The organism is archaeon (assembly GCA_016432545.1).
GTDB lineage: Archaea > Thermoproteota > Nitrososphaeria > Nitrososphaerales > Gagatemarchaeaceae > UBA183.
On record CP066694.1, the window covers coordinates 112,621 to 170,011 of the forward strand.

General features: G+C 59.4%; 58 protein-coding genes, 1 tRNA gene and 1 pseudogene (2 of these 60 running past the window's edge). 33 read left to right on the forward strand and 27 right to left on the reverse strand.

Annotation, left to right across the window (positions count from 1 at the left end):
• The 5 genes from HY247_00660 to HY247_00680 all read left to right on the forward strand — a co-directional run.
• A protein-coding gene (locus HY247_00660) for an IS6 family transposase (protein QQG48866.1) crosses the window boundary here: on the forward strand, nt 1-163 show its end. 737 nt of this gene lie to the left of the window's left edge; 163 of the gene's 900 nt are visible here — the last part of the coding sequence; its start codon lies beyond the left edge, outside the window; the stop codon is at nt 161-163.
• Nucleotides 160-330 (forward strand): hypothetical protein, encoded by a 171-nt coding sequence (locus HY247_00665; GenBank protein QQG48867.1) that lies wholly within the window; start codon nt 160-162, stop codon nt 328-330. Before HY247_00660 ends, HY247_00665 begins: the two co-directional genes overlap by 4 nt.
• On the forward strand, nt 305-457 hold the full coding sequence (locus HY247_00670) for a hypothetical protein (GenBank protein QQG48868.1): 153 nt from the start codon (nt 305-307) through the stop codon (nt 455-457). Before HY247_00665 ends, HY247_00670 begins: the two co-directional genes overlap by 26 nt.
• Before the next feature lie 61 nt (nt 458-518).
• The gene (locus HY247_00675; protein QQG48869.1) at nt 519-1,643 is read left to right on the forward strand and encodes a hypothetical protein; all 1,125 of its coding nucleotides are present in this window, start codon (nt 519-521) and stop codon (nt 1,641-1,643) included.
• A 55-nt stretch (nt 1,644-1,698) separates the two neighbouring features.
• On the forward strand, nt 1,699-2,526 hold the full coding sequence (locus HY247_00680; GenBank protein QQG48870.1) for a hypothetical protein: 828 nt from the start codon (nt 1,699-1,701) through the stop codon (nt 2,524-2,526).
• A gap of 136 nt (nt 2,527-2,662) precedes the next feature.
• Here HY247_00680 and HY247_00685 read toward each other — a convergent pair whose 3' ends face one another.
• Nucleotides 2,663-2,974: a 30S ribosomal protein S10 gene (locus HY247_00685; protein QQG48871.1), complete on the reverse strand. Its 312-nt coding sequence runs from the start codon at nt 2,972-2,974 to the stop codon at nt 2,663-2,665.
• 46 nt (nt 2,975-3,020) lie between these two features.
• Nucleotides 3,021-4,478, reverse strand: coding sequence for an aldehyde dehydrogenase (locus tag HY247_00690; GenBank protein QQG49505.1), 1,458 nt, complete (start codon nt 4,476-4,478; stop codon nt 3,021-3,023).
• Nucleotides 4,479-4,634: 156 nt separating this feature from the next.
• Between HY247_00690 and HY247_00695 the strand changes: the two genes are divergently transcribed.
• From HY247_00695 to HY247_00705, 3 genes are all read left to right on the forward strand, one after another.
• Complete coding sequence (locus HY247_00695) at nt 4,635-5,435, forward strand: HAD-IIA family hydrolase (GenBank protein ID QQG48872.1); 801 nt, start codon at nt 4,635-4,637, stop codon at nt 5,433-5,435.
• Nucleotides 5,436-5,478: 43 nt separating this feature from the next.
• On the forward strand, nt 5,479-5,892 hold the full coding sequence (locus HY247_00700) for a hypothetical protein (GenBank protein ID QQG48873.1): 414 nt from the start codon (nt 5,479-5,481) through the stop codon (nt 5,890-5,892).
• Nucleotides 5,893-5,961: 69 nt separating this feature from the next.
• Entirely contained in the window at nt 5,962-6,285 is a 324-nt protein-coding gene (locus HY247_00705) for a hypothetical protein (GenBank protein QQG48874.1), read from the forward strand.
• Here HY247_00705 and HY247_00710 read toward each other — a convergent pair.
• The 4 genes from HY247_00710 to HY247_00725 all read right to left on the reverse strand — a co-directional run bounded on the left by HY247_00710 (nt 6,282) and on the right by HY247_00725 (nt 8,627).
• Nucleotides 6,282-7,292: a cupredoxin domain-containing protein gene (locus HY247_00710; GenBank protein QQG48875.1), complete on the reverse strand. Its 1,011-nt coding sequence runs from the start codon at nt 7,290-7,292 to the stop codon at nt 6,282-6,284. The two genes, HY247_00705 and HY247_00710, sit on opposite strands and share 4 nt — an antisense overlap.
• Nucleotides 7,289-7,564 (reverse strand): hypothetical protein, encoded by a 276-nt coding sequence (locus HY247_00715; protein ID QQG48876.1) that lies wholly within the window; start codon nt 7,562-7,564, stop codon nt 7,289-7,291. The genes HY247_00710 and HY247_00715 overlap by 4 nt, the downstream gene beginning before the upstream one ends.
• A gap of 49 nt (nt 7,565-7,613) precedes the next feature.
• The gene (locus HY247_00720; protein QQG48877.1) at nt 7,614-7,988 is read right to left on the reverse strand and encodes a helix-turn-helix transcriptional regulator; all 375 of its coding nucleotides are present in this window, start codon (nt 7,986-7,988) and stop codon (nt 7,614-7,616) included.
• Between the two features lie 105 nt (nt 7,989-8,093).
• A complete protein-coding gene (locus HY247_00725; GenBank protein QQG48878.1) occupies nt 8,094-8,627 on the reverse strand; it encodes a hypothetical protein in 534 nt (177 codons plus the stop codon).
• Nucleotides 8,628-8,827: 200 nt separating this feature from the next.
• Between HY247_00725 and HY247_00730 the strand changes: the two genes are divergently transcribed.
• The 4 genes from HY247_00730 to HY247_00745 are packed head-to-tail and all read left to right on the forward strand — an operon-like array spanning nt 8,828 to nt 11,083.
• Nucleotides 8,828-9,145 (forward strand): hypothetical protein, encoded by a 318-nt coding sequence (locus tag HY247_00730; GenBank protein ID QQG48879.1) that lies wholly within the window; start codon nt 8,828-8,830, stop codon nt 9,143-9,145.
• Complete coding sequence (locus tag HY247_00735; GenBank protein QQG48880.1) at nt 9,142-10,065, forward strand: NAD-dependent epimerase/dehydratase family protein; 924 nt, start codon at nt 9,142-9,144, stop codon at nt 10,063-10,065. The genes HY247_00730 and HY247_00735 overlap by 4 nt, the downstream gene beginning before the upstream one ends.
• A gap of 23 nt (nt 10,066-10,088) precedes the next feature.
• A complete protein-coding gene (locus HY247_00740; protein ID QQG49506.1) occupies nt 10,089-10,736 on the forward strand; it encodes an endonuclease III in 648 nt (215 codons plus the stop codon).
• A gap of 11 nt (nt 10,737-10,747) precedes the next feature.
• On the forward strand, nt 10,748-11,083 hold the full coding sequence (locus tag HY247_00745; GenBank protein QQG48881.1) for a hypothetical protein: 336 nt from the start codon (nt 10,748-10,750) through the stop codon (nt 11,081-11,083).
• Here the strand turns inward: HY247_00745 and HY247_00750 are convergent.
• Complete coding sequence (locus HY247_00750) at nt 11,080-11,289, reverse strand: hypothetical protein (protein QQG48882.1); 210 nt, start codon at nt 11,287-11,289, stop codon at nt 11,080-11,082. The genes HY247_00745 and HY247_00750 overlap by 4 nt on opposite strands.
• 86 nt (nt 11,290-11,375) lie before the next feature.
• Here HY247_00750 and HY247_00755 point away from each other — a divergent pair, with 86 nt between their 5' ends.
• The 3 genes from HY247_00755 to HY247_00765 are packed head-to-tail and all read left to right on the forward strand — an operon-like array spanning nt 11,376 to nt 14,074.
• A complete protein-coding gene (locus HY247_00755) occupies nt 11,376-12,599 on the forward strand; it encodes an acyl-CoA dehydrogenase family protein (protein ID QQG48883.1) in 1,224 nt (407 codons plus the stop codon).
• A gap of 34 nt (nt 12,600-12,633) precedes the next feature.
• Complete coding sequence (locus tag HY247_00760) at nt 12,634-13,083, forward strand: carbon monoxide dehydrogenase subunit G (GenBank protein QQG48884.1); 450 nt, start codon at nt 12,634-12,636, stop codon at nt 13,081-13,083.
• A 46-nt stretch (nt 13,084-13,129) separates the two neighbouring features.
• Nucleotides 13,130-14,074, forward strand: a complete 945-nt coding sequence (locus tag HY247_00765) for a metallophosphoesterase (GenBank protein ID QQG48885.1) — start codon at nt 13,130-13,132, stop codon at nt 14,072-14,074.
• Here HY247_00765 and HY247_00770 read toward each other — a convergent pair whose 3' ends face one another.
• From HY247_00770 to HY247_00785, 4 genes are read right to left on the reverse strand one after another with little or no spacing between them, the layout of a single operon-like run.
• Nucleotides 14,075-14,935, reverse strand: a complete 861-nt coding sequence (locus tag HY247_00770; protein QQG48886.1) for an ABC transporter permease — start codon at nt 14,933-14,935, stop codon at nt 14,075-14,077.
• 2 nt (nt 14,936-14,937) lie between these two features.
• Complete coding sequence (locus HY247_00775; protein ID QQG49507.1) at nt 14,938-15,861, reverse strand: ABC transporter ATP-binding protein; 924 nt, start codon at nt 15,859-15,861, stop codon at nt 14,938-14,940.
• Nucleotides 15,862-15,888: 27 nt separating this feature from the next.
• Entirely contained in the window at nt 15,889-16,668 is a 780-nt protein-coding gene (locus HY247_00780; protein QQG48887.1) for an ABC transporter permease, read from the reverse strand.
• Nucleotides 16,665-17,672: an ATP-binding cassette domain-containing protein gene (locus HY247_00785; protein ID QQG49508.1), complete on the reverse strand. Its 1,008-nt coding sequence runs from the start codon at nt 17,670-17,672 to the stop codon at nt 16,665-16,667. The genes HY247_00780 and HY247_00785 overlap by 4 nt, the downstream gene beginning before the upstream one ends.
• A gap of 117 nt (nt 17,673-17,789) precedes the next feature.
• Between HY247_00785 and HY247_00790 the strand changes: the two genes are divergently transcribed.
• Nucleotides 17,790-18,362: a PadR family transcriptional regulator gene (locus HY247_00790; protein QQG48888.1), complete on the forward strand. Its 573-nt coding sequence runs from the start codon at nt 17,790-17,792 to the stop codon at nt 18,360-18,362.
• 36 nt (nt 18,363-18,398) lie between these two features.
• Nucleotides 18,399-19,805, forward strand: a complete 1,407-nt coding sequence (gene pyk, locus HY247_00795; GenBank protein ID QQG48889.1) for a pyruvate kinase — start codon at nt 18,399-18,401, stop codon at nt 19,803-19,805.
• Here the strand turns inward: pyk and HY247_00800 are convergent.
• The 6 genes from HY247_00800 to HY247_00825 all read right to left on the reverse strand — a co-directional run bounded on the left by HY247_00800 (nt 19,802) and on the right by HY247_00825 (nt 28,166).
• Nucleotides 19,802-21,367, reverse strand: a complete 1,566-nt coding sequence (locus HY247_00800; protein ID QQG48890.1) for a DEAD/DEAH box helicase — start codon at nt 21,365-21,367, stop codon at nt 19,802-19,804. The two genes, pyk and HY247_00800, sit on opposite strands and share 4 nt — an antisense overlap.
• 61 nt (nt 21,368-21,428) lie before the next feature.
• On the reverse strand, nt 21,429-21,962 hold the full coding sequence (locus tag HY247_00805; protein ID QQG49509.1) for an ankyrin repeat domain-containing protein: 534 nt from the start codon (nt 21,960-21,962) through the stop codon (nt 21,429-21,431).
• Nucleotides 21,963-22,036: 74 nt separating this feature from the next.
• The gene (locus tag HY247_00810; protein ID QQG48891.1) at nt 22,037-23,737 is read right to left on the reverse strand and encodes a DUF885 domain-containing protein; all 1,701 of its coding nucleotides are present in this window, start codon (nt 23,735-23,737) and stop codon (nt 22,037-22,039) included.
• 365 nt (nt 23,738-24,102) lie between these two features.
• Nucleotides 24,103-25,020, reverse strand: coding sequence for a DMT family transporter (locus HY247_00815; protein ID QQG48892.1), 918 nt, complete (start codon nt 25,018-25,020; stop codon nt 24,103-24,105).
• Between the two features lie 54 nt (nt 25,021-25,074).
• Nucleotides 25,075-26,451: an FAD-binding oxidoreductase gene (locus HY247_00820; protein ID QQG49510.1), complete on the reverse strand. Its 1,377-nt coding sequence runs from the start codon at nt 26,449-26,451 to the stop codon at nt 25,075-25,077.
• 29 nt (nt 26,452-26,480) lie between these two features.
• The gene (locus tag HY247_00825; protein ID QQG48893.1) at nt 26,481-28,166 is read right to left on the reverse strand and encodes a methyltransferase domain-containing protein; all 1,686 of its coding nucleotides are present in this window, start codon (nt 28,164-28,166) and stop codon (nt 26,481-26,483) included.
• Between the two features lie 148 nt (nt 28,167-28,314).
• Between HY247_00825 and HY247_00830 the strand changes: the two genes are divergently transcribed.
• From HY247_00830 to HY247_00840, 3 genes are all read left to right on the forward strand, one after another.
• Nucleotides 28,315-28,713 carry a VOC family protein gene (locus HY247_00830; GenBank protein QQG48894.1) on the forward strand — a complete coding sequence of 133 codons (399 nt, stop codon included), beginning with the start codon at nt 28,315-28,317 and terminating at the stop codon, nt 28,711-28,713.
• Nucleotides 28,714-28,953: 240 nt separating this feature from the next.
• The gene (locus HY247_00835; GenBank protein QQG48895.1) at nt 28,954-29,319 is read left to right on the forward strand and encodes a VOC family protein; all 366 of its coding nucleotides are present in this window, start codon (nt 28,954-28,956) and stop codon (nt 29,317-29,319) included.
• A 40-nt stretch (nt 29,320-29,359) separates the two neighbouring features.
• The gene (locus HY247_00840) at nt 29,360-29,938 is read left to right on the forward strand and encodes a hypothetical protein (GenBank protein QQG48896.1); all 579 of its coding nucleotides are present in this window, start codon (nt 29,360-29,362) and stop codon (nt 29,936-29,938) included.
• A 308-nt stretch (nt 29,939-30,246) separates the two neighbouring features.
• Here the strand turns inward: HY247_00840 and HY247_00845 are convergent, their stop codons facing one another.
• Nucleotides 30,247-30,423, reverse strand: coding sequence for a hypothetical protein (locus HY247_00845; GenBank protein ID QQG48897.1), 177 nt, complete (start codon nt 30,421-30,423; stop codon nt 30,247-30,249).
• Between the two features lie 256 nt (nt 30,424-30,679).
• Entirely contained in the window at nt 30,680-31,438 is a 759-nt protein-coding gene (locus HY247_00850) for a class I SAM-dependent methyltransferase (protein QQG48898.1), read from the reverse strand.
• Between the two features lie 381 nt (nt 31,439-31,819).
• Here HY247_00850 and HY247_00855 point away from each other — a divergent pair, with 381 nt between their 5' ends.
• Nucleotides 31,820-32,017 (forward strand): hypothetical protein, encoded by a 198-nt coding sequence (locus tag HY247_00855; GenBank protein ID QQG48899.1) that lies wholly within the window; start codon nt 31,820-31,822, stop codon nt 32,015-32,017.
• Between the two features lie 642 nt (nt 32,018-32,659).
• Here the strand turns inward: HY247_00855 and HY247_00860 are convergent.
• From HY247_00860 to HY247_00875, 4 genes and pseudogenes are all read right to left on the reverse strand, one after another.
• Nucleotides 32,660-33,823, reverse strand: a pseudogene (locus HY247_00860) (epoxide hydrolase).
• Nucleotides 33,824-34,074: 251 nt separating this feature from the next.
• Complete coding sequence (locus tag HY247_00865; protein QQG48900.1) at nt 34,075-34,503, reverse strand: ester cyclase; 429 nt, start codon at nt 34,501-34,503, stop codon at nt 34,075-34,077.
• Between the two features lie 193 nt (nt 34,504-34,696).
• Nucleotides 34,697-34,781: transfer RNA gene (locus HY247_00870), tRNA-Leu, on the reverse strand.
• Nucleotides 34,782-34,807: 26 nt separating this feature from the next.
• The gene (locus HY247_00875; GenBank protein ID QQG48901.1) at nt 34,808-35,425 is read right to left on the reverse strand and encodes a hypothetical protein; all 618 of its coding nucleotides are present in this window, start codon (nt 35,423-35,425) and stop codon (nt 34,808-34,810) included.
• Nucleotides 35,426-35,521: 96 nt separating this feature from the next.
• Here HY247_00875 and HY247_00880 point away from each other — a divergent pair, with 96 nt between their 5' ends.
• Together HY247_00880 and HY247_00885 are read left to right on the forward strand one after the other, a co-directional pair.
• Entirely contained in the window at nt 35,522-36,973 is a 1,452-nt protein-coding gene (locus tag HY247_00880) for an amino acid permease (GenBank protein QQG48902.1), read from the forward strand.
• The gene (locus HY247_00885) at nt 36,966-37,862 is read left to right on the forward strand and encodes a universal stress protein (protein ID QQG48903.1); all 897 of its coding nucleotides are present in this window, start codon (nt 36,966-36,968) and stop codon (nt 37,860-37,862) included. Before HY247_00880 ends, HY247_00885 begins: the two co-directional genes overlap by 8 nt.
• Here HY247_00885 and HY247_00890 read toward each other — a convergent pair.
• Both HY247_00890 and HY247_00895 read right to left on the reverse strand, forming a co-directional pair.
• A complete protein-coding gene (locus HY247_00890; GenBank protein QQG48904.1) occupies nt 37,852-38,151 on the reverse strand; it encodes a hypothetical protein in 300 nt (99 codons plus the stop codon). The genes HY247_00885 and HY247_00890 overlap by 11 nt on opposite strands.
• 32 nt (nt 38,152-38,183) lie before the next feature.
• Nucleotides 38,184-40,181, reverse strand: a complete 1,998-nt coding sequence (locus HY247_00895) for a thioredoxin domain-containing protein (GenBank protein ID QQG48905.1) — start codon at nt 40,179-40,181, stop codon at nt 38,184-38,186.
• 110 nt (nt 40,182-40,291) lie between these two features.
• Here HY247_00895 and HY247_00900 point away from each other — a divergent pair, with 110 nt between their 5' ends.
• The 10 genes from HY247_00900 to HY247_00945 all read left to right on the forward strand — a co-directional run bounded on the left by HY247_00900 (nt 40,292) and on the right by HY247_00945 (nt 56,465).
• Nucleotides 40,292-41,767: an MFS transporter gene (locus HY247_00900; protein QQG48906.1), complete on the forward strand. Its 1,476-nt coding sequence runs from the start codon at nt 40,292-40,294 to the stop codon at nt 41,765-41,767.
• Nucleotides 41,712-46,031, forward strand: a complete 4,320-nt coding sequence (locus tag HY247_00905; GenBank protein QQG48907.1) for a hypothetical protein — start codon at nt 41,712-41,714, stop codon at nt 46,029-46,031. The genes HY247_00900 and HY247_00905 overlap by 56 nt, the downstream gene beginning before the upstream one ends.
• A gap of 39 nt (nt 46,032-46,070) precedes the next feature.
• Entirely contained in the window at nt 46,071-46,979 is a 909-nt protein-coding gene (ilvE, locus tag HY247_00910) for a branched-chain-amino-acid transaminase (protein QQG48908.1), read from the forward strand.
• Nucleotides 46,980-47,143: 164 nt separating this feature from the next.
• The gene (locus HY247_00915; protein ID QQG49511.1) at nt 47,144-47,467 is read left to right on the forward strand and encodes a DNA-directed RNA polymerase subunit H; all 324 of its coding nucleotides are present in this window, start codon (nt 47,144-47,146) and stop codon (nt 47,465-47,467) included.
• 1 nt (nt 47,468) lies between these two features.
• Entirely contained in the window at nt 47,469-50,825 is a 3,357-nt protein-coding gene (locus HY247_00920; GenBank protein QQG48909.1) for a DNA-directed RNA polymerase subunit B, read from the forward strand.
• Between the two features lie 10 nt (nt 50,826-50,835).
• Entirely contained in the window at nt 50,836-54,618 is a 3,783-nt protein-coding gene (locus HY247_00925; protein QQG49512.1) for a DNA-directed RNA polymerase subunit A', read from the forward strand.
• Between the two features lie 5 nt (nt 54,619-54,623).
• Nucleotides 54,624-54,926, forward strand: coding sequence for a ribosomal L7Ae/L30e/S12e/Gadd45 family protein (locus HY247_00930; protein QQG48910.1), 303 nt, complete (start codon nt 54,624-54,626; stop codon nt 54,924-54,926).
• Nucleotides 54,927-54,931: 5 nt separating this feature from the next.
• Nucleotides 54,932-55,375 carry a NusA-like transcription termination signal-binding factor gene (locus HY247_00935; protein QQG48911.1) on the forward strand — a complete coding sequence of 148 codons (444 nt, stop codon included), beginning with the start codon at nt 54,932-54,934 and terminating at the stop codon, nt 55,373-55,375.
• A 38-nt stretch (nt 55,376-55,413) separates the two neighbouring features.
• Nucleotides 55,414-55,851: a 30S ribosomal protein S12 gene (locus tag HY247_00940; GenBank protein ID QQG48912.1), complete on the forward strand. Its 438-nt coding sequence runs from the start codon at nt 55,414-55,416 to the stop codon at nt 55,849-55,851.
• Between the two features lie 2 nt (nt 55,852-55,853).
• A complete protein-coding gene (locus HY247_00945) occupies nt 55,854-56,465 on the forward strand; it encodes a 30S ribosomal protein S7 (GenBank protein ID QQG48913.1) in 612 nt (203 codons plus the stop codon).
• Here HY247_00945 and HY247_00950 read toward each other — a convergent pair.
• Together HY247_00950 and HY247_00955 are read right to left on the reverse strand one after the other, a co-directional pair.
• Nucleotides 56,458-57,174 carry an alpha/beta hydrolase gene (locus HY247_00950; GenBank protein QQG48914.1) on the reverse strand — a complete coding sequence of 239 codons (717 nt, stop codon included), beginning with the start codon at nt 57,172-57,174 and terminating at the stop codon, nt 56,458-56,460. The two genes, HY247_00945 and HY247_00950, sit on opposite strands and share 8 nt — an antisense overlap.
• A 27-nt stretch (nt 57,175-57,201) precedes the next feature.
• A protein-coding gene (locus HY247_00955) for an adenosine deaminase (protein QQG48915.1) crosses the window boundary here: on the reverse strand, nt 57,202-57,391 show its 3' portion. 803 nt of this gene lie beyond the right edge of the window; only the last 190 of its 993 coding nucleotides appear in the window; its start codon lies off the right edge, out of view; its stop codon occupies nt 57,202-57,204.

The following is a 57,391-nucleotide window of genomic DNA, read 5'->3' on the forward strand; positions in this document are numbered from 1 at the left end:
ACCACATCTGAGCCTGAAGGGGAAGACTCCTGCCGAAGTCGCCGGCGTAACCGTGAAGGGCTGGAAGCAACTAATCGAGAACGCTATTCAAACCGAGGCCAAGGAACTGAAGGCGTCAGTCGGAGGAATTTCAGTCGAGGCTGTGCAGGTGGTTCGGAAATGAAGAAGGCACTCGTTGCTTTGCCCGACCAAATCTGGGACATTATCGATCGAGACTTGGAGGGCAAACTGGGGACAGGGTATTCGGACACCATCAGGAACATCGTCCTCAACTGGCTAAGCGAGAAGGGATACCTCGACAAAAGTGGAAAAAGTGGCAAAGAAAAGTAGGGTCAAGGACGACGAAGTTGACCTTCTGGACACCATGATAACGTCCTTAGCGGAGCTTCTTGATGAGAAGGGCGTGGTCTCTCAGGAAGAATGGGAACAGAGGATTAAGAGGAACCTGAAGGGGTAGAAAATGACTTCAGAAAGCCATAATAGGCTTCAACCGCTCGAATTGAAGGGTAAGCTACTCCTTGAATGAAGCCCCACCCCAGCGTAAGGTGAAGAATCGAGCAGAACTGAGGAGTTTGCTGGAGGATAGCCTGATTTCTCCAGAACCAGACACAGAAGCCATGCGTTTCCTTGGCGAAGAGGAAGACAGATCGCTCAAACCAAAGACCTACATAATCGAATCTAATACAGATGTCAAGACCATCATCGAGAACGGACATCAACTTCAGGCGACCGAGGACCGAACGCTCTGGAATATTCGAGTCGATAACTCGCAATATCCTTTCTATGTCTACCTTGACACTTTGGACGAGAGATTCTGGTATATCCATTCAACAAATTACGCGCCCTCAACAGACAGGTTCGTAAGGTCCTTCGTCAGCGGTAGTGCCAACCATCTTGACCATGTCTGGCTCGCATCCGATGACCTCCAAATTCTAACCAAAGGAAAAACGCCTCTCGGTTTCGGACTTACTTACGCGGATGTCTTCGCTGGAGACGAGGAGGGTTCTGGCCTATCGGCCACGCACTACGGGGCGCGGATTGGGGAAGTCCTGCAAGGAATGAGGGAAATCACGCCAATCAAGAACCAAATTGCCCTAAGTAACATCAGAGTTGGATATGACTCCAACGCGGGCTCCGTCAAGGAAGACATCTACAAGTGGGGCAAGATGATTGCTAAGAAAGGCGACTCTGTCGATGCGCACTTGAACTTGGTGGAGTCCGTTCGTGACTACTATTCCAGAACCATAGAGAAGGTGGAAAAAGAGTATGTTACGCGATTCATCTACTCAGAAGAACACGCCTCTGTCGAAGGGTCGTATAGTGTCATACACTTTTCGTCAGACCTGAAGAACCTAAGCAGGCTCGCTGACTTACTAACCTCAGGGAGTCGTCCCTTCAGAATCTGGGGACTTTGGCGAGCTGTTGACGAGGAACAAATCAAGATTAGCGGAATTGACCAACACACTAACAGTCCATTGCAGATGGAACTCTTCAGAAATGAATTGCGGGTGATCTTGAATGAAGGGTCGTGTGGGAATGTGGTTACAAGGCTATTCTCGAACCTTCAGTCTGGGCTCGATTCCAACTGTGAGCTTAGGGGCCTCGACAATGGTTACATTATCAAGCCACACGCGGTTAATTAACGCATTACTGGCGCTCTCGCGCCACACTCCCGACCTAAAGCATCCACTGGATGACTTGGGATACTCTCTCGAACGCATCGGAATGAAGATAGCATTACCGCTTGGCGAGCCCTTGGTTCCCGACCTCTCCTTCAAGAACGCGAATCCAAACGAGCTACTTCTCATTGAAGCTAAGAGCGGTGGGGTGGACTCTGAACAAGGCAAGAAGTATTCGAAGCTTCAACCTCTTGACATTTCCAAGAAGGGCCTAACTTCTTTGGACGCAAAGGACCTCTCAATTCAAGTTTGCTACGCATGCACTGCGAGCAACAAACAGAAGGTTTTGGAGAACGAGAAGAGGAACAAGCTCGGTTTCCCCATCATAGCGTTCGAGAACAACAGGATAGTCAAGGAGCCGTCTTCAGCCCTGTTCAAGAATCACAAACTTGAGAAGTTCTTCTCCGCAGGGGTCAGTTTCGAGAGAAGCCCTTCGACTGATGTTTATCCCTTTAGCGCAGACGATTCACGGGGCTGGATTGCTTTCTATGTGATGGCGAAACTCGTGGAACTTCATGCCGTCGGGAAGACGAGATTCTCTGAGAAAGACCTGATGCTCAAGTGTCACCCACTAATCTCATACTTTAGCAATGAGCATCAAGGAGAAGTTCACAGCGTTGTCCACAAGGCATTGGTGAGCATAGTCGAGATCGGTTCAACGAGGGTCCAGATTCGTTCAGTTGGCAATCAGGAGTGGGAAATTACAAAGTTCCATAGGGTGAAATCGGTCAGAAAGATGCTTATGGACTTGGCTGAAAAGCTTGATTCGGAACCTCAAGACCTTCGAAGATTCCTTACTGAAGCGGCGAGTTTGGAAGAACAAGAAGCGGCCGAGACGTTAGATTAGTCAGATGCGCAGATAAGTTAACAGAATCCACCTTTGGACCCCCTCTGCCACTCCCCAGAGCGGGCGGGCTTCGCTACTTCTCATGGGATTCAACCAGGAACTGCGTTTAGGTGCGCGCTGAATGAAGAAACTACGCCTAAGCCGTCAGAATCAGTTCGACCTTTACTTCCTCTGGAATCCTGAGCTTCGTAATCTGCCTCATAGTCCTGTCGTCCGGCTGGACGTCCAGTATCCTCCTGTGGACCCTGAGCTGCCAGTGGTCAAAGGTGTGGCTCCCCTCGCCGGTCGGCGCCTTCCGTGTGGTGATCTTCAGCTTCTTGGTCGGCAGTGGCTGAGGGCCTCTGACCTTGACGCCTGTCTTGTCCGCGATGTCTCTGATGTCTTTCGCGACCTTCTCAAGCTCAGGAAGGTTCGTCGAAGTGAGCTTGATTCTGGCGAACTGAGCCATTTTCGTTCGAGACGACGCCAGACCGTATTTAGAGATTTAGCCGGATTCAGATGGGAAAGCCCCACTTGCGTCCCTTCCCATACTCCAGGACCTGGATGCTCTTCGTCTCGTAGTAGTGGTCCAGGCCCTCGACCCCGTTCTCTCTTCCCAGGCCGCTCTGCTTGAAGCCCCCGAAGGGGACCTCTGCCCTCGAAATCGGTGGCGAGTTCACCCACGTGGTCCCTGCCTCAATCTTCTCCGAAGCCCTGTACGCCTTCTCGAGGTTCTTGGTCCAGATTGACGAGCCAAGCCCGTAGGGAGTGTCGTTGGCCCTCTCAATCGCCTCCTCGAGGTCCTTGACAACGAAGACGGGCAGGGCCGGCCCGAAGCACTCCTCTCGGGCCATCTGGGCTTCGTAGCTGACCCCTTCCAGGATGACCGGGAGATAGTAGTTGCCCTTCCCGAGGCTCCCCTCGGGAGGCTTTCCTCCCTGTACGGTCTGCGTCGCGCCTTTCCCTACAGCATCCGAGACCATCGCCTCGACCTTGTCCCTCTGCTCCTCCGTGTGGACCGGGCCCATGTGCGTCGTCTTGCTCATCCCGTCGCCGACGCTGATCGAGGCGACTCTCTCTGCGAGCGCCTTCACGAAGCCCTCAGCTATCGAATCCATCAGGAAGAGCCTCTTGACGGAAGTGCACGACTGGCCGCAGTTCCTGAACCTGCCCCATACGGCGCCCTCTACGGCCAGCTCGAGGTCCGCATCCTCGCAGACTATCATCGGGTCCGACCCCCCAAGCTCCAGGGTCAGTCTCTTGATCTGTTGGGCAGACCCCTCCATTATCCTCCGCCCAGTCGCCGTCTCTCCCGTGAACGCGATCTTGCCGACCTTCGGGTTCTGCAGGAGCTCTTCGCCTACCACGCTCCCCGGACCAGTGACGATGTTCACCACACCCGAAGGGACGCCGGTCTTGACAAGCAGGGCCACCACCGCAATGTCAGTAAGCGGGGTTGTGCTCGCGGGCTTCACCACGAACGTGTTCCCTGCCGCGAGGCCTGGTGCAAGCTTCCACCCCATCAGAGAGACTGGGAAGTTCCACGGCAGGATCGCCCCCACGACCCCGATTGGCCTCTTCGTGACCACGAAGTATCCCTCACCCGTCGATAGCGGAGTCTGCGCTCCCCGCTCGCGCCCTACCAGCCCCGCGTAGTACTCGAAGGTGTTCGCAAATGAATTGATCTCGCTCCTCGCCTCCCCCAGGGGCTTCCCCTGCTCCGTTGTCAAGCTCCTGGCTAGCTCTTCGATGTTCTCCCTGACCGCGTCTGCTATCTTCAGCAGAAGGCGCGACCTCTCGATCGCTGGCCCCTCCGACCATCCGGCGAAGGCCTCCTTCGCCGCGTCCACGGCCCTCTTCGTATCCTCTCGGTCCGCCTTTGGGACTGTGTCTATCTTCTTCCATGTTGCCGGGTTGAAGACTTCCGAGGTCTCCCCCGACTGTGCGTCTGCCCACTCACCGCCCACTATCATCTTCAAACTAGGGTCGGTCTCACGAGCCGGCCGGACCCGCGTTTAAGACTTGCCGAGGTCTCAGAACCGAAGAATCGTTTTAAGCCCAACTCGGCGTCCGAAGTTCTGTGCTTCACTTGAACATTTCACTGGGCGTGAACCCAAGAGATTGAGACGATGAGTCGTCCACCGACTCCAAGACGAGGGCTCTTCCGGGACAAGAAGCTCTTCCTCTTCGACCTCGACGGGGTCTTCTACAAGGGCAAGGAGACCAGGATCAGGCTGGGGGGCTCACGGGCTGTGGAAGCGATCCGCGGTCAAGGAAAGAAGATCTTCGTTCTGACGAACAACTCAACTGACTCCATCGCCACCATCCATGCCCGCCTGCAATGGGCCGGCGTCGACGTGAAGAGAAGTGAAATCCTGTCAAGCTCCCTCCTTACTGCAGAATACATCCGTGATAGGTTCGGCCCCTCCGAATACTTCCTGGTAGGCGAGGCGGGCCTTCAGCGGGAGATGGACCGCTGTGGCCACGTCCGGACTGACTCGCAGAGCCCGGCCTGCGTCGTGGTGGGCCTGGACCGAAAGGTAACCTATGCGAAGCTGGACCGTGCCTCCCGCGCCGTCAGGGGAGGCGCCAAGCTGATCGCGACCCACTCCGCAAGGCTCTACATGTACACGGACGGGCCTGCGATGGCCACCGGGCCTCTAGTCAAGGCGATAGAATACGCCTCCGGGCGAAGGGCCGTTGTGATAGGGAAGCCATCCCCGCTGATGTTCAGGGCTGCCCTGACCAGAGCCCGCTGTTCGGCCAAGGATGCTGTCATGCTAGGGGACCAGGTAGAGACCGACATCATCGGGGCCAAGGCCGCTGGCATAGACCCTGTCCTTGTGACGACTGGTGTGGATGCCGACGACCAGGGCGAAGGGGCGGTCGCGACCCTCTCTAACGTGGACGCCTTGGCACCTCTCGTCTGACGCCGCACATCTTTAAATTCCGAGGCGTCCCTCAGCTCAGTCCATGCAGCACACGTCGACGAAGTCGCCCGCGAAGTGCGCCATCTGCGGCACCCTGGAGCCAGAACCTGGCACCTATCCCATGGTGGTCGGCGTCGGACGGGTCTGCCTAAGGGACGGGATGACGAAGGTTAAGTGCGAAATCTGCGGCAACGAGGTCAAGCTGATCACTTCTTCTCGCCTTCAGGGTAGGACTCTCTGCCTCTCGGACCACGTGAAGGAGGTGGAGAAGTTCCGCCAGCATCTGGTTGTGAACTTTGACGAGGACAACGAGCCAGCGTCACAGATCATGGCCAAGGCTCTCATGGAGGCCCCCGAGGGATACACCCTCCTGACCGTGCGGCGGGGGCGCAACAGCACTCATCTCTGGGAAGCTGAGTACGAGAAGACCGAAGTTTTTCAGATGCGCTGCAGTTAGAGCCAACTCGAGGGCTCAACAACTTTTCACACTCGTTTCTTTAGCCAGCCGTCCCCGTCACAACCTAACATGGCCAACGAAGAGCTACTGGTCCTAAACAAACTCCTCAAGGAGTTCGAGGACATGAAACTCGGGCTCGACCCTTCGGTCCTGTCAGGCTGGTACTCCAAGGTCGCCGAGGACGCCCGGGCTCGGGCCCCTGCGCACCTTGTCGATTCAATCGACGTCATCCAAGATCCGATCCTCCCAATGAAGTTCGAGTTCAAGACCTCGAAGCGAGCTGTCAGGTACGTCCTCGAGGCGATTGACCAGAACTTGGATGAGATGCCGATGGCGACTCGACTATACTTCCAGAAGCTCTCTGAGCTGATCCAGGCCGAGACCCTGCGCTAGGGCGCAGCCTTCACGACCACGTTCCCATCCATGAACGGATGGAATACGCAACCATAGCTGTAGTTCCCGGGGGTCGTGAAAGTGAATGAGTACCGGCCTCCCGGCTCGATGTTAGGGGACTTGAAGACCCCTGTCAGGGAGGTGACTGTGTGCGTGATCGTGTCGTCGTTGGTCCAGGTGACGGTGTTGTTCAACCCAATCACAACGGTAATCGTCCGTGGCGCGAAACCGACTGGGTTCGTGTAGGACCCAGCCCCTGCCCCGATGCCCACGTGCGTGCCAGAGACCGTTTGGGAAGTGGTAGTGGTGGTCGTGCTCTGCCCAGAGTATGCCGAGTTCGGCAGGACCACAAGGTACCCGAACATCCCAAGGTGGATGTGGTAGATGCAGTAGTACAGGTAGATCCCGGAGTGCTTCGCCACGAACGAGCCGTGACCGGTCACATTGCCCGACGTACCACCGACGGTTACTCCCGGAGAGTTGTTCTTGGGGAAGGTGTCATTGAAGACCTTGCCCGTCACGTCGTTCACCGTCCCCGCGATCGACCCGTTGATCTGGAAGTCGTATGGAGCGTCGATGGTGAAGGTGTGGCTCGCTGTGTCGTTGCTGATGTAGGTCAGGTCTACCGTGTCTCCCTGGTTGACGATTATGAAATTGGTGAAGAACCTGTCCTGTTCCGATAGGAACTCGGCCCACTCTACAGTTATGACCCTGAGCGTCGGCGGCTGGTCTACGGAAGGAAGGGCCTTGGCGAGGTTCTTCAGCGTCCCATTCAATGCCGCTTGCTGGAGAGTCAGTCTCTGAACTTGCGCCTGGAGGGCATTGATCCTGCTGTTCTGCGCGTCCACGCTGCTGGAAGCAGTCTGTGAGGTGTCCAGATAGACCGTCGTCAGCGCGGCTAGGCCTATGAGAAGGAGGACGACCGCGACGCCCGCCTGGGTCAACCCTCTCCTCGTCCTGCCGGCCGTGGACTCCCCACTGGCTCCTCGCGTATAGGGGGTGGTCATGTCTTCGACCTCGCCAATGAATAGACGATGATGAAGAATCCGATCGCTTGGCTTGCCGCCTGGACTGTGACCACCGTCGCCAGGTCATTGCTAGTCAGGTTGAAGAGCACTCCCGCTATCACCGCTCCCGCGGTTACGAAGGCGAAACCAAGTGCCAGCAGAAGCATCGACTCGCTCCTTGTCCTGCGGTAGGACCTCCAGGCGTAGAAGACGACTACGCTCCCGAAACCCAAGATGAGGGCTTGGGCTACGTCCAGCACTAGGAGATCCATTGTTGTCACTCGCCGCTCCGGACGCCAATTAAAACCTGGACGCTGTTTCTCATTTTTGAAAATCACTCGGGGCCTTCATTGTGAGCCATATCCTCCACAACTTGTCCGCCACGTCTTCGTTGATGACCACGTCAACCCTCACCGTCCCTCCGTCAAAACTGAAGCTGATCGCCCTGTAGGCGCTTCTGAGGACTTCGTGCTTCTTCCCCTCTGGCGTCAGGATTATCCTGTCGACAACGAGAAGTCGTGCCTCCAAGAGTTCGTGGACCCTCCTGTAACACGTGCTCAGAGGTATGTCGTTCTCACGGCTCACGTCCTCGACTGACTTGGAGGCTGGGATCGCCGAGAGCAAGATCTTCCTTGAGTACTCGTCTCCCATGCTCTGAATCAGTGCGTTTGCCCGGGCGGGGTCGGTTATTTCCAAGACTCAACACCAAGGCGGACGCACAAGCCCGCCTCTCTCTTCACGCCGCTGTGTTTCGTATTTGAGTCTATTCGGAGTCCGAAAAAGGGGGTCAGAAGCAGGCCCCTACTTCATCCTGCTTCTGAGAAGATACCCAAGGCCTCCGAGGATCGCCCCCAGGACCGCGACCCCGACCATGTACCCTATCGGGGTCACCCATGGTGACAGGATGTTGACGTGCGCGTACCCGATGGCGGTCGCGTTGGAGACGCCGTGTTGTGCTAGGTAGCTCCCGCCTTCGTACCCCGCGTACATCAAGGCCCAGGTCGAACCCGCGACCCCGATGTTCATGAAGACGAAGTGCATCCAGGCGAGTGCGTTGGTGAACCCGGCGTAGACCTTTCCCATGATCTCCTCGATGAAGTAGTAGAAGAGGCCGGTGACCGCCACCGCGATTACTCCGATCATGATGTAGAGGATGTAGCCGAAGGCGAACCACGATCCGGCGCTCCCAAGGGCGATCATCCTCGAAGGCGCGACCTGGCCAAAGAGCTGGTACCAAGGATTGACGATGAAGAGTGTCCACATGACAGCGAAGAAGCCTTGGATTGTGGCAGCCCAGATGAATCTGGACGTCCACTTGCCTTTCAATGTCTGCAATTTTTCTCCCTCGGGCTCGTGCGCAAGTCCACCATATTTAATGAGCCACGACGGTTATCGAATCTGAGAACCAGAGGCACAAGGCGCGGTCTGGCGCCAACTGTCGGAAAGAGAGACGACCATTGCCTTCGAGAGGTCGGGACTGGGCCCTCAACATTGAACCGGAACCGAAAATAAGTCCCGTAGTCCGGGAGTGACGAATGCCCCTCCCCGAGTACTTAATCACCATCGACTACGTCAGCGAGGGAGAGGTCGCAAACCTGATCCGCGGCTTCATCGAGATTCAAGGAAAGAAAGTGAGGTTCTCAGGGGTCGCCTACGGAAGGTTCGGAGGGCAGAACTTCTCCCCCCAATTCACACCCTCTGCCAAGAAGTCGCTCAGCGCCCTGTCGGGAGACTTCGAGAAACTTGAGGAGGACATCCAGATGCGGCTCGTGAGGGGCGAGTTCGACGCGAAGCCTGGCAAGGACGAGAAGCACCATCATCATCACCTCGGTGAGGAGCAAGAACACAAGTGAACCTCCTGGTAGGAGCCACGGGGTTCATTGGCGGGCATCTTGTGGAGTATCTGTTCAAGCAAGGCGAGATCTCGAAGGGCACCTTTCGCATGGGTTCGCACCTCAAGATCCTCGACTCGAACGGCGTCCAGGTCATGGAGGCAGACCTCCTGGACCATCACTCACTTCACGAGGCGATGGAGGGCGTGGACACCGTGTACAACCTGGCCTCTCCCATGCCTGGCTCTGACTCTGACTTCATGAAGGTCAACACCGAGGGGGTCCTCAATCTCCTCGAAACTGCCTCCGAGGCAAAGGTCAGGACCTTCATCCACCTAAGCACCCTTGACGTTCACGGCTTTTCCTCAAAGGAAGTGAGTGACCCTTCGAAGACCTCCCCCGCAGGGGATTACCAGACCTCCAAGGCCGAAGCAGAGAGGCTGCTCCAGGAGTTCGCGAAAAGAAACCCATCCACCCGGGTCGTCATCATCAGGCCGGCCAAAGCAATAGGATCCAGAGACTCTCAGCTCACGGCCCCTGTCATCCGGATGATGACCGACGGTAAGGTCGTGCTCCCCTCATCCGGGACCATGTCCTTCTCGCACCCGCTCGACATCGCCCAAGCGATGTACAAGGCCGCAACCGGTACCTCTGTTTCGGGGAGCGTCTTCCTGACGAAGTCCTTCGACGCCACCCCGGAGGCCCTCTCCACAGCCCTTGGAACCGAACTGGGCAAGGCTGCGAAGTTCTCGAAGCCCGGCGTCTTCTCCCGGTCTGCCCTCCCTGAGTACACCGCGACACAGCTTCGGGCGGCACTCCTACTCCAGGCCCAGGGGTCTTGGCAGAGCCTTGGGTATTCACCCAGCTTTGACCTTGCCTCGACATGCTCAGAAATAGCTGCTTGGTACCGAAAGGACCCTTGGGGCGCAGAAGAGGCCTAGCAATCTCCCGCGTCCTTCCCGAGATGCGGAAGATGGTCTACGGGTCCAAGGACAAGAGGGCGACCGCGCTTGCACAGCTCCAAGAGGTGGAGGGCGGAGATCCGTTCAGGATCCTCATAGGAACGATCCTCTCACACAGAACCAAGGATGAAAACACATCGCGGGCGACTGAAAACCTGTTTTCACGGTACAAGACCCCGTCAGAACTTGCCGGCGCTGACCCGAGGTCGGTCAGGCGGCTCATACGCCCGTCGGGCTTTTACAACATGAAGACCAGGAACATAATGAAGGCTTCCAGACAGCTGTTGGACGAGTTCGGCGGCGTGGTGCCGCAGACCGAGGAAGAGCTGCTGAGGATCCACTCTGTGGGGAGGAAGACAGCCAACTGCGTCCTCGTGTACGCTTTCAACAAGCCGGCGATCCCCGTCGACACACACGTGCACAGGATCTCCAACAGGCTGGGTCTCGTAAAGACGAAGAAGCCGGAAGAGACGGAAGCGGCTCTCGTGAGGAGAGTCCCCAAGCGTTACTGGCTTGACCTCAACGACCTCTTCGTGAGGTTCGGCCAGACCGTCTGCAAGCCGATCGGCCCGAAGTGTGGCACATGTACCCTGTCAGGAGATTGCAACTACTTCAGGACCGTCGTCGCTCCTCGCGAGAAATCTTCTTAGCACCCCGGAGATTGGCGATCCTCGTGCCCAGCCTTGAGGAGGCAAGGAGGAAGGTCGGCGAACTCGTTGTTGCAAAGGGCTTCGGCAATACACCCGAGGACATCCCGAACAAGCTACTCTTCGCGTTCATAGAGCTGGGCGAGGCGGGGGACTCTTGGAAGAAGGGGAGGCCCAAGGAGGAGACGATCGAGGAACTCATCGACGTCATCTTCTACGTCCTCGACGCGTCGAGGCTCATCTCTCCCGAGGCAGACCTTGACGAGGCCTTCGAACGCAAGTTGGCGAAGAACATGACCAGGCCTCACAGATACGGCGAAGGGTTCAGAGCGCCACAGGCAGAGTCCTAGGCTGCCCGTACCCAGATTACGCGCTTGTCCTTGTGGCAGACGTAGCCGTCGTACTTTCGCCCGCTGGAGTCGACCGCCGGTTCTGATCTCATCATGGCGTCTCCGCACTCTGAGCACTTCTGGTCAGAGGACGACTGCTCCACCTTCGCCCAGTCGATCATGTAGTACGTCCAGTAGATGAGGTCGCTCGCCTTCTCGATCTTCACGACACGAAGAGCCCGCCACGGTTACTAAAGAGTGTGAGACCACGCCGCGATGGTTATAGAGACCCGAAGCCTGCCTCCGCGAATAGATGGAACCTCTATTCAAGGCCTCGATGGACGAGGTCAAGGCCCTCTTGGGCCTCTCAGACGAAGAGGTCAAGATACTCGAAGACGCAGACCTTGCTGCCACCGAGCTAATCGTCTCCGAGTTCGAGCGCTACGTGGAGCGCAAGTACAACCCAGAGGTGCCCATCGTTCTCAAGCGCCACGACCTGATGGGAGTTCCCATCGCCAAGAAGTATGGTGGGCGAGGCGCAAGACAGCTAGTCCAGTCGCTCTTCCTCGAGCGCCTGGGGCAGGCCGGCTTGGGGGTGATAACCTTCGTCGACGTCCACCAGTGCCTGGGCAGCCTCACTATCCAAGACTGGGGCAGTGAGGAGCAAAAAGCCCGGTACCTCCCAAAGGCCGCAAAGGGGGAGGCGGTGCTCGCTTACGCCCTCACCGAGCCTGAGGCTGGGAGCGACCCGGGCTCTCTCAAGACTACCTACGAGCGGGACGGGGACTCCTACCTTCTGACCGGCTCGAAGTATCTCATCTCGAACGGATCGGTCGCTACGAACCTTATCGCCTTCGCCTATCCGAAAGAGGGTGGAAAGGGCCCCAGTGCTTTCATCGTCGACGCAAAGCAAGAAGGGTTCTCCGTCGACATGAAGCTCGAGGAGAAGATCGGGCTCTTCACCTCGGACACTTCGATGCTCTCCTTCGACCGCCTGCGCGTTCCAAAAGAGGACCTCCTAGGGCAAGAAGGCAGAGGGTTTGCCGTAGCCTACTCGGCCCTCCTCAACGGAAGGATCGGGATCGGTTCCGGATGCGTCGGCGTCATGGAAGACTGCCTCAATCAGGTCAAGGAGCGCGCTACCTCGAGGGTACAACACGGAAAACCAATCGGAAGGCACCAGCTCATCCAGAGGCACATAGCGTACATCGAGTCAAGCCTCGAGGCATCGCGCTGGCTGGTCTACCGGGCCGCCATCAAAAAGGACGAGTACGAGAAGGCCCCCGCCGACCTGGCCCTCAGGGCGGACGCAGACAGGCTCTCTGCGGTCGCGAAGTACGTGTCCTCAAAGTCTGCCTTCGAGTCCGCGGACAGGGCCGTCCAAGCCTTCGGCGGTTTCGGATATTCGATCATGTCTCCAGTCGCAAAGCACTTCCTGGACACCAGGGTCGCCCGGATTTACGAAGGGACGGACGAGATCATGGAGCTCAAGATAGCCTCGTCGGTCCTCGGCAAGGAATTCGAGGCCTACAAGTGACCTTTTTACCGCCGACAGACGGCCGGGCTCCCTGATGCAGATCCACCTCGAAGGCTCCAACAAGATCAACGCCCCCAGGGAGAGGGTCTTCTCCATGCTGACGGACCCACACTTCCTCGCGAAGACACTCCCGGACGCCGAGGACGTTCGTGTCCTCGACGCTTCGAGCCTCGAAGCCAAGCTCAAACTCAGAGTCGCGGTCGTGTCGAGCACCCTCAAGGTCAGGATGTCGATAGCCGACAAAACCCCCCCTTCCAAGGCTACACTTTTGGCCGAAGGCTCTGGGAGCGGGAGCAACATGAGGATCAACAGCACCTTCACTCTTGAAGGCGACTCCCCGACCACGATGTCTTGGTCCGCGGACGCCGACATTACCGGAGTAATGGCAGGGCTGGGCTCGGCACTCCTGAAGGGCTTCGCCACAAAGAAGGTCGCAGAAATCTTCTCTGGCATAACGAAGGCCGTAGAGCAGGCCTCCGCCTGAAGTCCTCCCTTTCCCGTTAAATACCTAGAAGGCCCGCGCGGCCCTGTTGCCGAGGCTCTTCTTCATCACCGACGTCCACGCGTCAGACAGGTGCTTCCGCAAGTTCCTCAACGCTGCCAAGGCTTACAAAGCCGACGTACTCATCCTGGGTGGCGACATCACCGGCAAGGTCATGATACCGATTGTCGAGCAGGCCAAAGGCACCTACGCCCTCTCCCTGTTCGGAAAGCAGACCACGATCAGGAGAGAGCGCCTTGCGGAGACGCGGAAGTCCCTACTCGATGCGGGCCAGTATTCCTTCGTCACTACGCCGGCCGAACTCCAGGAAGTCACGGCCGACAAGTCGAAGGAGGACGCAGTATTCAACCAGGCCATGCTCTCGCTCCTGGATTCTTGGCTCGCGCTCGTGGAAGAGAGGCTCAAGGGGACGGACGTGCAGTGCTACATCTCCCCAGGTAACGACGACAGGCTCGAGCTTGACGCCCGACTCAGGGATTCGGGCCACGTCGTGAACCCTGAGGGAAGGATAGTCGAGATCGGCAGCGACAATGAGATGATCACCGTGGGATTCGCCAACCCCACCCCATGGAAGAGCCCCAGGGAGCTACCGGAAGACCAGCTCGCGAAGGTGATCGAGGGCCTCGCGCTGCGAGCAAGAAGGCCCGAATCCGCGATCTACAATCTCCACGTCCCTCCGATAGGGACGGAGCTCGACAAGGCCCCTGCTGTCTCGAAGGACCTGAGCTACGTCAAGGAAGGTCTAGGATTCAAGTTCATCCACGCGGGGAGCACCGCGGTCAGGGAGGCCATCGAGAAGCACGCGCCCCTCCTTGGGCTCCACGGCCACATCCACGAGTCGAAGGGGTTCGTGAAGCTCGGCAGGACGCTCTGCCTGAACCCAGGCTCCGAGTACGCGGACGGCATCCTGAGAGGAGCGATAGTCAACCTGCAAGACGGCAAGGTCAAGGACTTCCTCCTCACCAGCGGCTGACTAGGTCAGCTCTTTCTTCTCGAAGAGAAACAGCCCAAGAAGCCCAGAGACCACGAAGTAGGCAGCCATTATGACCAGTCCCTCAAGGATTGAGGCCGAGAAGACGGTGACCCTGAACCCTGGCGGTCCGGGAGGGGTCTGAACTCCTTGCGGATACGGGATGTGGAGGACGTTCGAGATTATCCCCCCGGCATAGGTGATGGAGAACCACGGTTCAATTCCTGCGATGGAGGCGACGATGGTGTCCACTATGTTCAGTGCGAAGAGCAGCACGATGACAGTCATGAGGACCGAGAGGGCGCTGCTCTTGAACAGGGAACTGAATAGAAATGTCAGCGTGAGGACGGCCACCAGGTTGACGTAAGCAAAGGCGACGGATTCGATGAACTCGAACTGGACAGGAAACCCGAAGAAGTAGGTGGCGTTCGCGAGAGCTATCAGCGCGAAGACCCCGAGGACGAGCCCAGCCGCCCCGAAGGCCGCCAGCCACTTGCCCACGTATATCGCAGACCTCCTGACAGGATTCGGGACCAGGAAGTAGCCCGTCTTGTTCTGGAACTCTCCCGAGATGGCGTCTCCCCCGAAGAAGACGGCGGAGAGAAGGGTCACCAGGGGCACGAAGCTTCCCCACCAAGCGGAATAAAATGCGAGCTGCGGGTGGTTCTCCTCAGGAAGGCCGAACCCAAAGAAGCCCGACCTGAAGTAGGCCGCGGCGAATGTGAGTAGCGCGCTCATCGCGAGCACGATTGCGAGTATCACGTAGAACCTCCTCGCCCTGAAGTAATTCAGGAAGGCGTACTTCGCCATCGTGCGGACGTGGGCGAAGGTCGAGACCCTGAGCGAGGCCGTCGCCTGGGTCAATCCTACAGAGTCTCCTTGATCAGCTTCAGGTAGGCCTCTTCAAGGCCGCCAGACACTTCTTTCATCGAGACCGCACCCAGCTTCAGGCTGGCCATCCTGTTGAAGATGGCCTCTTGAGCTTGAAGCCCTCCTGAGTATCTTAGGACCAGATGCCTGTCGTTCGACCTCGCGACCGAATCTACGTTCTCAATCGCCCCTACCTTCCTTGCCAGCTCGTCGTCGACCGGCCGCGCGAACCCCACCTCCACGGAGGTTCCATGACCACCGAATTGAGAGGTCACGTTTGCTATGGAGTCGTAGACCAGAAGCTTTCCATGGTCTATCATCGCGACCTCCTGGCAGACGTCCGTGACCTCGGCGAGCAGGTGGGAGCTCATGAAGACGAGCCTGTCGCTCAGTGACTTCACGATCTCTCTGACCTCGGTCATGCCTCTGGGGTCCAGCCCGGTGGTGGGCTCGTCCAGTATGATTACCTCGGGCTCGCTGACCAGAGTCGACGCTATTGCGACCCTCTGCTTCATCCCCTTCGAGAAACTCCCGACCTTCTTGTCCTCCCACTCTTGCATCTTCACTCTCCCGAGGGCCTCCTGGGCCCTCTTGGACCTCTCCTCCCGGGGGACCCCCCTCAGCTCCCCGACCATTCTCAGCGCCTCCATGGGGGTGAGGGCTGGATAGATCTCCGGCGTCTCGATCAGGGAAGCGCAGCCCGCCAGAGCTCTCTTCTTGTCCTTCCGCACATCGATTCCGTTGACCAGCGCCTCTCCCTTCGTGGGGGAGATCAGACCTGTGAAGATCTTCATGGTGGTCGTCTTCCCGGCCCCGTTTGGGCCTAGGAACCCCACGCACTTCGTCCCATCGAGCCTCAGCTCGAGGCCGCTGAGGGCTGCGAAAGACCCGTACGACTTGGAGAGCCCCACAGCCTGCAGCGACGGTCCAGTCAACCCGCACCGCTCCTAGGATACGACTTTCCTGAACAGGTAGAGCGTCGCACCCATCGTCAGAACGGTCAGGCCGCCGATGAACGCGTAGTCTGCTCCAATGACGCCCCAATCGAAGCCAGTCAGCGATAAGACGCGCACGGCATTGACCGTGTAGCTTATTGGATTGAGCTGCGAAACGTTCTGTATCCACGCAGGCATGAACGCCTGCGGGGTGAGCGCCGTACTCATGAAGAGCAGGGGAAAGGTGAGGAACGCTCCAATCCCGAAGACGGTCTCCGCGTTCTTCGTCTTCAGGCCCAGGGTCAGCGATATCCCCGACCAGGCCAGCCCGAAGAACGCTATCGTAAAGAGCATCAGGAGGACCCCCGGCACGCCAGTCTTGAAGTCGGCCCCGAGGAAGAACGCCATTACCAGGATTATCAGCGACTGGGCGACCACCCTGACGGCGTCAGTGACAAGCCTGCCCAAGAGAATCGCCGCCCTGTTGACCGGGGTTACGAGCATCTTCTGAAGCATCCCGCTGTCGAGGTCCGATACCACGGACGTGCCCGACTGAAGTGCGCTGCTGAATGCGTTCTGAAGCAGTATCCCCGGGGTGGCGAACGCAAGGTAGGTGGCTGCGCCGGTGACTTGAGTGAAGTTCCTTATGCTCGCGTAGCTCGAAAACAGCTGCGTGAAGAGCAACAGGAAGATGATCGGCTGGAAGAGAGAGAAGAACAGGAGTATCGGGTTCCTGAGCAATTTCTTCATCGACCTCACGAAGAGGAAGTACGTGTCCGAGAAGAGGCTCACCGACGTCGGCGCCTCCCCATGAACATCGAAGGAGCGTTCGCCTTGCTTACCTCCTCGGGTCTTATCCTCCTCCCAGTGTGCTGCAGAAACACGTCGTCCAGGGTCGGGGATGAGAAGCTCACCGACGAGAGCTTGATGCCCCTCGAGTCGAAGGCCCTGACGATGTCGGGGATGATTAGCCCCGCGTTCTTCGCATACACCGTTATCCCTTCGTCCGTGTCTATCACGCTGCTGACTCCCTGGAGCCCCTTCAGGGCCTCCCTTGCCGCTTCCTTGGGAGACGAACCCGCGACTCCGTTCTCCAGGGCCATCTTGATCGAGTCGGCCCCGACCTCTCTCTTCAGGGCCTCCGGCGTCCCGTTGGCAACGACCTTTCCCTGGTCGACTATGTAGAGCCTGTTGCAGAGCCGGTCAGCCTCTTCCATGTACTGCGTCGTCAGGAAGATCGTGATTCCCTCCTCGCGGTTGAGCTTCGAAAGGTACTCCCAGATGGTGGCCCTCGACTGCGGGTCGAGCCCAGTCGTAGGCTCGTCCAAGAAGAGCAGCCTAGGCTTGTGGACCAATGCGGAAGCCAGGTCGAGCCTCTTCTTCATACCCCCCGAATAGTGGCCTGCCCTCTTCTTTGCGACGTCCGAGAGCTGAACAAGCTTCAGCAGCTCCTCCACCCTCGACTTCAGCTCCTGCCCTCCCATCTGGTGAAGGCGACCCTGTAGCATCATGTTCTCTTCCCCGGTCAGGTCCGGGTCGATAACAGTCTCCTGGCTCGCCACCCCTATCAGCTTCCTGATGCCCTGTGGATCCTTCTCAAGGTCTATACCACAGACCCACACCTTCCCGGAGGTCTTCCTGAGCAGGGTGGTCAGAATCTTGATCGTGGTGCTCTTCCCCGCCCCGTTTGGACCGAGGAACCCGAAGAACTCCCTGTCGGAGACATTGAACGAAATCCCGTCCACCGCTTTCGTCCCGTCTGCATAGACCTCTACGAGGTCCTGGACCGAAATGATGTCCGCCAAGCGGACGCTCCCGTCGCCGCGTTGTGATTTAAGGATATCTTATACGATATATGTAGTGATATCTGGATAGACATACATTTAATACCTGAACAGCTCCCTCCGCCAACGTTGACCGGTCCGTTCTCCAAGAAGTGGCTCCACCCTCAGACCGTACCGAGGGGGTTTCTCAGGCTGTACATTCTGACACTTCTCTCAAAGGGCCCTGAGACGGGCTACTCGATCATGCAGAAGATAGACGAGAGAACCGATGGGGCCTGGCGCCCGGGCGCAGGGACCATGTACCCACTGATGAAGAACTTGGTTCGTTCGGGACTGGTGAAAGCGGCGGCGCCGAGTGGAAGGCTGAGGACGAAGGTCTACTCCCTGACCCCGAAGGGACAGGGAGAACTGGAGGAGATAAGGCGCTCAATAGCCACAGTAGGGAGGAAGGACCGGGTCATGATGCGTCTCTTTTCCGAGCTTCTGCCGGGCACAGCCTTCGTCCCGATGATGCTCAGGCGCTTTCGGGAAGGGAACGAGGTCTTCCGCGAGAAGTTCGCGGAGATCCCGCAGCCCCAAAGGGCGGAGCTCCTGAAGGAGATGCGGCTCAACCTTGAGCTACAGCTCGACTGGGTCGACGCTCAGATGGGAGCTGCCCTTCCGAGCCTCAGAGAAAGGACCGCCCGTAAGAGGAAGCCGTAGCTTTATTCCGCTCCTCGGCGGAGCGGGGGCAGGGCATTGAGAGCCACAAAGATCGTCTGCACCATCGGGCCCGCGAGCAGGGACCCGAAAGTGCTGAGGCGCCTCGTGCAGCTGACAGACGTCTTCAGAATCAACTTCTCACACGGAGACGAGGAAGGCCACAGGGAGGAGATCGACCGCATCCGAAGGGCGGCGAGACTCTCAAGGAGGACGGTCGCCATCCTCCAAGACCTCCCCGGACCAAAGATTAGAGTTGGGAGGATCGCCGGAGGCTCCGTCGACCTCCAAAGGGGTTCCAGGCTCTCGCTCGTCGGGTCGGACGAAGAGGGGACCTCCCGCAGGATTCCGGTCAACTACCCTGACATCCTGAGGTCGGTCGTCAAGGGGAACCTCCTTCACCTCGCTGACGGTCTCATCAGGCTGAGAGTAGAGGAAGTGCTGGCTGGTGAAGTCAGGTGCACGGTGGTAGCAGGGGGCGTACTAAGCTCCGGCAAGGGCCTCAACGCCCCAGGCGTCAACCTCAGGCTCCAATACCCTACCCAAGCAGACGTCGCCCACCTCAAGTTCGGGCTCCGCCAAGGGGTCGACTTCGTGGCCGCCTCTTTCGTCCGGACCCCCTCCGATATCAGGGAGGTGCGCCGCCTGCTTCCTTCCGGCGGCCCTCGCCTGATCGTGAAGGTGGAAAAGCGCGAGGCCGTCGAGGACTTCGACGCGATCCTCGAGGAAGCAGACGGAGCGATGGTCGCGCGCGGGGACCTCGGCATCGAAGTCCCCATCGAGCGAGTACCGCTCATCCAAAAGAAGATCATCTCCAAGTGCAACGCATCGGGCAAACCTGTCATAGTCGCCACCCAGATGCTCGTCAGCATGGTCAACTTCCCGGTCCCGAGCAGGGCCGAGGTGACCGACGTCTCAACAGCCATCCTCGACGGGACCGACGCGGTGATGCTCTCTGACGAGACGACCGTCGGCAAGTACCCAGTCGAATCGGTGAGGATGCTCGACCGGATCGCGCGCTCCACCGAGTCCGCCTTCCCCTCGCGGCCGTCCATCGCATCCGACGACGGGTCCCGCGAGACGAGCGAGGCGATCGGGAGGGCGGCCTGCAGGCTCGCAGACTACGTCGGGGCCAAGGCCATAGTGGCGCCCACCCAGACGGGGTCGACGGCTAGAAGGGTGGCGATGTACCGCCCAAGGCAGCCCATCGTCGCCATGTGCACCGACTCCAAGGTCGCCCGTGCGATGAAGCTCTACCGCGGAGTGATACCGGTGGTCTCGAAGCGGGCCAAGACGGTCGACTGGCTCTTCGCTCGTGCCGACACGGCGGTCCTGAAGCTTGGGCTCGCCAGGAGGGGCGACCGCATAGTCGTGACTTCAGGGACCCCGGGCCTCAGGGGGACGACCAACGTGATCAAGGTCTCGGTCGTGGGCAGCCGAGCCTAGGCCGCTTCCCCCGGCACGAAGTCCATCAGCGTGGGCGCTTTGGTGCGCCTCCTTGCCGGTTTCTCGTCGGCGTGCTTCACCAGTTCCCTCATCCTGTTCTCTTTGAAGAGGGTCGAGTAGTAGTAGGACTCGTCGATCGTGCCCTCCGCGAGCAAGATCACGACCCTTCCTTCTCTTGTGCGGCCTGTCCGACCTCTCCTCTGTATGTACCTGATCTCCGACGGGACAGCTTCGTAGAAAACGACCAGGTCCACGTCCGGCACGTGGAGGCCCTCCTCCCCGATGCTGCTGCTCACCAGCACCTTGAACTCGCCCCTTTCGAATGACTTCAGGGCCTCGGACTGCGTCTCCTGGTCCATGCCCTTGCTTCCGGTCCTGTCCGACTGTCCGACGAAGCGGCTCGCGGTGTGTCCGGCCTCGCCCAGAGCAGTAACGATGTCCTCGATGGTGTCCCTGTACTGCGTGAAGACGATGACCCTCGAATCTTCCTTCTTCGAAAACTGGGTCTTGACTATCGACAGCATCGCCGGAATCTTAGAATGTGGGACTGCCGAGATCTTCAGGGCTTCATCCTCTATCCTCAGCCACTTCGGGTCCTTGATCAGCGACGAGGCGGACTTGCCCTTGTCGGGCCGGTCCCGGAGCTTCTCAAGGTACTTGAGCAGGGGGGACGCTCCCTGGGTCTCCACGACTTCTATCGCGTGTAGTATGGTGACCGCCTGGGCCTGGTTCATGATCGCTCCGAAGATGTACCCTCGCTGCCCTCCGCTCGCCTGGGCGCTCTTCAGGCGCGCCGAGATCGTGGCCCTGGCTTCAAGGAGCGCCTTCTTGGAGACCTTGTTGCTCCTCAGGAATCCTCCGTTCAGGAGCCTCTTGACCTTCTCATTGAAGAGCTCCCTCAGCCTGAGAGTCACCTCGTAGTACTCCTCCGGCACCCTCACCCTCACCGTCTCCATCTTCGTCTCCTCGACGTACTCGCTTACGTCGTCGCTCTCCTCGCTCCGTGCCTCTACCTTCTCGATGAACAGGTTCCTCTTGATCTCGTTCACCTTCTCCTTGGTCGCCCCCGGGGACGCGGTCAGCCCAAGTATCAGGGGACGGTCCGCGCTCTCCTTGTACGCCTGTGCCAGCCCGGTGTAGGTGTAGTCCTTGACGCTCCTGTGGGCTTCGTCGAAGACCATTAGCGCCACTTCTCTCAGGGAGACCCGCCCATGCTTGACGTCGTTGAAGACAGTCTGGGGGGTAGCAAAGACCACCCTCGCCTTCAGCCAGGCCACCTCTCTGTCTCCAGGGTCGACCGTACCCGTCAACAGTACGAACGAGCCTTCAGGGAGTTCGAGCTGGGCCTTGAACGCGTTGAGGTGCTGGAGGACGAGGGGCCTTGTCGGCGCCAGCACCACGACCTTCGAGCGTGCCCCCTCCCCTAAGATCCTGGAAGCGACCAGCATGGCGATCATCGTCTTCCCCAGCCCGGTCGGGAGCACCACCAGGGTGTTGACCTTTGAGGCGACCTCGGCTATCTGTTCCTGGTACTTCCTCGGCGAGAGGCCTTCTCTCAGCAACGAACGCCGACCAGCTCTTAATTGGCTAAAAGACTTGTCCGGGAGGCAGGGCCGACCCCATTCAGCTTCCAGAAGACCGCTGCCGTATCAGCGCGGCGATGTCTTCCATCTTTCGCTCTTCCGCGAGGACTAGCGCGGTCTTTCCTTCGTAGTTCTTGGCTTCCAGGCTCGGGGATGCGTTTTCGAGCAGCCATGCCGTCGCCTCCGCCCTTCCCCTCGAGACTGCGTTGTGGAGAGCGAGAGTTGCTCCCTTCGTGGCGCCCTTGTCCCACACCATCCTGCAGAGCTCGACGTCGCCGCTCAGGGCCGCGTGGGGAAGCAGTGGAATCCCGTGAGCGCCGACTGCCTCAGACATGCTCGGGTCTCTCGAAAGCATCTCTTCTACAACCTTTTTCTTGCCTAACATCGCCGCCGTGCAGATGCTCAGGGGAGCGCCCTTCTCTAGGAGGAACTCTGCCACTGGCGCCGCTCCAGTCTGAGCCGCAGCCTGAATCGCCGACTCGAAGTCGTTCTCCCCCCACTGGTAGACCACGTTGAGCAGGGAAGGGTTCTCTTCGAGCATCGCCTTGACCCTCGGCAGGTTCCCGTGCCCCATTATCACGAACTGCTTTACGACCTCCGATTTCGGCCCCAAATCGTCCGCCAACTCTCTCGATCCACTCCCCGGACCTACTTAGACTTCGCGTAATCTCCAAGGATCTGCCTCAGAGACTCGAGGGGAACCGCTCCGTCGCTCAAGACCGCGTCATGGAACTTCTTGATGTCGAACGAGCTTCCCAGGGACTCTTCCGCTGCGGCTCTCAGGCGGCGGATCTCGAGCTGCCCTGTCTTGTATGCGAGCGCCTGCCCGGGCCAGGTGATGTACCTATCCACCTCGTTCACGATGTTGTTCTCGGCCAGCGCGGAGTTCTCCAACATGAACTTGATCGCCTGTGCCCTCGTCCAGCCCATCGCGTGCATCCCGGTGTCGACCACCAGGCGACACGCCCTCCAGGAGTCATAGGAGAGGACGCCTATCCTGTCCAGGTCGGACGAGTACAGGCCCATCTCGTCCGAGAGCCTCTCAGTGTACAGGCCCCAGCCCTCGATGAACGCAGTCACCCCGCTGTTCTTCCTGAACTCCGGTATCCCCTCCAGCTCCTGGGCGATCGCAATCTGAAGATGGTGCCCAGGGATGGATTCGTGATAGGCCAACACCTCCGCTTCGTACCTAGGCCTTGTCTCGGGGGCATAGGTGTTGATGAAGTACTGCCCCGGCCTCGAGCCGTCCGCTGCCGGCTGCCTGTAGTACGCGATAGTCGAGTGCTTCTCCTCGTGCTCGCCCATCCGGACGACCACGCAGTCGGTCTTGGGGAGCCGCCCGAACCACTTCCCCATCGCCGCCTTGGCTCTGGCCAGCGCAGTCTCCGCCTTTTCCTGGACCTCGTCCCTGCTGCTGAAATAGAGCGAGGGGTCGGTCCTCAGCTTCTTGAGAATCTCTGGCCTGTCCCTTGTGCCAAAGACCTTCTCGCCCAGGACCTCCATCTCCCCGTTGATCCTCGCGACCTCCCTGAGCCCTGTCTGGTGCAGCTCTTCGGGGGCGAGGTCCAGCGATGTGTGATATCTTATCAGCTTGGCATAGGCCTCTGCGCCCCCCGTGATGTGAACGATTCCCGGCTTTTCCTGCGGTCGCGCATGGAGCAGGATGTCGCCCCGCAGAAACTCCAGGTATTTCCTGAACGCAGGGCGGACCGAACTGTCTACGGCACCGGCGACAGATTCCCTGAACGCCTTTAGCTCGGACTCCTTCCAGTCCGGATGTGCGACTTGCAGAGCCTTCAGCATGGGCCAGTTCCCTTCCGGCTTTGAGAGCGTCCCTTCAAGCTCGTCGATGACCTTCGCGACGCAGTCTCGGACAGCAACCCTTCCGGACTTGTACCCTCTGCTTAGGTTCGAAATGTGCTGGTCCATGTACGGTCCGAAGGCACTCAACCTCGCGGCGAACGCGGTCCCTTCCACGGGGCTCCGGACGGGCTGCAGCCCTTCGAGGTTCAGCAACTCGACCTGTATCCCCTGAAGGGGGTCGACCGTCCACTCTTCGAGAGAACACTTCGAGTAGTCGGCCTGCGCGCGGGCCTCAACGACCAGTGCGGAGAGAGTCAGACGCCCCGAGCCGGTAAGGGCTTCCGCCCTTATCCTTGAGCACCTCGCCAGGATCTCCTCGTAGGCGCTCTCGCGCCTGCTCCTTCCCGCTGGAGAGATGTCTGAGAGTCGGGAGTCGAACCTCCTGTCTCCGATCACGGTCGCGAAGATGGGGTTCTCCTCGAGGACGGTCTCCCAATAGTCTGCAGCCGCCGTGGCCAGTTCTGCTGCCTGGTCCGAAGTCTTCACCGCCCGATAGACCCTCGCACCTCGTATTTTTGCTCGGCGGTCATAGGCAATGCGCCAGCAGACCCACCGGCTCGGTCGAAATACCCCGATTCTCGCCGTTCTTGATGAGAAGGCCCGTAATGGAGGGATACCACGAGAGAAAGACGCGTCCAAAGCCCTATATGCGCACCGAGAACAGGAACAATTCATGACATACGCACGCCGTAGAAAGTGGGCTGTCATCCGAAGGCGAAGGCATTCATCCCATCAACACGCCCTAGAACAGCGTGCTTCCCGCGGACAAAAGACAGCCTAGGCACAGCGCCCGCTGACGGGTCTGCTAGTCAGTCTCCTCTCACTTCCTGGCCAGACAGGTGAGGGCCGCGTCAGGAGACCGTGTTGGGTGTACCGCCGGGCTCCTTCTGCAACTCACCCCTTGAACTGTTGGTGAATATTCCCGCCAAAACCAGAGCACCGCCCACCAAGAGCGACATTGAGAGCCTCTCGGCGAGGATGAGGACGCCCATGACCGCCGTGACAACGGGGATGAGGAGCTGAGCTAGTCCGCCGAGTGAGGAGGCGACTTTCCTCAAGACGCCATTCCAGACAACGTAGCTCAGTGCAGTGCTGACCGTCCCCATATAGAGAGCCAGGGCAAGGCTCGAGGGAGCTATGTCCGTCCACTGGGCGGTCCCCGCAATCGCGGTCCCAAAGACGCCTAGAGCAGCTGCCGCGATCCCGAAGAAGAGAAAACTGTTGTAGGTGTATCCGAACGAACCTCCAGAACTTCTCCCGTAAACGGAGTAGAGTCCCCAGGAGATCCCGGTCAAAGCCATCAACGCGACCCCCTCCAGCGAAGCCGTACCAAGTCCGCCGAAAGTCAGGACTAGGATCCCGAGCAGTCCCAGAACGAGCCCTAGGACGACGCGGAAGGTAAGCCTCTCCCGCTCTTCCACCACCGAGTACGAGGTCATCGTTATCACCACTGCCCCGTAGAAGACCAGGGCCCCGACGCTCGCAGGAATGAAGGCGTACCCGAACGAGATTGCGAAGGCGTACACTCCCAGGAAGAGCGCGCCGACCAAGTCACGACCGCCCGGCCTAGCCTTCTTGGTCTCTTTCGGAAACGCGGCGACCATCAGCTGGAGCGTCAGAAGCCCGCTGAGGAACCTGATCACCGTCAGGGGGAACGGACCGACGAGAAGGCTCGAGACGAGGTACCTCGTGATCACGCTATTGACTGCGAAGCTGGCTACTACGATGACCAGAGCAGCAGGGACCAGGAATCCGCGCCGGACGGCCATCGGACTCAGAGGTCCTCTGGACCGAAAGTTAAGCCCGACGGCTTCGTTCCTGTCCTAGGCTGCGGGTGATATGTTCTGGTTGATCCGGAAAATGTTCTCAGGGTCGTACTTCTTCTTCGCCGCCTGCAAGCGGCCGTAGTTCCCCCCGAAGTTGGCGGCGACCCGGTTCATGTCGTCCCCGGCAGCGAAGTTGATGTATCCTCCCTCCTCTGAATACGGTGTCAGCGCCTTGTAATAGTCGCGGACCCACCGGGTGTTGCTCTCGTTCTGGGCGGGGTCAGGCCACATACCTGCAACCACGACCGCGTACTTCGCCTCTCTGTGTCCGAACGCGGTCGCGTCGGGCGCGACATCGTGCACCGCGCCGTTGATCGAATAGATGTGGGTCGTCGAGTTCACGACCGGTACCTTGGGGCCGAATTTCATGTGCGCCTCTATCGCGCCATCGGTGAGGTCGCCCGCGAAGACTGCCTTCCAGTAGTGCTGAAGGCCTGGCGGAAGCAGCCCGTCAAAGAGGCTATTCAGTGCCGGAAAAGGCATGGGCTGGACGTACTCGGCCACGACCGGGGCGGCGTCCCTCAGTGGCGCGATGGCCTTGCTCGCCTGGTCGGGTGGGCCCGTCCAGCAGACCACCATCGCGCAGAGCGTGTCTCCATGGCGATTCTGCGGGATGAATGGCAGGGGAGGCGCGATCTGCCAGGCGAAGAAAGCACCCAGCTGCCGCGGGGCGCTCGCGATGTACTTGTCGTAGGCCCTCATCACTGCAGGAGCGTCCTTCACCTCGAAGAAGATGGGCCCTCCAACGACGTCCTTGACCTTGTGCAGCCTGTACTCGAAGCTCGTGACCACCCCGAAGTTTCCGCCGCCTCCTCGAATGGCCCAAAACAGCTCAGGGTTCCCCTTCTCGCTCGCAGTGACGAACGACCCGTCGGCTAGCACGAGGTCGGCAGAGATCAGGTTGTCCAAAGTGAGGCCGGCGCCCCTAGAGAGATAGCCTATCCCTCCTCCCAACGTCAGCCCTCCGATGCCGGTCGTGGAGATTATTCCTCCGGGCGTCGCAGTTCCGAAGCCGTAGGTGGCGTGGTTCAGGTCCCCCCATGTGCAGCCTCCCTCGGCCCTCACGGTCATGGAAGCAGGGTCGACCCTGATGCCTTTCATCCTCGACAGGTCGATTACAAGAGCGTCATCGGCAGTGCCGAAACCGGGAACGCTGTGCCCTCCGCCGCGCATGGCCAGCGCCAGGCCGTCCTTCCTAGCGGCCTTCACGGCCACCATCACGTCCCCTGCATCCACAGGTCTGACGACGGCTGCGGGCTTCTTGTCTATCATAGCGTTGTAGACCTTCCTTGCCTGGTCGTACGACCCTTCTCCGGGCAGGACGACGTCTCCTCTGAACTCTCCTTTCAGGGCAGCGACTGTGGCCGGGCCCATGGGCGCCTTCCCGGGTTGCATGGGCTCTATCAACTCTCCGGCTTGCCCGCGGCTATGACGACAGACTCGGCACCGAAGGTCCTCGTCAGACGCTTTGTATTCTCCGAGGGACTGGACGCAAAGTAGTCCAGCCTCTTCACTATCTTGACGTCCTTGAACCCCGCGTCCTTGATGGTCTTGAGGTACTCGCTCTCGACCGCCGCTCCCCCGATGCAGTCGGCCCAGAGCTGGGGGACGAGGCCGCAGACCTTCTGGACGTTGCTCTGCACCACGATGTCAGAGATCTGGATTCTGCCTCCTGGCTTCAGCACTCGATAGATCTCACCAAATGCTCCCTTCTTGTCAAGCACGAGGTTGAGAACGCCGTTGCTCGTCACCACGTCGACGCTTTCGTCCTCTAGTGGGATCTTCGTGGCGTCTCCCTTGAGAATCTTCACGTTCTTCGCCCCCATCTTCTCGATGTTGGCGTTCGCTTTCTCTATCATCGCCTCCGTGATGTCGAGGCCGAAGACCTTGCCCTTGGGCCCGGTCCTAAGCGAGGAGAAGAGGACGTCTGTCCCAGACCCCGACCCTACGTCGAGGACCGAGTTCCCGGGCTTGATGGCCCCTGCTGCGTGAGGAAAGCCCACCCCTGCGAAGGACTCGAGGGCCGACTCGGGTAGCTTCTCTATCTCGTCGGTATACCCAACGAACTTCAGGGCCTCTCTGCCGAGCGGAAAGTGGTACTTCTTCCTGGGGTTCGTGGCGACCTCAGTGTAAAGACCCTTCACCGCATTCGTAATGACCTCGTTGATCTTGCTTCCAGGCTGCGCCTCCGTTGTGCCCCCGACGTGAGAGGCCTTCGCCTGTTCGATCGTCATGCTTGCCTTCTTTGAGGAGTACCTCCATCCCGCAATCCCGGAGCCGAACTCCCTCCTGTCTACGAGTCCGCCGTCCGCGAGTTTCTTCATCCTCCCTTCAATGTCGAAGGGCGAGACACCGAAGACCACCGCGAGTTCCTTGGGGAAGATGGTCTCCCATGAATGCCGCTCGAAGTACTCCAAGATGTCCACGGGGACCCGCTTGGTGAGTCGAGAGCCAGCCACCTTCTCGAGCGCCTCCTCGTGTTCCGCAGAATCGAAGACATTGCTGACCGCGAGCCCTCTCCCCGACTGCCTGTTCACGTACTTCAAAGTAAGGAAGCTCACGTCCATTTCCCCCTTGTCTTCTTCGAAGAGAGCCTTCGCCTTGCCCGATCTTATGTCGCGGACAAGTCGTTCGGGGTCAAGCCCTACCTCCTTTCCGACCCGGGCGAGGGCCTCCTCGCCCGACACGTCTCTGGCTTCTACTGCGACAATCTCCATCAGTCTGCGAAGGAACCTCTCAGCACCCTCCTCTCCCTGGAGTTGGGCGGCCTTGAAGGCGACGCAGGCGGGCCACGTGGACTTCACTCCCGACTTCAGGTAGTAGCCAGGGTCGGCGGGCATCCCTGTCATTGAAACGCTCTCTGTCACCCACGCACGCAGCGCCTTGTCGTCGATAACATCGTACTCCCTCCTCCACTCTGAGAGGTCGTTGGTGATTCCTCCCATCTTGTAGGTGACGCTGATCTGTTCCCCATACACCTCCCGAAGGCGGTTGAGGACTGGCTCGAGTCCCCAGCTCCACCAACACGACGGGTCTGCGAAGTGTATGACATCCACGAGAGCCTTCGTCCGCGCCATCTTGCTACTCATCCTCACGTGATTGCCGTTCGTTGGTTATATGCTGGGCGGGAGTGGTCCGCCCGCAATCTACAGGGTCCTGATTGTTCTCCGCCAGGAGTGAGAACTGCTTTGGGCAAAAGAATGAATTATGGGAGCCGAAGACCACGAGAGGCAACGCTTGATCGACCATCTCAACGCCTACGTCATCCCGGTGAGAGACTTGGAAAAGTGCATCTCGTTTTACCGAGACACACTTGGACTGCAACTCAAGAACAAGGAAGACGACTTCGCCTATTTCGTCTTCGAAAAGACGGGCGCGCCTGGACTAGGGTTGCTAAAGATCGAAAGCGCCGCCAAGCTAATCTCGGAGGCACAGGTGCGGTCAGCCGAGGAAACGGTCCATCGGACGTACTTCGCCGTCTTCGTCGAAGACGTCGACAAAGAGTACCTGGAACTGGAGGCAAAGGGGGTACACTTCGTGAAGCCGCCTACGACTCAACCCTGGGGTCAGCGGATTGCGTACTTTGAGGATCCTGAAGGGAACCTGTGGGAAATCTCCCACTTCCTCAAGAAGTAGTGTTACTCCAAGACCAATTGTGTTCTCAGGGTCAGAGCGGTTCTTGTCAGGCATCGGGATGGGTCCTTCCGTACCAGAGTCTCTCGCACTTAGACGGGGACTTGTCCCTCTCGCTGGCGATCCGCGAGCATGTCCTGAACCAGTGTGCGGTGGGGTGGGACTTCAGCACAGTGAATTGTGTCGAAACCTAGGTCTGGTAGCCCGAGGAAAACCCTTTTCCTCTAGAGCTACGTAATAGATTTGATGGCGAAATTCAGTCACATCCACATCAATGTCTCCGATCTCAGCAAGTCACTAGAATTCTACGGCGAAAAGCTAGGCCTGAAGACCGACAAGATAACTGACACAATGGGTTCAGTCAGTCTGGAACCTGGTTCTCTGGACCTCGACCAGGTGCCAATAGAGAAACTCTCGGAGGTTTCGACGACAAAACACACAACGTTGGCTTTTTCCGTCCCGAGCATAAACGATTACTACGATGAAATCAGTCTTAAGGGCGTTCAGACACTGGACAAACCAACGCGTAGGGCATGGGGTTCCTTCAACTTCTACCTGAAGGATCCTGACGGGTACATGCTAGAAGTCGAGCAGCAGGAGAGCAGTTAGTTTTGCTTATCCTGGCTATCGCAAGAGTCCAAAGGCCTGGGTGAAACTCATATTCGAGGGCTGGGACTTTGGCCCGGCATGCTGGGCAGAAATTCAGGCATGGTCAAGTCGCCACATCAGCGATAAATATCAAGTCCTTCTATTTCCACTCGTGGCCGAACCAAGAACGGAGAAGGCGTACGTCAAGTACGCTTGGGTTATCTTTTTCATATTCGGCTTGCTTTCCGTGATATCCTCCCCAATCGGGCTCCTGGGCATACCGCCCAATCCGCCATCGCCAGAAAGTGCGACGGGCCTGACCTCCAGCCAGATTGCGGCTCGAATCCCGGGCATATCGGACTACATAGGCTCGATTGCGAGGCAACTCGGAAATTTCATGCTTGCGATGGGGGTCTTGACTATGGGCATCGCGGCTGTCCCATTCAGGAGAGGAGAAAAATGGGCTTGGTACATCTTCTGGATTCTTCCCATCTTGCTCATCATCCAACTAACCAATAGCTTCCTTTCAACTCCGGGTGGTGGGTTCGGATGGCAATTTGACTTCGCCTTCATCTTCATCATACTGCTTGGGCTTTTCCTTCCTTACCGCAAGTTCTTTCCGAAGAGACGACAGGACTGAACTGAGAGCAGCTCTGGGACCTGGCCGCAGAATATTGGGTTCAGGGTACACGGTCCCGTCGGCAGCCAACCCAATCTCTTCAACGCAGTCGAAGAACCCCATCAGGTGACGTGCTGATTTTTTCATCGCTCGCTCAGGAAGATCCCGGCAATTTGGTGGACGGCCCGTATTCTGGGGCAGAATCCTCACAGCAATAAGGAATGTGCGGGGGGTGGGATTACAGGACAATTCATTGTGTTGAAAGGCTTCTTGAGCTGAATCGCCCAGTTGGGTTGCGCGGGTCCCCTGGAAATTCCAAGGTCAATTCCTTACTTTTCAGGTTCGCGGAGTTCTCGGCGCAACACCTTGACGCTCTCTAGGAGCAGGATCTCCTCCGGAAGAGTTTCGGGCGAAAGCCTCGAGGCTAAGATTACCCTCTTCATCATGATTGGGTCGAGCTGTGAAAGGAGAGATTGAATCTCATCTCTTTCGTTTCCATCACCCATCCTTCCTCACAGGCCTTGTAGCCTTGCGCCTAGCGACCCAAGCGTCAACAATTGAATTCAACCATCTCTCCACTTCGGGCTGAGACCGTGATAGCTTGATCCTCAAGTACGCCAGGGCTTCCTGATACTCCTGCTCCGAGGCCTTCATTTCGGACTTTCATTCGTTAGGAGATATATGAATCTAGAGTGCCAATCGCCTTTTCCAGCAATAAGATGCTCGAAAGTGTTCCCGAATTCTCCAATGGGTGACTGTTCGTCAGAGCTTCTCGTAGACGTCCAGCCACCCTGACCACTTCACAAGGGAGCGTCTGTTCACTAGTTCCCAGCCGTTTGATGCCATGATGGGTTCGAGTATGAACGGCGCCCAGATAGCGTGCCTGAACTCCACCCTGTTCGTTCCGTCTTCCCATTCACTCTCGACTATCAAGTCTCCCCTTTCTGAGTCGTAATCCCTGGTCCTGCTTACAACCGACTTTCCTTTGTCCTTTTCGATGAGTTTAGGCTTCCATTTTCTACGAAACAGGAGACCTGCTACGTCACGATAATCGGTTATGAAATGGGAGCCTTTCCCAACGACTGGGTCGACTCTACTAATCAATCTGACGAAGTCTCGAGTGTCAAAGTGGCACATTGCATTTCCAAGGAGTGTCACGGAGTCAAAGGATCCTTCAACTCCACAGCTGATTATGTCGCCCAGGATGAACCTGTTACGCGACCGTATCTTCTTTGCGAATGCGGTCGCTGATTCGATCATGTCTCCGTTGATATCAATCCCTACGTAACCATGACCATCCTTTTCGATGATGAAGCCGAGAATGCCTCCTCCGCAGGCCAAGTCCAAGACCTTTCGCCCGAAGTACTTGCGATTCGCACGGTAGAGTTCGGAGAGCTCTTTCACCCGCCTTCTGTTTGACATCAAGTATCTCCCGAAGTCGTCGTGCTTGCGGTAGTAGACTTCGATATCCTGACGAGCCACACCTATCAGCAAAGCTTGCACGCTAAATTTCTTGTCCATCCAGGAATTCTTGAGCAAAATAGAGTGTGCGGGGGGTGGGACTTTGGCCCGGCATGCTGGGCGGAAACAGGCTATGATGTCCTAGGAAATCGATGCTTGTCCATGCTCCAGCGTACACATGGGCCCCGATCTGTTCCATCAGCCCGAGGTCTTTTCTGTAGTTCCAGATTTCTGCAACTTTGCTTTTCCCGAAGCGGAAGATGCTTGCTCTAGGGGACGATGGACGCTATCTGCTCATCCAATCTCTCTATGAAGGCTTCGGCCATCGAGAGGTTCACGTTCCTAGACTAGGCATTTGCAACCATGGTTGGGGAGCGAACCTGGGATTCCGAATAGACCAATGGAGCGCAGAGGAGAACTGCCACTGAGGAGATCAGTACTATGAGTTCACTCAGACTTATTGGAGGAGGTACGGGCCTCAAGAAGAAGAGCCCGGCTTGGTCTCCTGGGACCAAGAAGATATACGAGATGGCCGCGATGCTCCCGAGAATCGTCGCGGTTCGGGGTCTCTTGAAAATGAGGACGAAGGAAGCGATGCCCAGTATTACTGTGGCCAAGAAAATAGGGATCAATGCGTAGGACCTAAGCGTTGAGGGAGGGCGAGTCTCCAATCCGGCAGGGGTCAAAAGGAAGCCGGTTACTGCCATCACACCGAACGCGACCACAAGGATCTTGCGGTTTCTAGAGAATTCCATCTGATTGTCTGGGCGATTGATTGAGAGTGGTTATAAGTATCTCCGTGCGCTATTCAGATCAAGACCTTCTAGGCGCCCTCCTCCGATCCTGCAGAACCTATTTCAACCCACCACAATATCAAGATGCTGGGAATTTGGATTAAGCCGCGGACGGGGTAAGGTTGAGGATTAGAGCAGAAGCGAACTTCCCGCTATTGGTAGTTGCCTAACGTCCCAGCGAGGAGACTATCACAAAGAGTATGCCAACCAGCCCTATGACCGAGGCGGCGATAAATCCTCCTGGTCGCAACCATATCGTCTGAAATTCATCACCCTAATGACAGTCTAAGTGGAAACTTTACGGCCTTAAGGATGCGGGGGGTGGGACTTCAGCACAATTTATTGTGCTCAAAGCAGGAGCGACCACGGCCCGGAACGCCATGCAGTCGACGGGACTGCTGAACTCCATGTACATAGGAAATACTCAGAACTCGAATTGAGGCTGGGGAATTTGGGACGGGTCTCGAAATGAGGTGATGCAAAGGGCTCACCGAAGGGGCCTGAAGAAGGTCCTGATCTCGTCCGCAAGGAGACGAGGCTCTTCCGTTGCTGCAAAGTGACCGCCAGTGGGATGACCTTCCAATATCGGATGTTGTACACCCGTTCTGCCAGCTCCCTGGGATGAGCATGTGGAAAGACGTAGTCGTTCGCAAACAGAGAAGCGCCCGTGGGCACTTCGATCCTTCCTTTCCTCCAGGGCATGGGAGGGCTATGGTACCCTTCGTAGTATCCACGAATCGTTGAGCCGATTGTCTCGGTCGTCCAGTATATCATCACAGTTGTCAGGAGTTCGTCCTTGGTGAACCTGGTCTGCACATCCCCATTCGTGTCTCCCCAAGCTCTGTACTTCTCGACGATGTACGCCGCCAGTCCGACCGGCGAATCGTTCAACCCGTACGATACGGTCTGGGGCTTCGTTCCCTGGATGTGGCCGTATGCCCCTTCTTCCCGCTCCCACTCGTCGAGCAGGCTGAGAAATTCCCGTTCCGGCTCGGAGAGCTCCGACCTGTCTGGCAACGGAACGGGGAAGCGCAGGTCGTTGTTCATGTGGATCCCAATCAAGTCCCTTGGGTAGAGATAGGCTAGGTCGGTGGTTACTCCTGCACCCACATCTCCACCTTGAGCACCGAATCGCCGATAGCCCAACACGTCGGTCATCAGGGAATGCAGGATTTCAGCCCTGTTGGTCCAACCCTTCTTGGATTGTCTATCGGAGAAACCATAGCCTGGGAGAGAAGGTATCACTACGTCGAACGAATCTTCCTTCTCGCCGCCGTTCGAAACCGGATCGGTCAGGTATGGCACCAGCTTCAGCATCCCGGCAAAGCTATCAGGCCATCCGTGCAACAGCAGAATTGGCATCGGTTTGGGGCCCTTGCCCCTCATGTGAACGAAGTGTATGTTCCATCCCAGTGCTTTGGCCTTGAATTGCGGGAAGCTGTTCAGTCTCCTTTCCTGAGACCGCCAATCGAATTTGTTTAGCCAGTAGTTCGTGAGTTCCTTCATGAAAGACAGGTGACGTACCTTGATCCCAGTCGGCACCCTCCGCTTCATCTGGCCAGCGGGTTCTGAACAGCCTTGTCTTCAGGTCGTCTATTATTTCCTGTTTGACATGTATTTCGAACGGCTCAGCGACCTGACTATCCGTCACGGCAGAGGAGGGTTCTAGAGTCTGATAATTATGTGTCGAGTTGCCAGTCGGATACTTGGCCCTAGACCTACGTTACTGTGCGGTCGCCGGGACTACAGCTCTACATGTAGAGTTGAAATCCCACCGCCATGCCAGGCCTCATCCGACTGAGAATGACGTGAACCCATGGTGTTGGGCGGAGAACTGGGACTTACGCAGGATGATTTGCGGTCCCTGGAACTTTGAACCCGTGAAGGAAAAAGATAGCTCCTTCAAGTAGAGCGGGGTCGCTGGGTCACTCCCAGCTGCTCCATCATCCCCAACCGATCAATCACGGTCCAGTGTTCTGCCAATCTGCCGTTCGCAATCCTGAAGATGTCAATGACCTCCATCTGGAGGTGCTTTCCTGTGGGCGCCACGCCCATGTATTCCCCTTGGTGCGTCGCATAGAGAGTCTTCCTAGTCGCCACCATATCTTCCTCCGCAATCATGTTGTTGATGACCATGTGAAAATCGGGAAACGACTTACGGACATACAAGAACATCTGTTTCGTTCCATCACGGTTAGGTGGGAAACTTGGAAGAGGATTGTGATCCACGAAGTCGGGCGCAAAGATCTCCTCGATTAGCTCGCTTCGCCCTGCGTTTTGGATCTCCTCGATAAATCGCTGCACTACACCCTTATTCTCTTCTAGCGTCATTAGACATCAATCAAAGCTGGCTTTCAGACCCATATATGTATAGGTCGAACGCTAGCCTTGCGACAAAATTAGTTCCGCACCGGGCTGATGAATTCTGGCTGAATGTACGTCATGTAGACGTACCTCCTCATGTTGTGCCTCACCGGGTGTGAAGGACGGGACTTCGACTTGCCGCTTTGAGACCAATAAAGTGTGCGGGGGGTGGGATTCGAACCCACGAACCCCTGAGGGACGAGGTCCTAAGCCTCGCGCCGTTGACCAGGCTGGGCGACCCCCGCAGCGTTTCGCCCGCCGCTTCATGAAACTATAATCGTTTACCTTGCACCCCGGCGTTGCTCCGACTGCGGCTTCCCTTCAGCCAGGCAAACGTCTTCCCCCAGTCCAACTTGTAGATTGCGATTCCGATGAGTAGGAAGACCGCAGACAGAGCCACGGTCGCCTCGATGCTGTTGAACCCAAAGGCGTCGCCCACATCCCGAAGTATCGCGAACTCCAGGGCCACCTCGACCGCGCTCTTCACGACCTTGGCGGCCATCGTCACCGCCGACATGATGGCGATGGACGCTCCCGTTGCTCCTGCCCCGATGAAGATGAAATCGTCCAGTGGAAGAATCGGGAGTAGTGCAGTCCCAAAGAGCACTGCGTAGAACTTCCCTGTGGATGCGTTCCTCCCGATCAGCTGGATGTTCTTGTTCCTCTTGAGCTGCTTCTTGAGCCCGAACGCCCCGTAGTAAATCACGACCTTGGCGAGAGTCGCCCCAAGCGCAGACGCGAATACAATCGCCGCGAAGTTCGCAGGCGTGTAGCCGACGTATCCTAGCTGCAGGGCCGCGAGAAGCGTGTACGAGGCTCCGAAGAAGGGTGACACGTTGGCAAGGAATGCCGCGACGAACACGAAACCCAGAGCATACGCCAGGCTCAACTCGACCCTCGAAGGTCACTCAGCGTATTTATCCATGGGAAGCGTTAAATCGGCGCCCCGAACGCGCCCGACCTCAACCGGAGAGTGCTGTGATGCTTGTCCCAAGCCCAACAGGAAGATGTCCAGGAACTCAAGAGAGACATCGGGACGTGGGGCTCCTTCTCGATGGGCTACGCCGACGTAGGGGCTGACATCTACGTCGTCCTCGGAGTAATCGCCCTATTCGCCGGCCTCGCCTCGCCGTTCGCATTCCTCATGGCCGCGGTCGTCTACGTCTGCACCGGCCTGTGCTACGCCGAGCTGGCCACGAAGTACCCCGTGGCTGGAGGCGGACAGTTCTACTCCCTGAAGGCCTTCGGCAACATACACGGGTTCGTCGCGGGGTGGGGCCTCATGCTCGGGTACACCGTCGACATCGCGCTCTTCTCGCTCGCCACGGTGGGCTACCTGGGGGTCGTAACCAAGCCCTTCATCCACGCATTCATGGTCACCGAGCCCCCCTACTATGTCATCATCGCGATCGCCCTAATCCTCCTGCTACTTGCTGTCAACCTTGTGGGCATCAGGTACTCTTCCAAGCTCAACGAGCTGATCGTCGCCGTAGACCTGGTCACAGTCGCGATCTTCCTCGCCTTCGGGCTGCCTTCTATCGTTGCCTCTGGGGCCCTCTCCGCGTGGGCCTCCGCCCTCCCCCAGGCCTTCTCCACCGGGGTCTTCGGCGGCTCCGCGAACTACTCCACCTTCGTCTACGCCCTCTCGCTGGCGACCGCCTCATACATCGGGATTGAGTCCATCTCCCAGGCAGCCGAGGAGACAAAACGGCCCGCCCGCGTAATCCCCAAGGCGACCAAGGCCGCTATAGTCTCGGTGGTGGTCGTGGCTGTCTCCCTCTCACTACTGTCGGTCACGCTCTCTTCGTTTTCGAAGGTCGCTTCCAACTCGACCGCGCCTGCAGTCTCAATCGCGGCCGACCTCCCGGTCATCGGGGGGATCTTCGCCATCTGGGTCGCCCTGATGGGGACCCTCGTGTGCTACATCTCGACAAACACTGGCGTAATCGGCGTCTCAAGAGTCACCTTCTCCATGAGCCGGCTCGGTCTCCTCCCCAAGAACTTCTCCCGCGTAAGCAGCCGATTCAGGACCCCCTACACGACTCTGATCATCTTCTCGACGATCGCCTGCCTCCTCCTGGTTGCGGGCGCAGAACTTCCGAACTACAACCTGCTCCCCCTCATTGCATCCGTGTACAACTTCGGGGCCCTCATCGCGTACATGTACGTAAACGCGGCCGCGATCGTCCTGAGAGTCAAGGACCCTGAGAGGTCCGGGTGGATCATGCCTCTGAACTTTCCCATCGGCTATCGCGGGAAGAGGTACAGGATCTCCGTGATCCCCTTCATCGGACTGATTTCGACTGTCTTGATCTGGCTGATCCTCGTCGGGGTCAACCCGGAGGGCAGGACCCTGGGAACGGCGTGGTTCGTCGTAGGGATCGCTGGCTACCTTATCTATCGGAAGTACAAAGGAGGCCGAAAGACAGATGCTTGAGAAGGAAGCAGCTGTCGAGTGGTCCTGGAGCGACGCGCCAGTCGTGCTCCCCCTCGCCTTCCAGCCCCGTGAATGGAACGCGGTCTTCATCGCATTCTACATCGCAGAGTACTCCGGCTCGACCGTCTACGTGACTCACGTCCTCGAAGGGCAGGAGGACCACGCGTTCGAAGAGAAGATGAAGAAAGACATCGCTGAACTCGCCTCCAGCCTCTCGGTGAAGTACGAGCACGTCGAGACGAAGCCATCCTCCCAGCCACCTGGGGTGGAGGAGATCGCGAAGGCCCTTGTCGACACTGCCACGAGCAAGGGTGCGCAAGCGATAGTGATGTCCGCGCACCGCGAGCCGCTCTTCCGCGAGCTCTTCGGGAGGGTCTCCGACCACGTAGCCAAGACATCTCCGACGCGGGTCGTCCTGGTGGAGACTCCCCAGGAGGGTGTCACAATACCGAAGAACCCGAAGAGGATACTCGTCCCGGTCTTGAAGATCGAAGCTCCCGACCCTTACATCATAGCTGCGGCCCTGACCTCATCAGCGTCAGCCGCCGACGTCGAGATCACTGCCGCGAAGGTGATCTCCCTTCCACCCACTGTGCCCCTGGACGCGATCGACATGGTCCTGCCGCTAAGGAAGGAAGAGCGCGAGTTCTCAGCCTTCACTAGCCTTGCGATCAAGACCCTGGGCCGCCTCATCAACCCCAAGATCCTGCCCGTCAGGGAGGTCGGGTCCGATGTCGCGCAGTTCATTCGCGAGAGGGGCATCGACGTGCTGGTGATGTTCAGCGAGAGAGAGACGGGCTTCTACAGCTTCCTTACAAAGGACGAGTATGAAATCGTCAGCAAATCACCCTGCGTGGTGATTGTGACGCTTCCGGCCGCTAGTGCTTAGTTTCCTTCTTCCGCTTCTTTTCGTCCTTCTCGGCCTTCTTCCTCTTCTCTTCTGCTCTCATCTTGTCGTAGTCGCCCAGCTTCGCTTCGTGCTCGACGTAGCCGTGATAGATCTCGATCGCGCGCTTCACTACTCCCTCTGTCTTGGGGTCCCTCTTCTCGAACCTGACGGAGAGGTTCCTTCTGTCCAGAACGACCCACTCGAACCCCTCATGCTTCTTGAGTTCCTCGATCGTCTGCTCCATCGCCAACTCATTCCCGAAAAGGCCCCTGATCTCCCACGTGGTCATGCTCCGACCGCCCACGGGGCCCCGATAAAACCCTAACCGGCGAGCTGTGTCCGCAAAGCCTGCACGGAGTCTGCTGGAAGCTTGCATGTGAAGTTCTGGCAGACGTAGGCCCTAGGCTTCGAGAGGACTTTCCTGCCTTCCAGCAGCTTCGAGATCTTCGAGAGCTCTTCATGGGTGTCAGAGGTGGAGACGAGCACAACCGCATTCGGGGAGAAGGTCCGGAAGGCCTCCTCAATCATCGGCCGGACCTCGACTCCCGTCTTCCCCGTTATCACAATCTCCCTCATGCCCCTTGACGCCAGGTCGAGCGCCACCAGCAAGTTCGCATGGGCCGAAGGCTGTTGCTCGAGTTCAGCGGCAAACGCATTGAGAGCTTTGTCAGCAGAAGCCCTGAATTCCTCGTCGCCCGTGAGCTCCGCAAGCCGGATCAGAAGGTTGACTGCGACGGAATTTCCCGAGGGGGTCGGCCCGTCGTAGACCTCCTTGATCCTCACCGGCTCTGCCTTCTCAGTCAGGTAGAAGCCGCCGGCCTCCCTGTCCTCGAAGAGCTCTCTCATCAGTCCAGTCAGGCGCAGGGCCTCGCGCAGCCACCTCGGCGCTGACGTGGCCTCGAACAGGTCTACCAGCCCCTGGGCGAAGAAGGCATAGTCCTCCAGCGTCCCCTCGAGCCCCGCCTCGCCGCCCGCGAATCGCCTCATAAGACGACCGTCGCGGCTCACCTTCTCTAGAATGAACTGTGCAGCTGCAGAGGCTCTCTTCGCGTACTCGGACCCTCCGAGAACCTCACTCGCCAAAGAGAGTGCGGAGATAGCAAGGCCGTTCCACGAGGTCAGCACCTTAGTGTCGGTTGCGGGCCTGGGTCTCCGAAGACGCGCTCTGTACAGCGAGTCAAGCCACTTCTTCTCGACAGTGCCCCCAGAAACTGCGTGCAGGATGTTGCGATCTTCGAAGTTCCCATTCTTGGTGACCCCGAACGCCTGCGCCGTCGCCGACCCGGCTTCCCTGCCGAGCACCTCATCCAGCTCGTCAGGAGTCCAGGTGTAGTACGTGCCCTCCCCCTCTTCGGTGTCTGCGTCTTGCGCAGAGTAGAAGCCACCCTGGGCGTCCCTCATCTCTCCAGTGATCCAGCCGAGCGCCCCCTTCGCTACATCCGAGTAGCTGCGCTTCCCAGTCACCTGGAAGGCCTCCAGGTAGAGTTTGGCCAGGAGTGCGTTGTCGTAGAGCATCTTCTCGAAGTGAGGCACGAGCCAGATCCTGTCGGTCGCGTACCTGTGGAACCCGCCGCCCACATGGTCGTGAATCCCTCCCGCAGCCATGACCTCCAGCGTCTTCTCGACTGCGCGAAGGGCGAGTTCTCGTTGGTTCCTGAAATGGTACAGCAGCAGGAACTCCGAGGTCAACGGGACAGGAAACTTGGGCGATCCCCCGAACCCGCCGTGCTCAAGGTCAAAGGTGGATACGATGGAAGTGTAGGCTTCGTCCAGGGTCTTAGGCCCGAGCTTCTCGCCCGATGCCGCCGCCTGCTGCTGCGTTATCGCCTTCGCGACTCCCTCCGCGTTCCCTACGATCTCCTCCCTCCTGTCCTTCCAGACCTTCGCGACGAACTCGAGCACCTGCATGAAGCTCGGCATCCCGTACCTCGGCTCTTTGGGGAAGTACGTCCCTCCGTAGAACGGCTTGAGGTCGGGAGTCAGGAAGACGCTCAGCGGCCAACCGCCTCCACCGGTCATAGCCTGGACCGCGCGCATGTAGTACGAATCCAGCTCGGGGCGTTCTTCTCTGTCGACCTTTATCGAGATGAAGTGCTTGTTAAGAAACGCCGCGGTCTCCAAGTCCTCGAAGGACTCCCCTTCCATCACCGTGCACCAATGGCATGTAGAGTACCCGATGCTCAGGAAGATCGGCTTGTTGTCATTCTTGGCCTTCGCCAGGGCTTCCTTTTCCCACGTGAACCACTCTACAGGATTGTGAGCGTGCTTGAGAAGGTAGGGGCTCTTCTCCCTGATCAGCCGATTGTTCTTCCCCTCCAAAGCTCGTTTCCGCTGCTGCCCTAAGTAATTGAAGTTTGTTCGAATCAACAAGCCTTTACACAAGTCGCTGGGGCGGCCTGTCGGTAGTCTCCAGGAGAATCTCGTCAGCTTTGGAATACAAGTGGACTGTGATGACGGTCACTACCGTCGGGGTCCTAATGAGCGGCATAGACGGGAGGATAGTGGTCATAGGCCTCCCTACGCTCGCGAGCGCGCTCCACGCGGATGCGGAGCAGGCCATCTGGTTCACCCAGGCCTACGTGATAGGCAGCACCGTCGCCCTTCTCTTCATCGGGCGCGCGAGCGACATCTTCGGGCGGGTCAAGGTCTACTCCGCCGGGTTCGTCATCTTCACGGTCGGCTCCGCCTTGACGGCCCTCTCGGTCACCCCCGAGACGTTCATCGCCTCCAGGCTCTTCCAGGGCCTAGGTTCCGCCGCGCTCTTTGCCAACTCGGCGGCCATCGTGACGGACGCGTTCCCCTCGAACGAGCTCGGCAAGGCGCTTGGAATCAACTCGGTCGCTTTCCGCACCGGCTCGATGCTCGGCCTCACCCTCAGCGGCCTGATCCTCGCCTTCGCGGACTGGAGGTATCTCTTCTACATCAACATCCCAGTCGGGATCTTCGGGACCCTGTGGGCCCGCTGGAGGCTCAAGGAACTCGGCCAGAGGGACGTCGGGGCCCCGATGGACTGGCAGGGCTTCGCGGCGTTCTCCGCATTCATCGCCTCCTTCTTGCTCATGCTCACCTTCGCGGCCTACGGACAGGCAGAGGCGGCAACCGTCGCCTCCCTCGCCCTCACCGCGGCGGTGTCGCTTGCTTCATTCATGCTCATCGAGAGGAGGCGGTCCCATCCCCTTCTCGACCTCGGCCTTTTGAGAATCCGCGAGTACGCCGGAGGAGTCATCGCCCTGTTTCTGAACGCGATCGCGTGGGGAGCCTTCATCCTCCTCTTGAGCCTCTACCTGCAGCTCGTCGAGGGGCTCTCACCCCTCGAGGCAGGCTTTCGTATCATCCCCTTTGACGTCGCCTTCCTCTTGGTCGGCCCTCTGAGCGGGCGACTCTCCGACAGGTACGGGCCTATCCGCTTTACAGGCCTAGGCCTCCTGGCAATCAGCGCCTCTTTGTCGCTCTTTTCGACCATAGCGCCCTCGACACCCTATCAGGTCATTGCGCTCTATCTCGTGCTAGGGGGGGCAGGGATGGGTCTCTTCGTAAGCCCGAACATGAGCTCAATCATGGGCTCAGTCCCACCACACCGTCGCGGGGTCGCTTCGGGGCTCAGGGGCACGGTCTTCAACGTCGGTTTCACCATGAGCTTCAATCTGGTGCTGCTCTCTCTGTCGCTCTTCCTTCCCTACGCGCTGGTGAGCAAGGTCATCTCCTCGACTGGCGGGATACCGGCGACCGTGGCTGAGCGGGCCGCCTTCGCCTCAGGGCTCGACGGCGTCTACAGAATACTCGCGGTCATCAATGCGGCCGCGATAGTCCCTGCCCTCCTCCGAGGTCCTCGCGTGACCCAGGTCTCGTATGCCAAATTACTCTCAGGTTCAAATAGCGGCGGAGAGGCCGCGACACCGGACTGAGAACGCTTTGCACGACCTCGACGCCCTCTGGGAGAAAATCGAGTCTCCCGCGGGCCTAGCAGACGCGGTCAACGTCAACAGGCTGAAGGCATCGGGAAAGGACGTCGACGCCCTACCCTATTCGATCAGGGTCCTCCTCGAGAACGCGGCCCGTCATGCTGGAGCCGTCCACGGAGCGTCTGAAGCTGCGACCCTCCTCTCCGAGTGGCCCTCTTCGGTGGGCAAGGAGACCCCGTTCATGCCCTACCGCGTCCTCCTCCAGGACTACACTGGCGTGCCTCTGATAGTGGACCTCGCGGCCATGAGGGATGCCGCCAAGTCTGCCGGCATTGACCCTAAGAAGGTCAACTCGAAGGTCCCGGTGGACCTGGTCATCGACCACTCCATTCAGGTCGACGCCTGGGGAGACCAGCTCGCGTTCTCCGTGAACCTGGAGAAGGAGTACGAGAGGAACTCGGAGAGGTACGCGCTCCTGAAGTGGGCGCAGTCCTCCTTCGAAAACATGCGCGTCTTTCCTCCTGGGAAGGGGATCTGCCACCAGTTCAACCTCGAGTATTTGTCGAAGGTAGTCGCTACATCCTCTGGAACAGGCGGCAGGCTCACGGCCTTTCCCGACACCCTCGTGGGAACCGACTCCCACACGACAATGGTCAACGGCGTCGGCTGCCTCGGATGGGGTGTCGGCGGAATCGAGGCCGAGGCGGTCATGCTCGGCGAGCCCTACCACATGCCAATCCCGAAGGTCCTCGGAGTCAGGCTCACGGGGCGCCTCCGAGAGGGCGTAACCCCGACCGACCTCGTCCTCACAGTCACAGAGAAGCTCCGGCAGAGGAACGTCGTGGGCTATTTCGTCGAGTACTTCGGCGACGGATACCGCCACCTCACAGTCCCCGACCGCGCGACCCTCGGGAACATGTCTCCTGAGTACGGCGCCACCGCGAGTTACTCCCCGGTCGACGAGGCGACCCTGAGGTATCTCCTCGGCACGGCAAGGCCAAGAGCCCACGTCGAATTCGTGGAGAGGTACGCGAGACAGTTCGGGTTCTTCGTGACCGAGGCGGAACCAAAGTACTCCGAAGTGATCGTGATCGACCTAGACAAGATCGAGCCCTCCATAGCCGGCCCGAGGAACCCCGAGGAGCGCCACGTCCTCACCTCGGTCCCATCCTTCACGAGGGCGATGCTCGACCAGAGGAGCGCGGCGGGCGGAGGGGGAGCCACAGCCACCCGCAACCAGCTCATGCTCGAGGAGGACGGGCCGATTCACTCCGGCCTCCAAGACGGCTCGGTTGTCATCGCGGCGATCACCAGCTGCACCAACACTTCGAACCCGACCGTGATGGTGGGTGCTGCCCTCATCGCGAAGAAGGCTGTCGAAGCGGGCCTGACAGTCAAACCGTGGGTCAAGCCGAGCCTGGCGCCGGGCTCGACTGTTGTCACAGACTACCTCCAGAACTCGGACCTCCTCCAATACCTCGACAAGCTCGGATTCAGCCTCGTAGGCTACGGGTGTACTACCTGTATCGCTCAAGGGACGCCTGTGTTGCTTGCAAACGGTACCTACAGGCCCATCGAACACCTTCCTGTGATTGGCGGGGCTATGGTCTTCGGCCCAACCTCAGACGGCAGACTGGGAGTCGGCCGACAGTCGATGCTCTTCAAGAACGGCATCCGTGACTGCGTTGAAATCGTGCTCCAGGACGGGCGGACCCTCACTTGTACGCCTGACCACATGATTCTCTGTTCCGACGGCCGATGGGTCAGAGCGGACGAACTCGCTCCGGGGACTGACCGGGTTGTCGCAGGCCTCGACGGGCCCCTGGACACCCCAGGTGATGACGAACCTGGATACGTCCTGAGGGTTGGAACCTTCACCTTCGACCTGAAGACGGAACAGAATCGCTCCCGAACCCTGGCCTTCGCGCGACTGCTAGGACATCTTCTCGATGATGGCTCGATAAGCGTGTTGGGACAAGGACGCATGAACGTCGGTCAAGCCATCGATCGCGAGCTAATCCTCAACGACGTAGAATTGCTCACGGGACTTCGCCCGACTGCCAACCGCTACGATGACCTCAAATGGACTATCGTGCTCCCATCGTCACTCACTAGGGCAATTGTGCAGATTCCGGGAGTGCAGGTAGGCAGACGGAAAGGTCAGGCTCCCTTGCTTCCGGACTTTGTGCGCCGGAACGAGTGCCCCGTGTCCGTTGTCCGGGAATTCATGGGCGGGCTATTTGGTGCGGACGGCCACGCCCCTGGACTTCATCGTCGCGGGGCGCATCAAGAGCAAGCGTCACTTTCACCCATCGCTTACTCTCGAAGCACTACCCCAATTCACTTGAGTCGCACAAAGGAGTTGATGCAAGAGTTGACTCGACTCCTGGCGCGATGTGGTGTCGAGACCGAAGGCGCCAAGGTCTACGATTATCCGACAAGAAGGAGCAGTTCAACGTACCCGCCCGCTCTTGATGGCGTTCCAAGGATTGAAGTTCGCCTCGTCCTCCCCAACGGGCTCTCATTCGTCGAGCATGTCGGATTCCGTTTCAGCGTTGACAAGGCGATGCGGGCAAGCGCAGCATGTGTGTATTGGCGGATCCTCGACGGCATCCACAAACAGCGTCTAAGTATGGCTGACCGACTGAGGGCACTGCATCAGGACCAGCCCGAGTTGTCTTTCACCAAGGCGAGGCAATTGGTGGTGCTGTCGATGGCCGGTCACGAGGCGGAAGAGTCGCTCCCCCTAATAGTCTCTCATCACTACGCCCTGCTTGAGGGCTACGACCGATTCTCTCGTCTACCGAACTCAGCAGGTCGTGAATTCAGACCACTGCACCGTGATAGCTACGACTTCCAGTCACCCGTGGCACTGTTCAAGGAGATGGGCGTTCGTGATTGGTTCTCTCCGCTCCTGGAAAGAGAGGAGGGGGATTACTCGAAACGGTATTGCACAAAGAAGGAATCGATGACGCTTCCGACGTTCTCGCTCGCCGTTGTAGATCGTCGCCCCTCAGGGCAGAGGCCGGTGTACGACCTGACGGTGGATGACTTGCATTCATTCATTGCCGGAGGAGTGTCCGTCCACAATTGCATCGGGAACAGCGGCCCGCTCTCGAAGGAGGTCGAAGACCAAATCATGGCTCGCGACCTCTACTCGGTCGCAGTCCTCTCTGGCAACAGAAACTTCGACGGCAGGATCCATCCGCTTGTCAAGGGCTCCTTCCTAATGTCCCCGATGCTGGTGGTGGCGTACGCCCTCGCCGGTCGCATCGACTTTGACTTTGAATCCACTCCCTTGGGCCTCGGCAAGGGAGGAAAACTCGTCAGCCTGAGGGACCTCTGGCCCACCATGGAGGAGATACGAACGACCGTAGAGTCTTCTCTGGATTCCAAGCTCTTCGAGGTGCGTTACTCGGACGCGATGAAAGGTGACGACCGGTGGAACGCCCTCACCTCCTTCAAGGACGAGGTCTACCACTGGGACGGCGCGTCGACATACATCCGCCGGCCTGACTGGTTCGGACAGAGCTTTGCGACCAGCGCCCTTGAGGACTTCGAAGGCGCCAGGGTCCTGGCCTTCCTCGAGGACAAGGTGACCACCGACCACATATCCCCGGCAGGGACGATTCCTGTCGACAGCGCCGCCGGGTCCTATCTCAAGACGAAAGGCGTCGACCTCGTCCAGCTCTCCACGTACGGAGCGCGGAGAGGGAACCACGAGGTTATGGTCCGCGGGGGATTCAGCAACATCAGGCTCAGGAACCTCCTTGCGGGCGGCAAGGAGGGGGGTTTCACCGCCCACCTCCCAGACGGCAACGTAGCCACTATCTTCGAAGTAGCCGAGCAGTACGCGAGCGAGAGAGTTCCTCTCATCGTCCTGGCCGGAAAGCAATACGGTGCTGGAAGCTCGAGGGACTGGGCCGCAAAAGCGCCCAAGATGCTGGGCGTCAGGGCCGTCATCGCGGAGGACTACGAGAGGATCCACAGGAGCAACCTCGTCGCCATGGGGGTCATCCCCCTCCAGTTCGGCGAAGGAGTGAGCGCGAAGTCCCTGGGCCTGACCGGGAGGGAGAAGTTCTCAGTCACAGGACTGTCAACGATGAGCGGACCAAAGCAGTGGGTCGACGTCGAGGCCGAGGGGAACGGCGGGAAGATCAAGTTCAAGGCCCTCGCCCGGGTCGACAACGACACGGAGATGAGCTACGCAAAGGTCGGCGGCGTCCTGCCCTTCGTCTTCGGGAAGTTGCGCGACTCTGTGCACTAGCGCAACCGTTTTATTGTCGAAAACTTCGGTTTCACATCGATGGACAAAGAGCTCCTGGTCTACATCGACGGCGACTTCGTGGAGAAGTCCAAGGCCGTCGTCTCCGTGTTTGACCACGGTCTTCTTTACGGAGATGGCGTCTTCGAAGGAATCAGGGTCTATGGCGGGAGCGTTTTCCGGCTCGTAGAGCACATCGAGCGGCTGTATGACTCTGCGAAGTCGATCCACCTGAAGGTCCCCCTCACGAAGCACGAGATGTCCGAGGCTGTCCTGGAGACGCTGAGAAAGAACCATCTCAAGGACGCCTACGTCAGGCTCGTCGTCTCACGGGGACCCGGAGACCTGGGCGTTGACCCGGCTCTCTGCAAGGACCCGACGATCTTCATTATCGCAGAGCCCATGACCACTGTGCTCGGTCCGAGGGAACCGAGGGTCGTCAAGGTCATCCTCGCCTCCACCAGACGAGACCCTGTCGACGCCGCCTCCCATGAAATCAAGTCGCTCAACTACCTCAACAGCATCCTCGCCAAGATAGAAGCGAACAACGCAGGGGTCGACGACGCGATTCTTCTAGACCACCGCGGGTTCGTCTCCGAGGCGACCGTCAGCAACATCTTCATCGTAAAGGAGACCAAGATAGCGACGCCCTCCTCCTCCGCAGGGATCCTCCACGGGATTACGAGGGGCAGGATCATACGTCTATGCTCTGACCTCGGGATGGACGTGGACCAGAGGGACGTGACGCCGTTCGAACTCGTGACCGCCGACGAAGTCTTCCTGGTGGGGACGAAGTCAGAGATCCTGTCGGTGGGCACTGTCGCCGGGACCAAGATCGGGAACGGAGGGGTAGGTCCCCTCACGAAGCGCCTCTACCAGGAGTTCAGCAAGGTCGTCCAGCGGCCCGAAGAAGGGACCTCGGTCTACGAGGCCGAATCAGTCAGCGTCTAGTCGAGCCCTCGACTGACAACCTTGAGAGCCGATGGGCTCCACAATGACGCTCCGCTTTGCTCCGAGCAAAATCTAAATACGCGTCGGCGGGCCCGTCTCATTGGGCCCTGCGCATTGTATTGTGCACGTCAGCTACTGTATGTTTTGAATGGGGGTAAGACGGAATAGCACCCAGCAAGACGACCACCAAGACCACCGCCAAGACCACCGCCAAGCGGACGGTAAAGCGGAAGAAGGTCGAAGACGAGGTCCCGCCATTCAAGGTAAGCACCCACTTTCTCATCCCAAAGCACGAGCTCCTGACCAGGGAAGAGGCCACCCAGGTTCTCGCAAGGTACAACTCCTCCCCCGGACAGTTCCCCTACATCGTGTCGACGGACGCGATAGCGAAGGAGGTCGGGGCCAAGCCCGGAGACCTCGTAAGGATCACAAGGAACAGCGAGACCGCAGGCACCAGCACCTACTACCGCTACGTGGTGGAGAATTGACATGAGCAAACAGATCGTCTCTTCCAACTCCTGGGTCGTCCTCAGCGACCTCCTGCAGCGCGAAGGAGTCGCCCGCCAACACCTGAACTCCTACAACGAGTTCGTCTCCAGGGGCCTCCAGAACATCGTCGACGAGATCGGAGAGGTGGAGGTCGAAACAGTCAGCACCCCGTACAAGATAAAGTTCGGAAGGCTCACCCTCGGGTCGCCCCGGGTGGTCGAGATCGACGGCTCGGTGAGCAGCATACTCCCCATGGAGTCCCGCCTACGCAACCTCACCTACTCCGCCCCCATCCTCCTGGAGATGACGATCGAAGAGGAGGGCCTTCCACGCGACACGACGCGCCAGCACATCGGCGACCTCCCGGTGATGGTGAAGTCAGAGCTCTGCCAGCTCTCGAACCGCTCCAAGGAGCAGCTCATCGAGTCCGGCGAGGACCCGAACGACCCCGGCGGCTACTTCATCATCCACGGCGCCGAGCGCGTCATAGTCGGCCTCGAGGACCTGTCACCCAACAAGATCTTGGTCGACTCCGAGAAGCTCTCAGGCTCGACCACCTACAAGGCCCGGGTTTACTCCTCCGTGGTCGGATACCGCTCGAAGCTCGAGCTGACACTCAAGCAGGACGGCGCGATCAACGTGAAGGTCCCAAGCTGCCCGGTGGACATCCCGTTCGTGATCGTCATGCGCGCCCTCGGAGTCAAGCTGGACAAAGAGATCGCGGACGCCGTCTCCCCCAAGCCCGAGATCCAGGACCTCCTCGAAGTCTCCTTCGACAAGGCGGGAGAGGCCCCCGGTGAGAAGGAGTCGCTGGTCTTCATAGGGAACAGGGTCGCCCACGGCATGCTCGAAGAGTTCAGGGTCAAGCGCGCACAGTCCATGCTCGACTGGGGCCTCCTTCCCCACCTCGGCAAGACCGATGACCGCCGCTTCGATAAGGCGATGTTCATGGGCGAGGCAGTCTGTAAACTCCTCGAGCTCAGGCTCGGCTGGATCGGCGCCGACGACAAGGACCACTACGGCAACAAGGTAATCAAATTCGCCGGCCAGATGCTGGCCGACCTCTTCCGGACCGCCTTCCGGAACCTAGTCCGCGACATGAAGTACCAGCTCGAGCGGACCGGCCAGAAGCGTGGCGGCAACGTAGTCGGCGCTGCCATCCGCACGGGTATCATCACTGACAAGCTCAACAACGCCATCGCGACCGGCAACTGGGGCCGCGGTAAGGTCGGAGTCACGCAGCTCCTCGACCGCACCAACTACCTCAGCACTCTCAGCCACCTCAGAAGGGTTCAGTCCCCCCTGAGCCGCAGCCAGCCCAACTTCGAAGCCAGAGACCTCCATGCGACCCACTTCGGGCGCATCTGCCCCTCCGAGACTCCTGAAGGCGTCAACTGCGGCCTGGTCAAGAACCTCGCCCTCTCAGCGATAATCTCGGTCAGCGTCCCTTCACAGGAGATAGAGGAGAAACTCTGGGAACTTGGCGCCAAGCAGATCCGCGACACCGACCAGAAGACCCAGGTAGAGGGCTGCAGGATCTTCATGGACGGCAGGTTCCTCGGGTACGTGGACGACGGCGAGCGCCTGGCAAAGGCCTTCCGAAAGCTCCGCCGCGAGGGCCAGATCAACCCCGGCGCCAGCATCCTTTACGTTTCCCCGGTCAACGACAAGGCCTACCCGAGGCTCTACATCAGCCTCAGCTCGGGTCGCGTACTCCGTCCCCTCATCCTTGTCGAGAGCGGACGCCCCAAGCTCAACTCCGAGCTCAACGACAAGGTGGCCTCCGGCTCGCTGGGCTGGCGCGACCTCGTGGAGCAGGGGGTCATTGAGCTCATCGACGCCAACGAGGAGGAGAACTGCCTCGTGGCAATGAGCGAGGAGGACGTGGCGACCAAGAACACCCACATGGAGCTCTTCCCGGCCGCCATGTTCGGCATCGCCGCCTCGATCATACCCTTCCCCGAGCACAACCAGTCGCCAAGGAACACCTACGAGTCCGCAATGGCGAAGCAGAGCCTCGGCTTCAGCTCTCCGACATACCCGATCTCGCCTCACGTCAGGCAGCACCTACTAGTCAGCCCCCAGGCCCCGGTCGTCAGGACCCGGACCCTCGACCTCCTGAAGATCGACGAGCGGCCTCTGGGGCAGAATTGCGTCGTCGCGGTCCTCTCCTTCGAAGGCTACAACATCGAGGACGCGATCATCATGAACAAGTCGAGCGTAGAACGCGGGCTCGCAAGGTCATTCTTCTACCGTCTCTACGAGGGCGAGGCCAAGCAGTACCTCGGCGGCATGCGCGACACCTTCGAGGTGCCCTCCGCCGAGTCCAACATCCGCGGCTATCGCGGCGAGAAGTTCTACCGCCTCCTAGAAGGCGATGGCGTGGTCGCCCATGAGTCTCCGGTCGCCGGTGGCGATGTGGTCATCGGCCGGACCAGCCCTCCTCGATTCATGGAGGAGTACAAGGAGTTCGAGATCAAGGGCCCCTACCGCAGGGACACTTCGACCGCGGTCCGCCCCTCCGAGGCCGGGGTAGTCGACTCGATCTTCATGACCGAGAACGTAGAGGGTGGAAAGATGTTCAAGGTCCGCGTCCGCGACATGCGCGTCCCTGAGATCGGCGACAAGTTCGCCTCGAGGCACGGGCAGAAGGGAGTCATCGGCCTCGTGGTCCCGCAGGAGGACATGCCCTACACCTCCGACGGGATCGTCCCCGACGTCATAATCAACCCGCACGCCTTCCCTTCGAGGATGACCGTCGGCCAGTTCATCGAGTCGATCGCTGGCAAGGCCGGGGCCTTCAGGGGCTCCCCCGTCGACGGCTCTGCCTTCGCAGGCGAGAGCATCGAGGAGATGGAGAAGGTCCTCCGGGGACGCGGTTTCGAGCCGACCGGCAGGGAGGTCATGTACGACGGCAAGACGGGCAAGAAGTTCGCAACAGACGTCTTCGTCGGCGTCGTCTACTACCAGAAGCTCCACCACATGGTCGCCGACAAGATCCACGCAAGGGCGAGAGGCCAGGTCCAGATGCTCACAAAACAGCCCACAGAAGGGAGGGCCCGCGGCGGCGGCCTCAGATTCGGCGAGATGGAGAGGGACTGCCTCATCGCCTACGGGGCCTCGATGGTCCTCAAGGACCGCCTCCTTGACGAGGCAGACAAGACTGAGGTCTACGTCTGCGAGAAGTGCGGCCTAATCGCCTACTACGACGCCAAGCAGCGCAAGTACACCTGCAAGATCGACGGCGACCAGGCCAAGATCTCCACAGTTGTGGTGGCCTACGCCTTCAAGCTCCTACTCCAGGAAATGATGAGCCTGAACATAGCGCCCAGGCTCAAGCTAAAGGACAAGGTGTAGAGAAGTGTCGATGGAACAGGCGCTCAAGACGATCGGCGGAATCGACTTCTCGGTCTTCTCCCCCAGCGAGGTCCGGAAGTACTCGGTCGCAGAGATCACCCAGCCAGAGACCTACGACGAGGACGGGATGCCGGTCCAGGGCGGCCTCATGGACAGCAGGCTAGGTACGCTCGAGCCAGGCCAGAAGTGCGGGACGTGCGGGAGCACGGCCGGACGGTGCCCCGGCCACTTTGGGCACATCGAGCTCGCTGAGCCTGTCCTCCACATCGCGTTCGTCGACGAGATCAACAAGCTGATCCAGACCACGTGCCGCACCTGCGGCCGGATCCTCCTTACCCAACAGGAGCTTGACGCCTACAGGGTAAGGCTGGCGAGCAAAACCGAGTTCACGCCGACCCTCCTGGAGGTCGTAGCCAAAGAGATCACCACCAAGGCGAAGAAGGTCAAGCTCTGCCCCCACTGCGGCAAGCAGCAATACCAGATCGAGTTCACAAAGCCCACTATCTTCCACGAGATCACGGAGGAGGGCGGCGCCACCCGCCTCCTCCCGGTCGCCATCCGCGAACGCCTCGAGCGCTTGACAAACGAGGACCTCGACCTCCTCGGCTTCAACGCCAAGGCCGCCCGCCCCGAGTGGTTCGTCCTCCAGGTCCTACCCGTCCCGCCCCTGACCGTCCGCCCCTCCATCACCCTCGAGTCCGGGATCCGCTCCGAGGACGACCTGACCCACAAGGTCGTGGACATCCTCAGGGTCAACCAGCGCGTCCGCGAAAGCAAGGAGTCGGGGACACCGCATCTCATCGTCCAGGACCTGGTCGACCTGCTCCACTACCACGTAACGACTTACTTTGACAACGAGGTCTCCGGCATCCCCCAAGCCCACCACCGCTCCGGCCGCCCACTCAAGACCCTCTCACAGAGGCTGAAGGGCAAAGAAGGCAGGTTCAGGGGCTCCCTCTCAGGAAAGCGCGTCGACTTCTCCAGCCGCACTGTCATCAGCCCCGACCCCAATCTCGACATCGGCGAGGTCGGGATCCCCTTCGAGATCGCCAAGAAGCTGACCATCCCCGAGAAGGTTTCTCCCATGAACCTGGAGAACCTGAAGGCCCTGGTCAACAGGGGACCCTTCGAGCACCCGGGCGCCAACTACGTGATCCGCCCCGACGGCGTCAAGATCAGGCTGGACTTCGCGAGCGACCGCAAGGCCCTAGCAGACTCGCTCACTTTCGGATACATCGTGGAGCGCCATCTCATGGACGGCGACGTCGTCCTCTTCAACAGGCAGCCATCTCTCCACAGGATGTCGGTCATGGCCCACTTCGTCCGCGTCCTCCCCTTCCGCACCTTCCGCCTCCACCCCTCGGTCTGCCCGCCCTACAACGCAGACTTCGACGGCGATGAGATGAACCTCCACGTCCCCCAGAGCGAGGAGTCCCGGTCCGAGGCCCTCATGCTCATGAAGGTCCAGGACCAGATCCTCACCCCGAGGTACGGAGGCCCCATCATCGGGGGGATCCGCGACTTCATCACGGGCGCATTCATGCTCACCCGCGACGAGACGACCCTGACCCCCGCCGAGTTCTCCAACCTCGCCCTCGTAGGCGACTACTCAGGGGACCTGCCCGAACCCTCGACCAAGGGCTCCCACCCTACCTACACGGGGCGCCAGCTCTTCTCGCTGTTCCTGCCGGCCGACATGAACTACGTCCTCACCTCAAAGTGGGCCAAAGCCCAGAGGACCGGGACGACCAACGACGTAGTGATCCGGAACGGGCAGCTGATCTCCGGCGTGGTCGACAAGGCGGTCATCGGGGCCGAAGAGCCAGACTCCCTCCTCCACCGCATCGCCAAGGACTACGGCAACGAGGAGGCCCGCAACTTCCTCAACTCCATCCTGAAGGTCCTCAAGACCTTCCTGACCCGCCGCGGCTTCACCTACGGCTTCAACGAGCTCGAGCTGCCCGCCGAGGCGAAGAAGGGGATCACCGACACCCTCGACGAGGCGTACACGAACGTCTTCGACCTCATCAAGAAGTACAAGGCCGGGACCCTCCAGTTGACCAAGGGCCTCTCCGCCGAGGACGCGCTCGAGGCGCTCATAGTCAACGAACTGGCCAGGGCGAGGGACCGGGCCGGCCGCATCGCAGACCGCTCCTTCCCAGCCGAGAACTCCGGCATGATTATGGCACGCACCGGCGCCAGGGGCTCCAGCCTCAACGTCGGCCAGATGACCGCCGCCCTCGGACAGCAGTCAGTCAGAGGCAAGAGGATCGACCACGGCATGAAGGGCCGGGCACTGAGCCACTTCGCCTGGAACGACCCGTCCCCCGAGGCCAAGGGCTTCGTCCGCAGCAACTACCGGGATGGCCTCTCGCCCACCGAGTTCTTCTTCCACGCGATGGGCGGCCGCGAGGGCCTTGTGGACACGGCGGTCAGGACGCAGCAGAGCGGCTACATGCAGCGCAGGCTCGTCAACGCCCTCGAGCACCTCAAGGTAGAGTACGACCTCACCGTGAGGGACCCCCACGGGCACGTCATCCAGTTCATCTACGGCGAAGACGGCGTCGACCCCGCAAAGTCGGACCACGGGCGACCCATCAACCTTGACAGGCTGATCGAGACTGAGGAGCTCTCCCACAAGGCCAAGGCCAAGCCGGACACCGAATCGGTCGAGAAGCAGGTCAAGAAGTACCAGGCCTCACTCAACGAGCGCCTCGTCAGAGAGCTCAACGAGAAGCTTAGCGCCTCCCACCTCAGCGAGGAAGGGGTCAAGGAGACAATGGAGAAGGTAGCCGAGGCCCTCGACTACTCGCGCGTCGAGCCGGGAGAGGCCTCAGGAATAGTCGCCGCCCAGTCCATCGGCGAGCCCGGCACCCAGATGACGCTGAGGACATTCCACTTCGCAGGAGTCAGGGAGCGCGACGTCACCCTCGGGCTCCCCAGGCTCATGGAGTTGGTGGACGCCCGCAAGATTCCGGCGAAGCCCTCCATGGACATCTACCTGACCAAGGAGTACGGGACCAGCAACGAGAAGGCGGTCAAGGTCGCAAAGGAAATCCTCTTCACCAAGGTCGGCAACATAGTAAGCTACAGCGAGGTCGACCCTACCGAGGGAATCAAGCTCCACCTCAGCCCCGACATGATGACCGACCGCGACACCAACGCGGAGGAGATCTCTAAAGTCATAGAGACCGGCAAGAGGAACGTCCAGCCGGACAAGAAGAACAAGAACATAATCCACGTCAGCATGGAGAACGCCGACCTCTCGACCCTCTTCACCCTGCGCAACAAGATCCTCAACATGAAGCTGAAGGGGATTCCAGGGATCACCCGGGTCACGGTCGTGAAGGAAGGAGAGGAGTGGTTCATCCAGACCGCCGGCTCCAACCTCGGGAAGGTAGTCATGATCGTCGGGGTCGACCCGACGCGCGTCTACACCAACAACGTCCATGAAGTCGCCCAGGTCCTGGGAATCGAGGCAGCCCGAGCGACGCTCGTGCGCGAGGTAATGTCCACCCTCGACGAGCAGGGCCTCGAGGTAGACATCCGCCACATCTTCCTCGTCGCCGACCTAATGACGTCGAAGGGCTACATCCAGCAGATCGGCAGGCACGGAATCGCAGGGACCAAGGACAGCGTCCTCGCCCGCGCAGCCTTCGAGATCACAGTCCCCACCCTGGCCGAGGCCGCTGTCAAGGGCGAGACCGAGGACCTCAAGGGCGTCACTGAGAACGTAATCGTCGGCCTCCCGATCCCGGTGGGCACCGGCATGATCGACCTCTACATGAGCTGATTCGCATGGTGGACAACGCCCTCCTCGCAAAAATCCTCAAGGACGCCATGAAGGCAGGCAAGTCCCCCATGGGGGCCAAGGAGAGCATAGCCGGCATGAAGGGCAGCAAGGCCCTCCTCTTCACCCGCTCCGTCCCGCCAGAGCTGGCTGCGAAGCTCAGGGCCGCAGCCGAGGAACACGGCGTCCCAGTCGTCGAACTGGACAAGACTTCAGTCGAGCTGGCCCGCCTCGTGGGCAGGCCCTACCGGATCTCCGCGATCGCGCTGCGTTCTGTCGGCGAGTCCGACGTCAAGCAGCTGATGAGGTAACCGCGATGACTGAGATCAAGCTCTCCTCCGACCAGCTCTCCCTGATGTCCATGTTCCAGGGAATGACCGGCGCCACCGTCAAGGACTGCCTCGTGGACGACAAGCGCAACCGCGTGATATTCGTGGTCGCACGGGGCCAGATGGGCCTCGCGATCGGGAAGGAAGGGATCTCAGTCAAGAAGATCGAGCGCGCCGTCCGCCGACCCGTAGAGGTTGTGGAGTGGTCGGACGACGTCGAGGGCCTCGTCAAGAACTCCCTGGGCGCAAAGTACGTCCTCGAGGTCAAGGTCTCGGAGCGCCTCGACGGCTCGAAGGGAGTCACGGTCACCGTGGACGCTCGCAAGAAGGGCGCAGTCCTGGGCCTTGAAGGGCGCAACGCCGAGAAGGTCCGCCTCCTCGCGAAGAGGTACTTCGACGTCGAAAACCTCCAAATCACCAGCGACTTCTGAACTGCTTAAATACGAACAGGAGGGGCTTCGACCGAAACATGGCCGGTTCACCTCGCGGCGAGTTCGCTGGCCGCCAGATCGCTCTCAAGCGGCAGCGCTTCCGCTGGTCCAACAGATGGTACAATCGGCGAATGCTAGGCCTTGAGTACAAGGCAGACCCGCTCGAGGGTGCGCCCCAGGCGCGGGGTATAGTACTCGAGAAAGTCGGGATCGAGTCCAAGCAGCCCAACTCCGCGATCCGGAAGTGCGTGAGAATCCAGATAGTCAAGAACGGCAAGCAGGTCACAGCCTTCCTCCCAGGCGACGGCGCCCTCAACTTCGTGGACGAGCACGACGAAGTCTTGGTTCAGGGGATCGGTGGTTCCATGCACAGGGCCATGGGCGACATCCCGGGCGTCCGGTGGCAGGTCTTCAAGGTCAACGGAGTCTCTCTCAACGAGTTGGTCTACGGCCGAAAAGAGAAGCCGAGAAGATAGGCATGAGCAGGCAGTCCCTCGAGTACCCCAACCTCCTCCTCTGGGAGCGCTGGGACATCTCCGGCGTCAAGGTCACCGACCCTGGCCTCCAGACTGTCATCAGCCTGAAGCCCATGCTCGTCCCCCACTCCGGCGGGCGCCACGAGCACAAGAAGTTCGGCAAGACCCACGTAAACATCGTCGAGAGGCTCGTCAACGAATCGATGCACTTCGGCAAGAAGTTCGCGAAGAACACCGGTAGGCAGGGCGGGAAGAAGCAGAAGGCCCTCAACCTCGTCAAGACCGCGCTCATCATAATCGAACTCAAGACCGGGCAGAACCCGGTCCAGCAGCTGGTCCGCGCAGTGGAGAACGCCTCGCCCAACGAGGACACGACCCGGCTGAGCTACGGAGGGGTCGTCTACCACCAGTCGGTCGACATCTCGCCGGTCCGAAGAGTGGACATCGCCCTCCGCTTCATCTCAGAGGGGGTCCGCGAGGCTGCCTTCACCTCCCCGCGCCCCGTGGAAGAGATCATGGCAGAGGAGATAATCCAGGCCGCGGCCGGGGACTCAAACAGCCACTCCGTGAAGAAGAAGAACGAACAGGAACGCGTCGCTATGGCCTCTAGGTAGAGGCCTCCCCGCCCTTCTCCGCTTCCTTCCTCAGCGCCATCCCCTTCAGCTCTTCCTCAAGCTGGGGCGGCTCCGCGACCATCTCCTCAGGCTTCGCCAGGAAGAGCCTTACCAGCTGCATAACCTGCGGCCCCCTGAAGCCCTGGAGCCTGTGCGACATGCGGAAGTCGAACTTCGGGTCGCGCGCTACCGGGTCCAGGACCTCGAGGCGCGAGGTTCCGATGGCGTCCCTCAGAAGATACCCAGCCTTCAGCTGGGTCACCATGTCGTCCTCTGCAAAGACTATCAGCGTCGGCCTTCGAAGCTTCTCCAGCCGCCTCAGCTGGTCCTTGTCGTACGAGCTCGCCAGGAGCACGACCGCCCTCACCATCTCCGGCCACGTGAGGGCCAGCTCCAGCGCGACCTGCCCTCCCCAGCCGCTGCCCACGATGCTCCCCTTCGCGACCGAGAGGCCCTCCGCCAGGTCCCTCACCGCGTGGGCCTGCGCCACGTAGTCCGGTGTCTCCGCCGGCCTCGTCGACTTTCCGAACCCGACCAGGTCGGGCGCGATCAGCTTGTAGGTGTCTGCCAGCCCGAGCATCGGCTCCCAGACCTTCCACGTCTCGGCCGGCTCGCTCCCGTGCAGCATGAGCACCGCCTCTCCCCCGCCCGCAGTCGCGTAGTTGATCGTGAACTCTCCCGCGCCCGCCTGCCTCTCAACCGCCTGCATTCTCTCCCCGCCCCGGGCCATCGGCTTTCAAGCCTTTCCCCTGAGGAAAGACGCCCCGAAGGCCACCCCGTTCGCCTTGAGGAGGTCAGACTCGTCCAGGGCCTTCTCCCTGAGAAGGTACTCCATCTCCCCCCTCAGGTTCGTCCCCAGCATCTCCGGCCCGTCCGTGTTGATAGTGAACTTGACCCTGTGTTCCTTGAGCGCCCTGAAGACCCTC

Excerpts from the sequence above, each read along its gene's own strand:
- HY247_00695 (QQG48872.1), top strand. The coding sequence starts at position 4,635 with ATGAGTCGTCCACCGACTCCAAGACGAGGGCTCTTCCGGGACAAGAAG.
- HY247_00920 (QQG48909.1), top strand. The coding sequence starts at position 47,469 with ATGAGCAAACAGATCGTCTCTTCCAACTCCTGGGTCGTCCTCAGCGAC.
- HY247_00665 (QQG48867.1), top strand. The coding sequence starts at position 160 with ATGAAGAAGGCACTCGTTGCTTTGCCCGACCAAATCTGGGACATTATC.
- HY247_00825 (QQG48893.1), bottom strand. The coding sequence starts at position 28,166 with ATGAGTAGCAAGATGGCGCGGACGAAGGCTCTCGTGGATGTCATACAC.
- HY247_00940 (QQG48912.1), top strand. The coding sequence starts at position 55,414 with ATGGCCGGTTCACCTCGCGGCGAGTTCGCTGGCCGCCAGATCGCTCTC.
- HY247_00760 (QQG48884.1), top strand. The coding sequence starts at position 12,634 with ATGCAGATCCACCTCGAAGGCTCCAACAAGATCAACGCCCCCAGGGAG.
- HY247_00705 (QQG48874.1), top strand. The coding sequence starts at position 5,962 with ATGGCCAACGAAGAGCTACTGGTCCTAAACAAACTCCTCAAGGAGTTC.
- HY247_00805 (QQG49509.1), bottom strand. The coding sequence starts at position 21,962 with ATGGGGCACGGGAACCTGCCGAGGGTCAAGGCGATGCTCGAAGAGAAC.
- HY247_00850 (QQG48898.1), bottom strand. The coding sequence starts at position 31,438 with ATGGACAAGAAATTTAGCGTGCAAGCTTTGCTGATAGGTGTGGCTCGT.
- HY247_00715 (QQG48876.1), bottom strand. The coding sequence starts at position 7,564 with ATGGATCTCCTAGTGCTGGACGTAGCCCAAGCCCTCATCTTGGGTTTC.
- HY247_00755 (QQG48883.1), top strand. The coding sequence starts at position 11,376 with ATGGAACCTCTATTCAAGGCCTCGATGGACGAGGTCAAGGCCCTCTTG.
- HY247_00865 (QQG48900.1), bottom strand. The coding sequence starts at position 34,503 with ATGACGCTAGAAGAGAATAAGGGTGTAGTGCAGCGATTTATCGAGGAG.
- HY247_00820 (QQG49510.1), bottom strand. The coding sequence starts at position 26,451 with ATGGGCCCGGCCACAGTCGCTGCCCTGAAAGGAGAGTTCAGAGGAGAC.
- HY247_00690 (QQG49505.1), bottom strand. The coding sequence starts at position 4,478 with ATGATAGTGGGCGGTGAGTGGGCAGACGCACAGTCGGGGGAGACCTCG.
- HY247_00935 (QQG48911.1), top strand. The coding sequence starts at position 54,932 with ATGACTGAGATCAAGCTCTCCTCCGACCAGCTCTCCCTGATGTCCATG.
- HY247_00855 (QQG48899.1), top strand. The coding sequence starts at position 31,820 with ATGAGTTCACTCAGACTTATTGGAGGAGGTACGGGCCTCAAGAAGAAG.
- ilvE (QQG48908.1), top strand. The coding sequence starts at position 46,071 with ATGGACAAAGAGCTCCTGGTCTACATCGACGGCGACTTCGTGGAGAAG.
- HY247_00710 (QQG48875.1), bottom strand. The coding sequence starts at position 7,292 with ATGACCACCCCCTATACGCGAGGAGCCAGTGGGGAGTCCACGGCCGGC.
- HY247_00945 (QQG48913.1), top strand. The coding sequence starts at position 55,854 with ATGAGCAGGCAGTCCCTCGAGTACCCCAACCTCCTCCTCTGGGAGCGC.
- HY247_00730 (QQG48879.1), top strand. The coding sequence starts at position 8,828 with ATGCCCCTCCCCGAGTACTTAATCACCATCGACTACGTCAGCGAGGGA.
- HY247_00930 (QQG48910.1), top strand. The coding sequence starts at position 54,624 with ATGGTGGACAACGCCCTCCTCGCAAAAATCCTCAAGGACGCCATGAAG.
- HY247_00890 (QQG48904.1), bottom strand. The coding sequence starts at position 38,151 with ATGACCACGTGGGAGATCAGGGGCCTTTTCGGGAATGAGTTGGCGATG.
- HY247_00845 (QQG48897.1), bottom strand. The coding sequence starts at position 30,423 with ATGGGTGATGGAAACGAAAGAGATGAGATTCAATCTCTCCTTTCACAG.
- HY247_00700 (QQG48873.1), top strand. The coding sequence starts at position 5,479 with ATGCAGCACACGTCGACGAAGTCGCCCGCGAAGTGCGCCATCTGCGGC.
- HY247_00740 (QQG49506.1), top strand. The coding sequence starts at position 10,089 with ATGCGGAAGATGGTCTACGGGTCCAAGGACAAGAGGGCGACCGCGCTT.
- HY247_00950 (QQG48914.1), bottom strand. The coding sequence starts at position 57,174 with ATGCAGGCGGTTGAGAGGCAGGCGGGCGCGGGAGAGTTCACGATCAAC.
- HY247_00925 (QQG49512.1), top strand. The coding sequence starts at position 50,836 with ATGGAACAGGCGCTCAAGACGATCGGCGGAATCGACTTCTCGGTCTTC.
- HY247_00685 (QQG48871.1), bottom strand. The coding sequence starts at position 2,974 with ATGGCTCAGTTCGCCAGAATCAAGCTCACTTCGACGAACCTTCCTGAG.
- HY247_00815 (QQG48892.1), bottom strand. The coding sequence starts at position 25,020 with ATGGCCGTCCGGCGCGGATTCCTGGTCCCTGCTGCTCTGGTCATCGTA.
- HY247_00905 (QQG48907.1), top strand. The coding sequence starts at position 41,712 with ATGCCAAATTACTCTCAGGTTCAAATAGCGGCGGAGAGGCCGCGACAC.
- HY247_00885 (QQG48903.1), top strand. The coding sequence starts at position 36,966 with ATGCTTGAGAAGGAAGCAGCTGTCGAGTGGTCCTGGAGCGACGCGCCA.